This is a genomic window from uncultured Roseobacter sp. (genome assembly GCF_947496515.1).
Lineage (GTDB): Bacteria > Pseudomonadota > Alphaproteobacteria > Rhodobacterales > Rhodobacteraceae > Roseobacter.
On sequence record NZ_CANMDB010000002.1, the window covers coordinates 565978 to 623648 of the forward strand.

The following is a 57671-nucleotide window of genomic DNA, read 5'->3' on the forward strand; positions in this document are numbered from 1 at the left end:
TGTGTCAGCGCGGTTTCTTTGCCCGCACCGTAGATGTCATCGAGCTTCATGATGTGGTCCTGAAAAACGAACCACGGGTTTTCGGTAAAATCATCGTCGAGCGGATCCGAACGCGCAGCCGCCTCCCAGGCGTCGACGCAATTCTCGCGGCAGGTTTCACGGTAGACGTCCAGCGCCGCATCCTTCCAGACGTCGATCAGCCCCGCACCCTCGGCGGGGACCTCGCCGCCAGCCTCCGTTACCCCTTGCACCATCGACAGCTCAAAGCCCCGACCCACCAGGTAGAGCACGGACGCGCGCAACTGAGCTGAGCTTTCCGGGGTTTCCACGATGGTCTGGGCGGCCTGCAGATAACCGTAGGCTTCGACAGCCATCCTGTCCGGTGCGGAGAGCGGCATCAAAACAGAAAATACCTCTGGGCCATGGGCAGCACTTCTGCTGGCTGGCAGGTCAGCAGCTCGCCGTCGGCGCGGACCTCGTAGGTCTCGGGGTTCACCTCGATCTTGGGCAGTGCGTCGTTCAACACCAGATCCTTTTTGCCGATCCCGCGGGTGCCCTTGACGGCCACCACGTCCTTGGCCAGCCCAAGGCTGCCCTTGATCCCTGCGGCCTCTGCCGCCGCGCTCACAAAGGTCACCGAGGAGCGTTCGACGGACCGGCCGAAGCTGCCGAACATCGGCCGGGTAAAGACCGGCTGCGGCGTCGGGATCGACGCATTCGGATCCCCCATCTGGGCGCAGACGATGGTGCCCGCCATCAGCACCATCTCCGGCTTCACACCGAAAAAGGCTGGATTCCACAGGCACAGATCCGCGCGCTTGCCTTCCTCGATGGAGCCGATCTCGTGGCTGATACCGTGGGCGATGGCGGGATTGATGGTATATTTCGCGATGTAGCGGCGCACGCGCAGATTGTCGTTCTCACCGGTCTCTTCCGGCAGTCGCCCGCGCTGCTTCTTCATCTTGTCAGCGGTCTGCCAGGTGCGGATCAGCACCTCACCCACGCGCCCCATGGCCTGGCTGTCAGAGGCAATGATCGAAAAGGCCCCCATGTCGTGCAGGATATCTTCTGCCGCAATCGTCTCGCGCCGGATGCGGCTCTCGGCAAAGGCGACATCCTCGGGGATGGACTTGTCCAGGTGGTGGCACACCATGAGCATGTCCAGATGCTCTTCGAGGGTGTTGACCGTGAAGGGCCGCGTCGGATTGGTAGAAGAGGGCAGCACATTTGCATCGCCGCAGATCTTGATAATATCGGGCGCATGACCGCCGCCTGCGCCCTCGGTATGAAACGCGTGGATCGTGCGGCCTTTCATTGCCGCGACAGTATCTTCCACAAACCCGCTTTCATTGAGCGTATCCGTGTGGATCATCACCTGCACGTCCATGTCGTCGGCGACGCTCAGGCAGCAGTCGATGGCGGCGGGTGTCGTGCCCCAGTCCTCATGCAGCTTGAGCGCGCAGGCGCCGCCCTCAACCATCTCGACCAGCGCGGCAGGTTGGCTCGCGTTCCCTTTGCCCGAAACACCGATGTTCATGGCGAAGTGATCCACGCTCTGCAGCATGCGCCCGATGTGCCACGGACCGGGCGTGCAGGTGGTGGCCAGTGTGCCATGCGCGGGGCCCGTACCGCCGCCCAGTTGCGTGGTGATACCTGAATGCAGCGCGTCCTCGATTTGCTGAGGGCAGATGAAGTGAATGTGGCTGTCGAACCCACCGGCGGTCAGGATCTTCCCCTCGCCCGCCAGCGCCTCCGTTCCCGGGCCGACGATGATATCGACGGCCGGCTGAGTGTCCGGGTTGCCCGCCTTGCCGATCTTGTGGATGCGCCCGTCCTTCAGCCCAACATCCGCCTTGTAGATGCCGGAGTGATCGACGATCAGCGCGTTGGTAATCACAGTATCGACAGCGCCCTCGGCCCGGGTCACCTGGGACTGCCCCATGCCATCGCGGATGACCTTGCCACCGCCGAATTTCACCTCTTCGCCATAAGCGGTGTGATCGCGCTCCACCTCGATGATCAAGTCGGTATCGGCAAGCCGGACCTTGTCGCCCGTGGTCGGGCCGAACATGGCGGCATAATTGGTGCGGGATATCGTGGCAGGCATGTGGGTGATCCTGATCAGTTGGTCATGAGAAATAAGCGCAGGTCTTCGTTGCGGCGCAGGGTCAGCCGCTCCAGGCACGACAAAAACAGCTGATTGGCCATGGAGCCGCCCCGGGCGATGGTCGCCTCGGCGCTGCAAGCCTGATCGCGGAACGAGATCCAGGTCCGTTGCGCACCCCGCAGGATCTGCTCGCCCGACGGGGTATGGCCAGGACCGGCGGCATCGCTTTCTTTGACGCGGGCCATGGTCTGTTGCCAGACATCGTTCAATTCGCGATCCGCCGCCTCCGCCGCGCGCCCGGCACAGCCCGTCATTTCAATCTGCGTCACGGGTTCTGTGCAGTCCAGCTCCTGCGCCACGGCGGGGCTGACGAGGCAGATCGCTATCGCCAGCCTCGTGAGCCTACCGTTGCATATGACCCGTCGCACCTGCATCAGACCATCGCAAAGATGCGCGCGGGACCACCGGTGCCGCCCACGTGATTTGGCGCGCCGACGACCAATGTGGCACCTGCCCCAGGCACATCGCCCAGCCCTGCAAGGTTCTCGATCCCGTAGCGACCCGACGGCAACCAGGCGTAATGCGTGGCAAAATCCGCCGACGGCCCATGATCGAGCGAGAGCGTATCCACCGCCATCGCGACCGCCGTTGTTTCCTCCAGAAGCATTTGCGTGGCCTCAATGTGAAATCCGGGGAAATGCTTCACCCCATCCGCATCATTGCCGACGTACCCCGGCCCATCCGTCTTGCCTGCCCAGCCCGAATGCATCGCAATACAGGCCCGGTCGGGGATCTCCCCATTGGCCGCAATCCAGGCCTTCAGATCATCGGGTGTCACCTGCGCATCCGGGTCAGCTTCGGCCTTCCCGGCAATGTCGATCACACAAAGCGGCACCACCAGATCACGTACCGGGATCTCATCGACCGACGCCCCATCCGCCGAAAAATGAAGCGGCGCATCGATGTGCGTGGCCGTGTGCTCGTTGATGCTGAGGTTCATGAGGTTGAACCCATGCTCCGCAAAATTGAACTGCTGCTCCATCGAGATCCCCGGCACCCCGAAAAACGTCGGAAACTCCGGGCTCAGCTTGTGGCTCATGTCCACCACCCCGCCATGCCCGGCGGCCAGCGCGGGCGGTGCGGCGGCGACAGCCCCCAAACTCGCCGCCGCCCCGACCGCAGCCGTCGTGCGAAAGAAATCGCGCCGCGACAGCATTCTGTCCTTCACGGCATTGATCACACAGATATCACACATTTCCCTGTCTCCTCCCTGAAACCCTTACAAATCGCCCATCACCTGGCCGTTGAAGCCGAATACCCGGCGCGCGCCCGACAGCGGGATCAGCTGAACTTCACGCCGCTGACCGGGCTCAAAGCGCACAGCTGTCCCGGCAGCAATATCGAGCCTGCATCCACGGGCCGCGGCGCGGTCAAAATCCAGCGCGCCATTACTCTCGGCAAAATGGTAATGACTGCCGACCTGCACGGGTCTGTCTCCAGTATTGGCGACCATCAGCGTGATCGCCTCGGCACCCTCGTTCAACGTGATGTCACCACTGGCAACAAAGACTTCGCCCGGGATCATATGTGCTTCCTGCTCTTTCATCTTGCCAAATGAACTCAAATTCTACCGGATGGGATCGTGCACCGTCACCAGTTTCGTACCGTCCGGAAAGGTCGCCTCAACCTGCACATCGTGGATCATCTCGGGCACCCCGTCCATGCATTGCGCGCGTGTGATGACCTGTGCCCCGGCCTGCATCATGTCCGCGACCGACCGGCCATCGCGGGCGCCTTCCACCACCGCATCGGTGATCAGCGCAATCGCCTCGGGGTGGTTCAGCTTGACGCCACGCGCCAGCCGTTTGCGGGCCACCTCTGCCGCCATTGCGATCAGCAGTTTGTCTTTTTCACGAGGGGTCAGCTGCATCGGTCACAGTCTCCAGCTTGCAGGTAGATCATTGTCGGTCAGGTATTCCAGTATAGGCACGAGATGACGGCGCAGGTCAAAGCCATCGCGCGCCAGCATCCGCATCACCAGTATATCCGGGCCCAGCAGGCTGGCACCGGCCAGGGGCCCCGCCATCTGGCGTACTGTCCCCAGATGGGCCTCGGCCTCCGGCGCGACACAGACCAGATTGGCCATGGCGCGCGCACCGTCGCCCACTGCCGGTCGGTCAAGCTGTGCGGGCACGTCACCCATCAGGTCCACACCATCCGCATAGATCGGCTGGCCTGCCCGGTGAATGCGGATCCGGTCGCGAAAGCGCAGGCCGCGCGCCTCTTCGCCCATGGCCGTGCGTCCGAAAATCACCGGCTCCACCATCAAAAACCGCGCGTCCAACTCCAGATCTACCTCGAGCCGCCTGGACAGTGCGGCGCATTCGTAAAGGATTGTCTCCTGCGGCAGCCAGCGCAGCGATGCGCCCGCCCGGACGCTGAGACGCGTTGTCACCTTGCCGGTTTGACCCGGCTGCGCGCGGTAGGCCCGCTCCGCCGCTTGCGTGGTCAGCACAAGGGTGGACTCCGCGCCCGCTTCTGCGGTCAGGTCGAACCGGTCGCCACCGGTGATCCCACCTGCGCTGTTGATGGCAACGACGTGCAAGGGCCCCGAACTGCGCGGAAACAGCAGCTTGAGCGCGCCCGCCATATGCAGATCGGCGATGCAGGATCGACCCGCACGCCCCTTGCTCTCTACGCGCGCGGTGCCGAGGGCGCGCGGCTGGTCCAGCAAGGTGGCAGGGGTCATGAGCAAGGCGGATTGCTTTCGGGCGGGCGATTTTCTCAGAGCAATCTCACACGCGCGTCGCGGTTTGACCATAGCGCGCCGGACCATGCGGTTCGTGGCGTGCCAAACTGCCCTATTTCCGGGCAGGGTTTCGCGTCAGGGTAGATCAAGGAGCGCTGTGTCGCGCGGGCCGTGATCCAGCCGCCAGATGTGATCGGCCATCGCCGCTGGAAACGCTCGCGTCACCAGGGGATCATGCCCCGGCACGATCAACTGCGGCGCGCTGGCAAGGTCATGCAACCGGTCGAACCCCTCCAGCATGTTCTGCAGATCAACGACGATGGGAAAGGGTTTGCGGGCAAAGACGTTCTCGTAGTAATGCGCCGCATCCGAGGCCAGCACCAGCCAACCCGCTGCCGTGCGCACCCGCACTGCCTGTAGACCGCGGCTGTGCCCGCCGATGCAATGCACTGTGACGCCCTCTGCAATCTCCGCATCACCGTCGTGAAATACCACCTGTCCGGAATAAAGCCGCCGAACTACCTCGCAGATATGGTCGGCTGTGAACGGCATCCGCAGCGTGTCGTGGCACATGCACGGGCCGGTGGCATAGGCCATCTCTGCGGCCTGCATGTGCAGCGTCGCACTGGGAAACAGATGCAACCCGCCCGCGTGATCATAGTGCAGATGGGTGACAATCACTTGAGTGATCGACTCCGGTGTCAGGCCCAGCGGTGCGAGCGAGGCGACAGGGTCCTGACGGATCGGCCTGTCGCGACGCAGCGCTTCGCCGGCCTCGTACCCGGTGTCGACCAGAATGACCTCCGACCCCCGGCGGAGCACCCAAATGAAGTAATCCATCGGGTGCGGCGCATCATGGTTGTCATCGAAGATAAAACTGTCACCGCGGGTTCGCGCGTTGCGATCGGCGTATTTGACCGCAAAGATCTCCCAGACGTTCATTGCACCACCTCGGCATAGGTGATCACCGTCTTTGCGGCGATCATGGGTGCGGTCTTTTCGTCAAAGGTCTTGAAATGCGTGGTCTTCAGATGCGCCTCGAAAGCCGCTTCGTCGTCATAAAGTTCATAGAGAAAAACCTCTCCCGGTCGGTCGGGAGAGGTGGCGACATCGAACTGGTGGCATCCCGGCTCCTCACGCCGCGAGGTCTGCGCATTCTGCAGCATCAACGGCATGAAATCCGTGATATGCTCGGGTTTGATCTGGAAGGTTACAACCACTGCGAACATGAGCCTTTTCCGTCTTCATTTCTCTTGTCTTTAACGCATACGTTATTGCATACATTGATCGCAAGCGGTGCTGCACCACATGGAAGGCACCTTACCAAGACTTACCACAGGGTGCGCAAGCTTATGAAAGAAACCTTTGATATCGCCGTTTTTTCCGGGGACGGTATCGGACCAGAGATTACTCAGCCGACGTTAAGGATACTGGAGCGGCTGGCCACAGACGGCGAGTATACATTGCAGTTCAAGCAGTGCCCGGCGGGGGCCGCACTCTATGCGCAGACGGGCGTGTCGCTACCCGAAGCCTCGCTTCAGGCGGCACGCAACGCCGACGCGATTCTGTTGTCGGCCATGGGCCTGCCGTCCGTCCGGTACCCCGACGGAACAGAGATCTCTCCCCAGATTGATCTGCGCAAAAAGCTCAACCTATTCGCGGGCGTGCGGCCGGTGCGGATCTTTCCGGGTCAAAAGATACCTCTGAACCTGCCGCCCGATCAGCAGGTGGATTTTGTTCTGATCCGTGAAAGCACCGAAGGGTTGTTTCACACCCAAGGCTGCGGTGAGGTGACAGAGGATGAAGCGCGCGAAACGCTGCTGATCACCCGCGAAACCTCCCAAGCGCTTTTCGCCTTTGCCTTTGATTTGGCCGCGAGACGCAAGGCATCGGGTCAGGGTCCGGGGCAGGTAACCTGCGTCGATAAGGCCAACGTGTTTCGCGCCTTTGCCTTTTTCCGGGCAATCTTCGATGCAGAGGCTGCGCGCCATCCTGAGCTGCAAAGCGCCCACGCCTACGTGGACGCCATGGCGCTCTGGTTCGTGCAAAAGCCCTGGGCATTTGATGTACTGGTCACCGAGAATATGTTTGGCGACATCCTGTCGGATCTGGGTGCAGGTTTGATGGGCGGGCTCGGTGTGGCGCCTTCGGCCGACATCGGGCATGACCACGCGGTGTTTCAGCCCTGTCACGGCTCCGCGCCTGACATCGCAGGCCAGGGTGTGGCCAATCCTATAGCGATGATCCTGTCGGCCGCGATGATGCTGGAATGGTTGGGCCAGCGCCATGGCACCGATAGGCTGATCACCGACGGCACGCGGCTGCGGCTCGCCTGTGAGGCGACGATCGCCAAGGGCGACGTATTGACCGGTGATCTGGGGGGATCCGCACGGACCGACGACGTGGCGAACGCAGTAATTGAGCAGCTTGCCGCGTCATGACGAAAGGACCCGAACTCACGGTCGCTTGCCTTGGGGCAGGCTATTTCAGCCAGTTTCACCATGAAGCCTGGGAGCGTCTGCCGCAGGTTCGGCGCATCGCCACCGCCGATCTGCGTCTTGAGGCGGCGGAGGCACTCGGACGCCCTTCCTTTTCCAGTCTGGAGGCGATGCTCGATGCGGAAATCCCCGACATCTTGGACATCATCCTGCCACCCACCGCGCACCGAAAGGCGATCCTGACTGCGATTGATGCGGGGGTGCAGACGATCATCTGTCAAAAACCTTTCTGCGAAAGCTTTGAGGAGGCCGAAGGCGTGATTCTGCTGGCAGAGCGGGCAGGGGCGCAGCTGATTGTACATGAGAATTTCCGCTTCATGCCGTGGTACCGGGCCATCAAGACCGAGATAGATGCCGGGCGTATCGGCCTGCCGCTTCAGGGGCAGTTTCACCTGCGCCCCGGGGACGGTCAGGGACCCAATGCCTATCTGGACCGGCAACCTTACTTTCAGAAGATGCCTCAGTTTCTGGTGCATGAGACGGCCGTCCACTGGATTGACACCTTTCGCTATCTCTTCGGCAATCCGCATGCGGTCTACGCCGACCTGCGCCGGATCAACCCGGTGATCAAAGGCGAGGATGCAGGCTTTATCCTTTTTGATCATCCGCGCGGTGTTCGGACGCTCTTTGATGGCAATCGTCATTGTGATCACGCGTCAGACAATCAGCGTCGGACCATGGGAGAGGCCCGTTTCGAAGGCACTGAGGGCAGCCTGAGCCTATCCGGTGATGGGTCGGTGATCTTGCGTGCGCACGGCCACCAGACAACCGAAACGGTGCTACCCGCGGACAGCTCTCCGGGTTTCGGTGGTGATTGCGTCTATCTGCTACAGCAGCATGTGGTCTTGGCGCTGGTGGATGGCGCGCCGCTGGAGAACGAGGCGCGCGATTACCTTGATGTGATCCGTATTCGCGACGCGGTCTATAAATCGGACGCGGCAGGTCAAAAAGTGCAGCTCCCGCGCCGACGAGACGAAGTAGCTCGGCGTCATTTGCTGATTTGATCCGGCTCAGGTGATCTCTCGCTATTAATGAAGGGTTTTAGCGAGCAGGGCCTGCGATCTCGCCAAGGGGTGGTCTTCAAACCGTACAATCATAGATGATGCTCCTGCGTACATCGAAGAGTGTTTGGCCTCGCCGGAGGCTCAGGCAGGTGCCCGGTCAGATCGTCACCCTGTCGCGAAGCCGGTTGATTTCGCGCAGGACACTGTAGACCGTGGCCAGGGAGGTTTTGGCGTTGCCCGCACTCGGGGCATTTTCGATTTGCATCGAGAAACGGCCCGCGGGACAGTCTACCTCATAGGCGTGCATATTGCCGCTTGCATTCGGGTCCGCCACCAACGTCACTTGCGTGCTCTCGAAACCCGGACCGGCGAGCGCCAGTGTGGCCGCGACATTGGCGTTCTTGGGGTAGCGCTGCGCGGCGGTACGTGCATTTCCCCGAAAGAAAGCACAGGGCTCCTGGAGTGCGCTCAGATCGCAGACCTCTTCCGCCGAAGTGTCGCGCCACGCCGCAGGTGGTTTGGTTGCGATGTACTGAAGCTCCATGTTGCCCGAAAGCGTAAGTGCCGACAGCAGATCGATACCACCGATGGCCCCCGATGGAAGAATGAGCCGACCCCCGCCGTCCTCTGCCGCAGCGCGCAGCCTATCGGACAGGTTTTGATCTGCCAGCGCTCCGGTGGAAACAATCAGGACGGTCCGCGCCGCTGTGAGCAGCGCGGGCGCGTAGCGGGCCACGGCCTCCTGACCGGCGCATTCGATCGTCAGATCCGGCGCCGCGGTAACCAGCGTTTCCAGATCGTCGGTGACTTCGACCGAGGTCGCTGCCGTGCGCAAGGCGGGATCCTGTAAAACGGGCACGACAGCCGACGACCGCACCAGCACTGTCAGCTTTTCCACAGGGCGGCTGCTCAGCAGGTTTGCCGTTTCGCGTCCGATGTTGCCGTATCCGATCAGCGCCAGATGCATGCGGCCATCTCCCTGAATCTGCCGAAAATCTCCGCAGGTATAGGCTGTGGTCTGCGGCAATGCGATGGAAATACGCAGATGCCGAGATGAGCGTGCTCGGTCTTAGGTCTCCGGCGCATGTTTTTCGGGCGTGACCCGCTTCACTGAAGACAACGCGCGTTGACGCAAAAACATCGTTGGGTCAGCACCTTCGGAACGGATCAGACGCCAGGATTGAAGGTGCCTGCGGGCCTCATCCAAAGGTGGTCCGTTTTCATACAGGGTTGGCGGTCGTCAGGTCACTTGGCGTACCCCCGCAGATCAACCTGAGAGTGGCAGAGCGCCTCCGGCAGATCAATCGCTTTCTGCACCCGCATCCTATCGGCGCTGGCTTGCGTCGCGGCCGGTTTCCTGACGCGCAACACTATAGATAAATTGGGAAAAATCGAGACATATTTGATTTGATAACAACGCCTTAAAGGCAAACTGCTACCAAGGACGCTGGTTGGTGTGTTAGGGTCGAGATGCACGCGAGGACGACGGGTCAGGCGCAGGTTTTCGGACCGTTGGTAGAGGCGATCGGAACGCCCGCCTTTGTGCTGGACGCTGACAACGATATCGTCGCGGCCAACCCCGCGGCATGGGGATTGTTGCCTGTCGGCGCCACAAAGGTGGCAGATATCCTACCCGATCATGCGCGCGCGCGAACGCTCGAGCATCTGACGCGGGTCCGCGCGGGCAAGAGCGCCATTGACTGCGCGCTGCTGCCCACGGGACCTGACCCAAGCGGCGCTGAATTTGTGGCAACCGCGCTGATGGGCGCACCCGAGGTCAGCGGTTTTTTTCTGTGTCAACTGGCCCAACCGGTGGATTACCGACCGATGACAATCCTGCCTTTGCCTGGAAACATACCCAAGCGCGCATGGGATATGGAGGCTGGCAGTGGTACGTGTATAGCAGTCCACGAACCGCGGACACTTGTCTTGTCAGAGGAGCCTGAGTCGATCCAATCCCTTTTGATGCTGGTCGATCCGGCGGATGTGCGCGGGGTGACCCATGCTCTGGCCAAGCTTTTGAGTGGGACGGATGACAGGATGCAGGCTCTCTGCCGGATCAAGGATGGAGGCACGGATCTTACCATCTTGATGGAAGGCACAGTATCCGCACGCGATCCGGACGGTTTTCCCACAACCATCGCCGTGATGGAAAGTGATGTCACCGTGCTACTGGATCGCCACGTTGGTGCGGCATCGGTTGCGCCGGATGCCGGGCGCTGGAAGGCCGCCACCATCAACGCAAATCAGGGTGTATGGCATCATGATTTTGAAAAAGGCACTTACTTCTTTTCGGAAACCTGGCGTCGCCAGCGCGGTTTGAGCGCTGATGAGCGAGCGGTCGATATGGTCGACAACTGGCTGGCTACGGTACATCCGAACGACCGAGCGCACGCTCAGGAGGAAAAGCGCCGCGTGGATCGGGGCGAGACCAATCTGATCAATCAAAAGTACCGTCAACGCCATAGGGACGGGCGCTGGATCTGGTTCATGAGCCGTGGTCGGGTGCTCCGGCGAAATTCGGATGGCTACCCCGTCGAGGTAATCGGGACAGACACCGACATCAACGACATCAAGGTGATGGAACTTGAAAGCCAGCGTATGGCCGAACGCCTCGACGTGGCCATGGAAGCGGCCGGGATGGCCCGGTGGGAGTACAAGATCAACGCTGACGAGGCGTTTTGGGACGACAGGTTGCTGAACATCTTCGGCATCACCGATGGGCGCAACATACGGCCGGGCTCGGACTGGATGAACTACATCCACCCCGATGACCGGGCCGAGGCGTTTGCCTATACACAGGACTGTACCGAGAGAGGGGCCGATGTGGCCTTCGATTATCGCTGCATGACCCCAGACGGCGAGGTCCGGTACATTCGAACCCGAGGCAAATATGTCAGAGACAGTGCAACAGGGCCGCGATATTACGGGATAAATTTCGATATCACCGAGGACAAGATGCGCGCGCAGGAGTTGGAAGAAGCGCGTGCCATGCTGGAACATGAAAGCCGACACGACGCATTGACCGGGCTGGCCAACCGTCGCCGTCTGGACGATGTGTATAGCGAACTGCTCAACACCGGACTGGACGCAGGCACGCGGGTCGCTGTGATGCATTTCGACATCGACCAATTCAAGCAGATCAACGACACCATGGGGCATGATGCCGGTGACGAGACGCTGAAACATGCTGCCAGCATTCTGCGTAGCCATGCGCCCGACGGTGCGCTGGTATCCCGCATCGGGGGCGATGAGTTTGCGGCACTGGTCTTTGACGCACCGGATGATGCCGCGTTAACGGAAACCGCCGAGCGTATTATCCGCCATATGTCACAGCCGTTTCACTACTACGCTCACGAGTGCAACATTGGTACAAGCATCGGGATCGCGGTCGCCGAAGGCCAGCCCGATCCCGAAAGTAACCTTTTCATAGATGCTGATCTCGCTCTCTATGAGGCGAAGAAAGCCGGTCGGGGGCGGGTAAGGTTCTTTAATGGCGCGATGAAAGAGGCAGCACAGCAGCGCAAGAATTCCTTTGATGCGCTGCTTGCCGGGTTCGAGCAGGGCGAGATCACCTGCCACTATCAGCCCCAGTTCGATACCAAGACCCTCGAACTGACCGGACTGGAGGCGCTGGTGCGGTGGGAAAGCGACCGTTTCGGGCTCCTGATGCCCGGTGAATTCCTTCAGACAGCCGAGGACATGGGGCTTTTGGCGCAATTCGACGAACTTGTGCTGCGCCGGGCGTTGCATGACATGCAGAGCTGGGAAGCCGCGGGGCTCGCGGTACCGCAAATATCGGTCAACGTGTCGTCGCATCGTCTGAATGATCCGAGCCTTGGCGATCAGTTGCGGGCGCTTGAGTTGCCGGCGCGCAAGCTGTCGTTTGAGCTTCTGGAGTCGGCCTTTCTGGATGCGCGGAACGACGTGATAGACCGAAATCTGAGAATGATAAATCAGATGGGTATCGACATCGAGATTGATGATTTCGGCAGTGGTCACGCATCCATAGCCAGCTTGCTGGAGATTTTGCCGAAACGGTTGAAGATTGATCGTTCGCTTATCCAGCCCATCGTCGGATCCGAGCAGCAGCGCGCATTGGTCGAGACGATTATCGGGATCGGAGAGATGCTTGACATTCGGGTGGTTGCCGAAGGCGTCGAGACGACAGAGCACGTGCACCTTTTGCAAAAGATGAACTGTTGTTACTTGCAGGGGTATGGGTTGGCGCGTCCGATGGATGCAACCGCGATGCGCAGCTTTCTGGAGGACCTGAGCTCTAGCGCTGGACGGCTAAGGCTCGCCTGATCTGACCGGATGTCAACTGCGACAGACCACCGGCGGAAACCGCATCAGCAAGCCCGCGAAACTCTGTCAAACGACCTGCCAACTAACCGTCAACACAGCATGTCCCATCGTCCCTTGGTCGGCATCCCGGGTGGTACTCCCGCTCCAAGGTGAAGGTCTTGGTCGACTTCTGCTGCGGATGCGCGGTGGAACGGTGCGATCATCGGCAGAGACAATGACCCTGAGCATGTTCCAATGCCTCAGCTGTCACAAGACGCTGTGGCCGAGGTTCTTGCCATACTGGCATCTTGATTGACCGTTTTGCCGCGCGATCCTGTACCCCGCATAGTGTAGCGTCAGCCGGTCCCCAAACGCGCTTCCGGCTCGCTCCGTGACAAGTAGTCCAGTAGTTCAGACAGCGGTAACGGTTGGGAAAAGAAGTACCCCTGCAGGCGTTCGGCGCCCAGTTCACCCAAAAGTTGAGCTTGTTCAGCCGTTTCCACCCCTTCGGCCGTGACACCGATATCCAGAGCATAGCCGATGTCGATGATCGAACGAACCAGTCGGGTCGCATTGTTCCCCCGTGCCATCGGCGTGACCAGGCGTCTGTCGATCTTGAGTTGGTTGGGGGAGATCCGTTGCAGGGCAACAATCGAGGCACGACCGCTGCCGAAATCATCCACCTCCAGCGATATGCCCAACTCGCGCAGCTGATCAAGCTGCAGCATGAAGGCTTCGCTTTCCTCTTCGAGAAAGATCGTCTCCAGCAGTTCGAAGGCGATCTTGCCAGCATAGCTCCTGGCCAGCCTGCCGATCTCCTCAATCTCGTGGCATTGCAGACGGTTGGCACTGACGTTGAATGAGAGGCTTGGCACATGGGGCATACGCGCAAAAGCGGACTGACACTCTTCGACCGCTTTTTCAAAGATCATCCGGTCGATGTTCGCCACCACATTCAGATCTGTCGCAACGCCCAAAAAGACCTCGGGCGGCAGAATGCCGCGGGTTGGATGGCGCCAGCGCGCCAGTGCCTCGAGCCCCACCACTTCGCCGGTGCGGGCGTCGACCTGTGGCTGATAGTGCGGTTCGAATTCTCTGCCTTCCAGCGCGCGGATAATGTCGTCGGCCAAGCGCTTGGTAGCACGCATTTCTTCGATGTCGGATTGATCAAAGATTGCCATTTGGCCGCGACCCGCGCGTTTCGCCTTGTAAAGCGCAACATCGGAATTGGTCAAAAGATCCTCTTCATTGGCGAGGGGTGTATGCGCAATGCCAATCGAGGCACCAAAGCGGCATTCCCGACCCTCAAAAATGGTGGGTTTCACCAGATCGACCAGCAGCGCGTCCGCCAGTTGCTGCGGTCGGTCGCTGATCACTGGCAAGTGCAGCAGGATCACGAATTCATCACCGCCGATCCGGGCGACAACATCGTTTCTGCGTACATTGGTGCGAATCCGGCGCGCAACATCGCGCAACACCTGATCGCCCGCCGCATGACCTATGGTATCGTTAATCTGCTTGAAACGGTCCAAGTCAATGTGCAGCGCGGCGAGTTCGCCGCCTTTCGTCCTTCGGAGTTTGGACAACTCGTCGAAACGCTCGCTGAGATATCGCCGGTTGCCGAGCCCGGTCAATTGATCGTGCAATGCTTCGAACGTGATCTGCTGGTTGGCGCGCTCCAGTTGAGCCGCGTAATCCTCCAATGCACGACGTTGACGCACCGTTTCCGTCATGTTCAGCCGCAGGACCAGTGTTTCGTCATTATCCGCACGGGACCGGATAATGCGGTAGTGGCGGTCACCCGCGATCTCGAAGTCTTCTTCCTCGATCTTGGTCATGTCGGGATTGACGTATTCGCTCAGCCATTCTTTTTCTCGACCGACAGCCGCAGGGATCTGCCCGTTTTTGATCGCGATGGAGAGGACCTCGTTGGCATGCATGCCCACCTTGATCAGATTGGCATCCTCACCGAGGAACCGGGCAAATGCCGGGTTCCAGATCACCAGGCACAAGTCTCTGTCGTAGATGGAAAACGGGTCAGGGAAGGCGTTGATGGCCGAGATCAACCGGTCTTGGGTCTTTTGCAGGGCCCGGCGTTGGCGCACCAATTCGGTTGTATCCAGGCGTACAACAACCAAATCGCCATTGTGCGACCGTGACCGCAGGATGCGGTGATGCTGATCACCGGCAAGCTCCATATCCTCCACTGGGGTCGCCGCTTTGGCATGCTCGAGCGTGGTGCGGAGCCACTCTTCCTCACGACCGACCGCTTCGGTAAAACGTTGTTCTCGCAAACCGATCTTCATGACCTCCTCAAGGGTCATGCCAGCGCTCAGATCATTGGGATTGGCCGTCAAGCTTTCCAAATACGCCTCATTCCAGACCACCAGCCGCATATTGCTGTCGTAGATAGAGAAGGGGGCAGGGTAGGCACTGATTGCCGATAGCAGGCGTTCCTGCAGTTCTTCGGCGTTGCGGCGCTGGCGGACCAGTTCGGTGATGTTCATCCGGATGATCACCCAGTCGCCGTCTTCGGCGACGCTGCGCAGAACGCGGTGATGCACATCGTCCGGCAGCATGATGTCCTCAATCGTATGTGCCAGTTCCGCGGGGTTTTCGATTGCCTGAAAGAAACCGTCGCGTTTGTCCGTCGGGACGTCGATGAGCCCACAGTCGAAGGCATGGCTAACGATATCCCGCGCATGCATGCCGGGCTTTATCCGGTTTGGATCAGTGGACATGGAACTCTGATAAGCTCTGTTGCAGACGACCAGCCTCAGATCCTTGTCGTAGATAACGAACGGATCGGGGTAGGCGTTCATGGCCGATAACATGCGGCTTTGGGTGGACAGCAGCTCCGCGTACATCCGTTCCTGCTCTGCGATCAGTTTATCACGTTCCTGCAATGTCTTGGCGGCCGCATCCTCGCGGGCCTTCAGATCAGAAATATCGCGGAAGGTCGCACAGCAAAAGAGCCCGCCGCTTTCCGGATCACGCACGACAAAAAGCGAGATACTGGCCCAGAACCTGTGACCATCGGCATGCAGGCAACTGGTCTCGACCCGAATTTCCTTTTGTCCCGATTTGAGCAAAGGATCGACCTTGCCCGCAAATGTGTTCCAGGTTTCGCTGTCGTGAACTTCATCCACCGGCAAGCCCAGAACATCCTCGGGTTCCTGACCGAAAAGCGCCGTATAGGCAGGGTTCACGTGCACCAAGCGCATCTTTTTGTCGCCGGGTGCGCAGTAGGACACACCGACCGCGTCCTGCGTCAGCGACAAGAAATCTTTGATGACATCGGACAGCTTCATCACACGCCCTTCGAACCGGTCCGATCTTCTTAGCGACCATTCGTTACTCGAAGTGTAAAGCTCAAGTTTTACCGATCTGCCCGACCCGTGGCGGCGCGCCCCCGGCTGGCGGATTTCAGGGGCGTTCGACGTCTACGCGCGTGACACCAAAGCCGATGGGTTTGCGCCGGTTGCCGGGCAGCGCGGGATCTGGCCCCCAGATGGCTTGATAGGTGTCGATGGCCATACCGCGCCGCTGCAGGAGAACCGCCAGCACGAGCAGTCCGCTCCACCAGATCGCCAAGGCCAACCCCATCCAGTTGGGCGCGTTGGCCTGCCAAAGTCCGGATACCAGTGTCGCCACGGAGAGCAGCAAGGCCAGATAGCCTGCGGACTTGTGAATATATTCAAAGGCGAGCCGCCGTGGCGTCATATCGTAGTGATCTCCGCTCAAGGATCCGTCGGCCGCGCGTTCCGTCGGGCCGCCCTTGGTGCCGCGCAATATGCCGCCGAGGATCTGAGCGAGGGCCAGCACGAGCATGCTCCAGCCCAGAAATCCGTGCGGACCGGGGGCTGCGGCAAGCGGAGGAGCGCTGAGGATCAGCCACAGGCCGATCCCCATCAGTGCACAGGCGCTGTACTGGCAGATCCGGTGGGTGTTCCACCAGAAGTGGCTGTCCAGTGACCGGGGCCAATCCTGTCCCGGAGCGATCTTGAAATAGCGCGCGACCAGCACGCCGATGGGCACCAATACCCCCCAGGCCAGCACCATCGTGCGGGCGTGCCAGCTGAGGTGCCAGCCCACGTCATGGGCGCGGGCGGCATCCATCGGCGCGGCAAGCCACTCCCACATCAGCCCTTGACCGCGCCTGCCGTCATGCCAGTGATGATCTGGCGCGACGCCACGAAGGTAAAGATGATCGGTGGCACAGCCAGCAGCATACCCGTCGCCATGATCACGCCCCAGTCGATATCGAACTCAGTGATGGAGTTCACGATGGTAACGGGTACCGTACGGGAATTGCGGTCAGCCAGAGCGTTGGCCAGCAGGAACTCGTTCCACGCCACCCGGAACGTAAAGATCGCGGCTGCCGCCAACCCCGGTTTGATCAGCGGCAGCACCACGAGGAAAAACACCTGGAATGGCCCGGCGCCATCCATGCGGGCCGCTTCTTCCAGTTGAATGGGCACCTGGACGATAAAGCTCTGCAGGATCCAGATCACAAACGGCAGGTTCATGGCCACATAGACCAGGATGATCCCCGCGCGGGTGCCGTCGATGCCGAACTGAAATGTCCAGATGCCAAAGACCGGCACCAGTAGCACCGCAGGCGGCACCATGCGCATGGCAAGGGTGGAAAGCGATACCGTATCGCGCCCCATGAACCGGAACCGCACGAGCGCATAGGCCGCCATACAGCCCATCACGAGCGTCAGGACAGTGGAGACCAGCGCACTGATGAGTGAATTCACCAGCGCGCGTCCAAAGGTCTTGTCGCAAAAGGTGATGTGATCTGCCTCGTACCAAAGAAAGTCGCACAGCGCCGTCTCGTAGTTTCGCAGCGTCGGCATGAAGAGCAGCGAGGAGCTGTCAGACATGATGTCGACGTTCAGTTTCAGCGAGGTCGTCAGCATCATGACGATGGGGCCCACCGCCATCACCACCAAGGCTACAAGCAACGCGTAAAACGCCGGGTTTTGCCGATCGTAGGTCTTGGCGGCCATCACAGATCCTCCTCAGCGGCCTTGCGCAGACGGGCGGTGCGCGCCTCCACGGCCTTGTTGTAGGCGAACATCGCAAACGTAAGGATGACCAGCAGGATGAGCAGGTAGTTCGACATTGCGGCAGCCTCTCCCAACTCGCGGAATTCCGATGCGGTCCGGGAGATCCTGAGCGACAGGATTTCGGTCGAGAGACCCGGTCCACCGTTGGTCAGCACCAGGATCACCTCCAGCACCTTGAAGGCGTCGATGAGGCGCAAGAGCAGCGTCACGATCAGCACCGGCATCATCAGCGGCAGCTTGATGTAGACGATCTGTTGCCAGCCGGTGGCACCATCGATGCGCGCGGCCTCCATCGCTGATTGCGGCAACGACTGGAGGGCTGCAAGCGACAGGATAAAGATGAAGGGTGTCCACTGCCACACGTCCGCGATGACCACTGAGGCAAAGGCCCAGTTACCGTCGCTGAGCCATGGGATGGGGTCAAATCCAAGTGATTTCAGTGTCTTATTAAAGATGCCCACCGACGGGTGGTACATGTAGCGCCACATTAGCCCGACCACGATGGGTGCGATCATCATCGGCAGGATGAACAGTGTTCGCAGCGCCGACATGCCGCGGATGTTGCGATCCAGAAGCAGGGCGAGGCCGACGCCCAGCACCATTTCGATGGTCACCACGACGGCGGCAAACTTGATGGTGACCCAGAAGCTTTCCAGAAAGGCCGCGTCATTCAGCAGACCAATGTAGTTGCGCAGGCCCACGAACTCCGCCTCGCCGATGCGCTGGCTGGGATTCCAGTCCAGAAAGCTCGCATAGATCATGTAGCCGATGGGATAGAGCAGGGCGACCGCCATGATCACAGCCGCAGGGGCGAGGAACAGGTAGGGTGTCAACCGATTTGCGTTGGCGATTTGCATGGGGTGCGGATCCGGTTTGCGAGAGGCTTGCGGTCAGGTCGTCCCGGCGCGGGTTAGGGATGCGCAGGGGCCGTTGGTGAAGTGGTGTTGGGGCGACTTTCGTTGTCAGCGCCCAGACGGGTCAGGGGGTGGGGCGCCAGGGTTTCCGTTGGAAAACCTGGCTACCCCCACTCGGACGGCGGGGCTGGCCCGTCCCACTCGATCAGCGCAGCTGATCGCTACTGCCAGGTGTAGTACCCGGCTTCGTCCATGATCGCGCGCGCCCGCTCGGCCACCCCGTTCAGCGCTTCCTGCGGGTCGAGGTCCTCGGTCAGCACCTGGCTCATGGTGGTGCCGATGTCGGCGTTGATCTTGCCCCAGGTGGGGATGATCGGGCGCCAGTCCGGGTCGGCGTACTTCAGCGCTTCGCCGAAGGTGGCAGAATAGGGGTACTTCTCGTTCAACTCCGCGTTCTCATAAGTGGAGAAGCGCGAGGGGTTGCCGCCCGCCATGGCCACAGCCAGATCGCCTTTCTTGGAGGTCAGCCACTGCATCAGCAGAAAGGCCGCTTCCTTGTTCTGGGCGTTCTTGGGGATGGCGATGCCAAAGCCACCGGTCTGGCTGCCACGACGCACGCCTTCGGGGTGTAGCGCATAGCCCACTTTGCCCGCGACGGTGGATTTGCTGGGGTCTTCAAAACCGGCAGCAAAGGCGATGCTATCCATGAACATGGCCGCGTTGCCCTGCTGGAAGGCAGCTGCCGCTTCGGCAGGGCCAAAGGTCTGGCTGCCCTCAGGGCCGCAATCAACGATGGTTTTCAGCGCATTGGCGGCAGCAACACCAGCCTCATTGTTGATAATCGGCTCCCAGCTGTCGTCAAACACACGTCCGCCGAGCGGTGCCAGATGTAGCAGGAACGCGTGGCTCGCCTGGTGACCCGAGGCAGCCCGCGAGGCCATACCGCCCATGCCGGGCTCGACCTCGGGGATCTTGCAGGCCGCATCCAGCAACTGGTCATAGGTCTCGGGCACGCCGATGCCGTGCTTTTCAAAGATGTCCTTGCGGTAAGCCAGAACGGAGGTCTCCGAGCCGTAGGGGATGCCAAAAGCCGAACCGAGCTGACCGGGCAGATACCCCTTTTGGCCACCGGCGACGCCTATGTTCTGAACATATCCTGCAATCAGATCCGACTGGTCATAGTTCGGATCGGCCAGCGCAGGGTTCATGAAATACTTCGCCAGGTTCTCCAACTGATCCGCATAGACGTAATCGGCCTTGGAAAAGACCACATAGGCGATCATGTCATAATCGCCCTCGTCTTTGGTCAGTTCCAGCGTCTGGCGTTCGCGCATCTTGAGATATTGCAACTGGTCCACCTCGACCTCGATGCCCGTCTCTTCCATGAACTGGGGCAGCACCTGCATCATCGCATTGTAATGCGGGTGCGCAGGTACGTTGATCACCAACGTCGTCCCTTCGTAAGGTTCATACGGATTGGCGAATAGCGACCCGGCCATCGTGGCCGACACCGCTGTCCCCGTCAGGATTGTTTTCAATGATAGCATTCTTCAGTCCTCCCTGATGCTACTTCTGATTTGTCAGAGCCGAAGCCCGGACGTTTTGTCGAAAATCATGATCTCGTCGGTGAGCACGCCAAAGGTCTGCACCGTGCCTGAGCGTACGGGTGAAGCACTTTGCGTCTCCACGAGAATTTCCGCGTCCCCACAGTGGGTGACGAGTACCGATTGCGCCCCCAGGTATTCGGAGACCACCACTTTCAGCTCGATGGGTGCGCCTTGCGTGGTGTCGGGTGTAAAGCTTGACGGGCGCAGGCCAACGGTGACCGCGCGGTCGGGGGCGCTCTGCAGTCGGGTGGCGATATCGGCGGGCAGGGGCAGCGCGTAGCAATCACCTCGGACCCACTGCGTGCCGCCTTCCTCCACCAGTTCACCGTCCAGAAAATTCATTGTGGGGGCGCCGATAAAGCCTGCCACGAACGTATTGACCGGTTCTTTGAAAAGCTGTTCCGGCGTGCCCTGCTGCTGGATGAGCCCGTCGCTCATGACCACGATGCGGTCACCCAGTGTCATGGCCTCCACCTGATCGTGGGTCACGTAGACCATATTCTTGTCGATGGTGTCGCGCATCTCGGCGAGCTCCGCGCGCATCTTGCCGCGCAGTTTGGCATCGAGGTTGGACAGCGGCTCGTCAAAGAGGAACGTGCCCGCATCGCGCACCAGCGCGCGGCCCATGGCCACCCGCTGGCGTTGTCCGCCCGATAGCTCGGCGGGCTTGCGGTCCAGCAGATGCGCGATGTTGAGCATGCTTGCGACCCGTTCGACTTTCTCTGTGATCTCGGCTTTTGGCACCCGCGCCAGACGCAGCGCAAAAGACATGTTCTTGGCGATGTTCATATGCGGGTAGAGCGCGTAGTCCTGAAACACCATGGCCAGGTCGCGCTCTTTGGGATCCAGTTTGCTGATCGGTTTGTCGTCAAAGAAAATCTCGCCGCTGGTCACGGTTTCCAGCCCGGCGAGCATCCGCAAGGTTGTGGATTTGCCGCAGCCGGACGGGCCGACCAAAACGGTGAATTCGCTGTCTTCCAACGTAAGGTCGAACGGCGGCAGAACTTCCACGACCCCGTAGCTTTTGGATACCTGGTCAAACGCAATTTTTGGCACGTATTTCCCCCCGGGCGTGTTTGTGGCTGCTTCGTCAGCGCGGCACCGCCTGCCGTAAGACTGCCCAATGCGCGGCGAAATCCGAAGGAAAAAAACCGAAATGAACGTTAGCGTTAACGTTTCAATCGTGTAAAGTAATGATACTACGATAAAATTCAGATCCGTGGACGATGTATGGGACGTCGAAAACACCCCGCCAAGATCGAGGATGTTGCCCGGCGCGCCGGTGTCAGCATCATGAGCGTGTCGCGAGCGCTGCGCGGTGTCGAAGGTGTGTCGGAGGCCAAACGGGCGGAAATTCTGCGTATCGCGCGCCAGCTAAAGTACGTGCCCAACAGCAACGCGCGGTCGCTTGCGGTGGCCAACTCCAATCTGATCGGCATCTCCCTGCCGACCTTCGCCGGGGAGGTCTTTGCCGATATTCTCAATGGGATGCGGCGGACCTTCGCGACGGCAGGATACGCAAGCGTTATCGACACAACGGAGTATGACCCCGAGGCCGAGCTGGCATGGGTGCGGCGTTTGCTGTCCTGGCAGCCGGCAGGGATCATCCTGACCGGGCTGGATCATAGCTCGGAGACGGTCGAGCTGCTGAAGGCATCGCCCATCCCGGTTCTGGAAATCTGGGACTACACGTCCGAACCGATTGATATCTGTGTTGGCATCGATCACTACCGGGCCGGACAACTCATTGGTGAGCATGCGCTCTCGTTGGGCTATCGTCGTCCGGGTTTTGTCAGTACGCCGCGTGGGTTTGACACCCGCGCGGATTCGCGGCTGGCTGGCCTGAGAGATGTCTTCGCGCGCGCGCGCAGTGCCTCCGTACTCTCGGCGCGACCGCAGTGCGACAGCTCTTTTGCCACGGGCTATCAAGGGACGGAAGAACTGCTGGATACAGGTCCCCCGGATATCATCTGCTATCTGAACGATCATATGGCATTTGGCGGCTTGATGTGCTGTCAGGCGCGGGGGCTGTCGGTACCGAGTGATATCGGTCTGGTAGGGTTCAACGAACTTGATCTCGCGAGTGTGCTGCCCAAAAAACTGACCACCGTGCGCACCCTGCGACGGCTGATGGGCATTACGGGCGCCAGTGATCTTTTGGCCCGGATCAATGGGGTGGCCCGGGTGCCCGCAAAGTCGCTGCCTCTGGAGTTGATCGTTGGCGAGACGACACGTCGCCAACCCGGTGCCGGCGGTGAGGTCTGACGCACATCCCGAGACGACATCACTGGTCCATAAAGGCATTTTGTGATAGACGCCCGCCGCTGCGGAGCAGATGGGCTGCAGTCTTCAAACGCTGTCAGGACTTCGCGGCGAAATTGTAATGGAGATAACTAAGCCAGCGGGTCGAGGCACTTTTTCTAGCGAGGTTTTTCACAGGTTCAGGGAATGCGATCGGCGGCGCCGTACCGCTCAATTCCTGCAGCCCGTCTCGTCTTGAACTCTCCAAGTGGCCAGTATCTGGAGCGTCGTCAATTGAGCTGAGTGCCAATGGATGAACAAGGCGGGCAGTCCGCCCCGCTTTACCTCCGTCAGTGATCAGATGCGGACTGATCGCCACGGTTCACGTCGCCATTACTTCTCAGCGAGAGCGACGGCGACGCTCGTATCTGACCGGACCTAGTGGCAAGCGACAAATATCAGTTTCCGGCTCGCATTTGCCCGTCTGGACGTCTGTCGCCGCCACCTATCCGTCCCCGGTGTCAGTCGGAAAGCTGGACCATGTCTGGGGCGGGGTCTTTGGGCATGCGGAGTTGTTTTGCCCGCGGAACGATCGTTAAAACTCGTCCCAGCCATCCAGATCCTCGGCGAGGTTACCAGACGCAGGCGTTGGCACAGGCACGCTCTTTTTGGCCTCAGCGTGTTGGACTGCGTTTTCCTGCGTGCTGGGCGCCTGCGCGCCTGCATTGCTGTCAGAACTCGTTTTGAACCGGCTGGTCGACTGCTTCAAACCCGCTGCTTCGGTCGACAGCAGGCTGCTGGCTGCGGTGACCTCCTCGAAGGATGCGGCCTGTTTCTGGGTATTGCTGTCGATCTGCGATACGGCGCTGTTGATTTCGCTGATGCCATGGACCTGTTCGTCGATTGCGACCGAGATCTGACCAATCCGATCGGAGACGCTGACAACGCTGTCCGCGATTTTTGCCAGAGATTCTTTGGCGTCCGTTACCTTCGACACACCCTCGGAAACGGCGGTGTCGCTACGCGCGATCACCTCGTCAATCTCGGTTGCTGCCTCGCCCGCGCGCTGTGCCAATTGTCGTACTTCGGATGCCACGACCGAGAAGCCACGACCCGCCTCACCAGCACGGGCCGCCTCCACGCCTGCGTTGAGCGCGAGCAGGTTGATCTGGAAGGCGATGTCATTGATCACCGTGACCACTTTGCCAATCTCTGCGGACGCATCTGCGATCTTGGTCATGGCTTCTGCCGCGTCGGCTGCGACCGTGCCGCTCGATTCCGCAGTGTCGCGGGCAATGCCGGCATTGGTATTGGCTTCCGATACGTTCTGACTGACCTGTTTAATGCTGGCCGTCAGCTCTTCCAAAGCGGCTGATGTCTCTTCCAGTGATGCCGCATTTTGCTCAGCCTGCTTTGAAAGAGCATCCGACGTCTCCAGAAGCTCCGAAGAAGAGCCTGCCAGATTGGCGCCACTGCCGGAGATATCCGTGATCAGGTCGCGCAGCCCGTCAATCATACCATTGGTATCGTTCTGCAGACTGGCGAACGCCCCACTGAACTGACCGACCATCATCTCCGTCAGGTCCCCACGTGCAACACGAGACAGCACGCGCGCTGTTTCCGACAGCCCTTCATCCACCTTTTGCACCAGAGCATTCACGCCGTCAGCCAGACCTTCGAGCGCCTGATCGTCGAAGGAGACCTCAATGCGTTTGGTAAAATCACCGTCAGAAGCGGCAGAAACAACCGACCCGATTGACGCGCTGAGATCATCAATCATCTTTTGTTTCTGGGCTTCGGCCTGACGGCTGAGTTCTTGCTCTTTCTCCTCTTCGCGTTTCTTCTGTTCGGCTGCAGCGACTTGACGCTCTTTTTCTGCGGCGCGTTCTTCTTCGAGAGCCGCTGCCTCGCGGCGTTTTTCCTCTTCGCGCATCTGGATGGTCTGGAGCGCATTTTCCCGGAAGACATGAAGGGCTTTGCCCAGCCGCCCGAGCTCGCCATTGTTCTGCGGTACACCGTCTATTTCGGACAGATCGCCCCCGGCCAAACGCTCTGTGATCACCGTGACGCGGTTCAGTGGGCGCGTAACGAACAGCCAGACAAGAACCGGTGCCACCAGGACCAGTGCCAGCCCGATCATACCGATCTGAGTGATTTGCGCGCCAGCGGCTTGAACATCCATGCCCAGAATGTCTGCCGCTTCTTGAATGGACCCAACGGCACCGGATGAAAAGGCGGCGGTCTCCTGTGCGATGGCACCAACGGACTGCGATGCATCAGCCGCCGCTTGTGCCGCCGCCAGCTGAGCTGCAAACACCGCGCTGCGGTTGGTGGCTATGCCCGTTTGGGGGTCTGCCAGTGCAAGCAGTTGTTCTACGTCGGCGATCGTTGCGGGGTCCGCAACATCGGCCATGAGAGACCTGACGATCGTGGCGCTTTCGCTCAACTCCCCTTGTGCGAGCCCCAGCTCGGTTGGCGTGCGGGCCAGTGCCGTCTTGAGGGCCAGGGAGAAGAAGGCCTTGGTGGATGCGTCGAGCGCTGCCATATCCTGCATGGCAGCCACTTCGGTTTCCATAAGGCTGCTCAGCGCGGTTTGGCTTGTCTCCTTGGCCTCTTCGCTGCGGATCACCAAGTCGAAGTAAACGTTGTCCACGGCTGGTGTGAGGACGCCGTCGACGGTCAGGCGCAGCTCCAGAATTTCGCTTTGGGCTGGCGGTGCGCCAACGCCGGCAAAAGCGCGGCGATATGTTTCCAGTGCATCAGAAACCATGGCAGTGACATCGGCCAAGCCGTCCATACCGCTTGCGACATCAAGCAGGCCGGTCAGCCGGTCAACGGAGGATTGCCCAAGATCAGTCGTGATAGAGCGTGCGGCAGAACCGCCACCTTGCTGAAGCGTCAGCGCCAGTCCGGTCAGCAAGTTGACCTCAGCCTGGATGCCCAGCACGGTCTGAAATTGGGCGAAGTCGCGTTCCACGAGATTTGTAAGCGTCTCGTCGAGCGAAGAGGTGGCTGCTTCCCCGCTGAGGGTCATGTCAAAAAGTGCCGTGTCGGTTGCTTCTTCGAGCCTACCGCTGACCGCGTTGGCTGTTCCGAAGGCAGCCTCCAACGTCAACATCGCATCCGCTCGGGCCTGCTGCTCGTCTACACGGGCTGCCAAGAGTGCGAGAAGTGCTGCCTCGGCATCATCGAGAAGAGCGGTGGCGTTGTCACGTTGATCGGCCGGAAGGGCATCCAAGGTGCCTTGGAAGGCCGCAACCACCTCGGCGTTGTCTTTCTGCAGTGTTTGGAGTTCTTCGCGGTTCTTCGCGATGAGGATATTGGTCAAAAGGGCGCGGGTTTCATCGGTTGCAATCGCGATGTCCGCGCTGGCGCGCAGTTGTGGCAACCTCTCATCCGACATGCTTTGCATTTGATGCTCAATCGACTGGAAAACCGTCCAGCTGAGGTAGACTGCAGCGCCGATCATGATGCCCATGGCACCAACGATCAGCGCGAGCCGTGTCATGATCGAATGCATCACTTTTGACACAAGGTTTTTCATCGGGACGGTCCTTAAACTCTGGCTCTTGGGGGGCGCTGGTGTGGCGGCACGTGGATCCGTGCCGCCAAAGTTCGTGGATCAGCTGGAAGGGCCTACAGGCTCAAAGCTGCCGTCGGCGCCGATTCGGGTCAGAAACACCGCGTCCGATCCCTGATTGTCGCCCGGGCCATAGCTGAGCGTGACGCCGCCAAAGTCGACTGTGCCAAGTTGAGACAGCGCCGCAAGATATCCAGCGCGGGTCAGGTCCTGACCGCTGACGCGCAGTGCCTCGATTGCAAGGCGACCCGTCAGATACCCTTCGAGCGATACGAAACCCGGCTCTGCCGCGGCATCTACCGCTGCCAGTGCCGCCTGATATTCCGCGACCACTGGGATCGAGCTATCCCAGGGCTGTGGTACGACCTGGCTGATGATGACACCTTCGCCGTCCGGTCCAAGTTCCTCTGCAAGTGCCTTGGATCCCACAAAGGAAATGGTGACAAAGGTCGGGTCCATTTTCAGCTTGCGCGACAGTTTGACGAATTCTGCCAATGGCTTATAGGCTCCAACCATGACGATGGCTTCGGGCTCGGACTTGCGGATTTCCAGAAGCGCCGACTTCACGGCGACGGTATTGCGGGTGTATGTCCCCTGGGCGGAAAGCGTCATGCCGCGCGCTTCCAGCGCTTTTGTGACACCGGCCAGACCGACACGACCGAAGCCATCGTCCTGATACAGAATGGCAATGTTGGTCAGCCCGAGATCATCCACCAGATGATCGATCCACGCTGCTGTCTCGGCATCGTAGGTCGCGCGCATGTTGATCACGTTGGTCAAGGCCGGATCCCGGAGGAAACCGGCGCCGGTGAAGGGGCCGATCATGGGCATATTCGCTTCGGTTGCGAGGGGTTGCGTCGCTTTGGTTGTCGGGGTGCCAACTGGCCCGATCAGCGCCAGATAGTCGTTGCTGGCGATCACGGCGTTCACCTCTTCGATAGACCGGCTCGGTTCATAGCCATCATCCATGTTTTCGAGTTGCAGCTGACGTCCGTGAACGCCTCCGGCGCGATTAACCTCCTCAAAAGCTGCCTGAATTCCCTGCCGCATTCCTTGCCCAAGGGCTTCCGCAGGCCCTTCAAGCGCAGCCACCTGCGCAAAGCGTACGGTAGAGTCGTCGATACCTTCCTCCGCAGAAAGGGGGAATGCGAGAAAGCAACCGGCTGCAATGGTTGCGACATGAGAGAATTTGATCATTATCAGGTCCTTGGTTCACCTACATCGGGGCGGACGGTGGACCCAAAGACTTACCTTTTGATTAAGGTGCCCGGCGAGATTTAGAGTCAGTTCGAGTGATTTGTCCTCTCGCGCGCCTTCCGGTCTTTCAGGTCTGCGGGAAACGATGGCTCTCAAGAGCCCGCTACGGTGCGTCCCCGGGTGAAGCCGGTCAGAGGCGACACTCAAGACCTACAGCCCATGTCGTGAATGTCGTGACGTCGCCTATGGCCTGATACCTACCAGATCAATCGAGCCTGTTACCGGCCCATTGCGCAGTCAGGTCAAGGGCGAATTACCCGAGCGGAAATACGCCACTGATCAATGGCTTGAACAGCGCTTTTGACAGTGCCAAATCAACACAGGTCAAAATGGTGGATCGCCTGTGAAGTGGTTGATTTGGGCGGTACTGTCGGTCGCCGCCATCCTCTTTCTTGCATTTCCGTTGGCGTGGGTAGCTCCCGTGGCCTATTTGAAGGTGGAAGCATTCTTTGGTTTCGGGCCCGTTTCGATGCCCTGGGCAATCTCCCTCGCCCATGACCGATTGGCGGCCGGTGCCTATGACGACTGCGCCGCACCTTTTCTCTTTGCTTGGTATGGTAGTTTTGGCGGCGGACCTTACGTGCCTGACCATTTGAAGCTGCCCCCAAGAAGTGAATTTGAAGAGATCATCCTCATCCATTCCGGGATCGTCACAGAGAGTACAAAAGTCGTTCTCTCCGAAATGGCGCAGTTCAATGAAAACATGATCCATCAGTGTTTCGGACCTGAACAGCGTTGATCCTTAGTCCTGCTCCGAAAACCAGGGCACGAAAGGGATCGGAGCGATTTTTCGGCCTCCGCAACGCCAACCTATGCCGCGATATCTTCGGTCTCCATCCTGGAAGGCCGTGCCAATGGTAGAGCTTTTGGTGACGTTTCTGCTTTGCATAGCCAATAGCACGTCCGTTCGACCGTAAAATCTGCGCGCATTCAGCTCTGTTGCCAGCAGCCTGCGCCCGTGGGTTGCATCAATGTGTACTTGATGCCAGAACCAGACGGCAGAAGCCTGCAGGCTTGACCTTATATACAGCGAGGAAAGGTGCTCGGTGTGACGGACCACATCACCCTCTGCTGCTATATGGATGTGAACCGTCAGGGAGCTGGTTGTTGAAACGCGTTGCCATCGTTCAATCCAACTACATCCCCTGGAAGGGGTATTTTGATCTGATCGCCTCCGTTGATGAATTCATCCTCTACGATGACATGCAGTTCACCCGGCGCGACTGGCGCAATCGCAACAAGATCAAAACGGCACAGGGCCTTCAGTGGTTGACCGTGCCCGTTTCGGTGAAAGGCAAGTACACACAGAGCATTTCGGAGACCGAAATCTCTCAGCCCGACTGGGTCACAAAGCACTGGAAATCGCTGGAACTGGCCTACGGTCGTGCACCGCACTTCGACGAGGTTGCCGAGTGGGTGGAGCCTTTGTATCTAGAGGCGGACGACAGGCACCTGTCCCGCATGAACGAGCGCTTTCTATCCGAAATCTGCGCCCGGCTCGGAATAGATACGGTGATTTCCCGCAGCGATGATTACACCCTCGCCGATGGCAAGAGCGAGCGGCTTGCGGATCTTTGCGTGCAGGCGGGTGGAAATGTTTATGTGTCGGGGCCTGCGGCTCGGGACTACCTGGCGCCGGAGGTTTTTGCACACCGTAATCTGGAGCTCGATTGGTTTTCCTATGATGGCTACCCCGCGTATCCGCAGCTCTGGGGTGCCTTTGAGCACGGAGTGAGCATTCTGGATCTGCTCTTCAACTGCGGCAGTGCCGCGCCCAATTACATGCGGCATGTCACGTCATGAAACTGTCTATCGTCACAACGCTCTATCAGTCCGAACCCTACATAGAGGAATTCTGCGCAGGTGCGTCAGAAGCAGCCCGAACCCTTGTGGGCGATGACTACGAGATTGTCATGGTCAATGACGGCTCCCCGGACAATAGTCTGGATGTGGCGGTATCGCTCGCCCGGCGCGACACACGTCTTGTGGTCGTCGACCTCTCCCGCAACTTCGGGCATCACAAGGCCATGATGACCGGGCTCGACCACGCGCGGGGGGATCTGGTCTTTTTGATCGACAGTGACCTCGAAGAGGATCCCGCGTGGCTTACGCTGTTTCACGAGGCGCTGACGGCGGGTGATCACGATGTGGTCTACGGCGTGCAGTCCCGGCGAAAAGGCAACTGGTGGGAGCGCACCTCGGGCAGCTTGTTCTATACATCTTTCAACGCGCTGTCGGGAGTGGAACTGCCGCGCAATCTGATCACGGCCCGGCTGATGCGCCGCCGCTATGTAAGTGCTTTGCTGCAGCACCGTGAGCGTGAAGTGGTGATTGCGGGCTTGTGGCAGATCACCGGTTTTGATCAACACGCGCTGAGCGTCAACAAGAAGAGTACCAGCCGCACGACCTATTCCGTCCGCCGCAAACTGTCGGTCCTGGTGAACTCTGTGACGTCGTTCAGCAACGCGCCCTTGGTGATGATCTTCAACACCGGTGTGGTCATTTCAATCGTGGCGTCGATCTATATCGCCTACCTCGTTTTCAACTGGGCGTTTTTATCCCGACCACTGAGCGGCTGGACGTCGCTCATGGGATCCATCTGGCTGCTCGGAGGGCTGATCATCTCATTTATCGGGATCATCGGTCTCTATCTGGCCAAGATCTTCACGGAAACAAAGCAGCGCCCCTACACCATCGTGCGGCACATATACGGACGAAATGATGAGTAAGTGCGCGCACTTCCCAACCATCGCCAGGATACCTTGATGCAGAAACCACTGATACTCTTCGGTACCGATGACACGGCGGAACTGGCACATTTCTACTTCACAACCGACAGCGCATATGATGTCGCGGCTTTCACTGTCGATCGCGCCTACATGACCGCGGATACCTTCTGCGACCGACCCGTGGTGGCATTCGAAGATCTGGCCGCGGAATATGCGCCGGCAGACCACGCGCTTTTTGTGGCCATGGGCTACTCCGGCCTGAATGCGCACCGCAAGGACAAGTATCTGGCGGCGAAGAGCGCAGGATACGACATCGCGGGCTACGTCAGCAGCCGCGCGACCGTACTGAATGACGGCAAGATCGGTGAGAACTGCTTCATCCTCGAAGACAACACCATCCAACCCGGAGTGCGGATCGGGAACAATGTCACCCTATGGAGCGGGAACCACATCGGACATCATAGCGTCATCGGGGATCATTGCTTCATCGCCTCCCACGTGGTGGTTTCGGGCCGCGTGACGATCGAAGAGCAGTGCTTTATCGGGGTGAATGCGACGCTGCGCGATCATATTACAATCGGCGCGCGCTGTCTTATCGGTGCAGGGGCACTGATCCTCGCCGATGCAGAGCCGGAAGGCGCCTTTGTCGTGAAAGGGACCGAGCGGGCACGCGTGCCCAGCACCAGATTGCGCAAGATATGAGCGCACAGCGATGGGAAAAGCTGGGCCGGATCTATGATCCTGAAAGAGCCGATCGCCACCCCAAGCTGGCGACACACGCCGCCAATCCACTGGCGCTGCATCTGGAAGGCGACATATACCGGGTATTCTACAGCGGTCGGGACGCGGAAAACCGGTCTTCGGTTGGCGCCGTTGATGTAGATATTGTTGCGCGGAAAGTGATGACGGATCCGGCAACGCCTCTTTTCCTGCACGGGCCAGCGGGCAGCTTTCATGAAGCAGGGGTAAGTATCGGCAATTGCTACACTGCGGCCGATGGCGCGCGGTACGTGTTGTTCATGGCCTGGCAGACACCTGCAGGCGCGCATTGGCGTGGGGATGTGGGTCGTCTGCGCCTGACGGAGGACATGACGTTCGAGCTGACGCCGTCCGAACCCTTCATGGGGATCGATGACGTCGACCCCATCAGCCTGTCCTATCCATGGGTGCACCGGACACCAAGTGGACATTACCAGATGTGGTATGGATCCACCCGAACATGGGATGCAGGCAACGGTGAAATGCTGCATGTGCTGAACCACGCCAGCTCCCCCGATGGTCTGACTTGGAGCCGCCACGGCCTCGCTGTTCCCTTCGACCTGGGCGTCGCCCAGGCATTCTCCCGCCCGAGTGTCGCGGCTCATCCGGAGGGCGGGCTGGAGATGTGGTTTTCCTTTCGGGGTGCGCCCGGCATACCTTACCGGATCGGATATGCGCGCGCAGAGGAAGGAAAGACCTGGCAGCTGGTGCTGCAAAACGCCGGGATCCCGGTCTCGGACACGGGCTGGGACAGCGAGATGATCGAATACCCCTTTGTCTTCGATCACCGCGGCGCCCGCTACATGCTGTACAACGGCAATGGACATGGGCGGAGCGGCTTCGGCCTCGCCGTGCTGCACCGTGACTGACGACCACGAAAAAACCCTTGGACAAGTGCTTCGCTACGGGCTGGTCGGTGTGGTGAGCAATTTGATTGGTTACGCGGCTTACTTGCTCCTGACCGCTTTTGTCCTGCCGCCGAAGCTGGCGATGACATTGCTCTATGCCGTCGGAGCAGCGGTCGGGTTTTTCGGCAATCGGCACTTCACCTTTCGTCACCGGGGCAGCGTGTCGCGGGCGGCCATTGCCTATGTCATCGTCCATGGGATCGGGTGGGCCTTGAACTTTCTGCTCCTCTATACCTTTTCGGATCGTCTGGGATATCCGCACCAGTTGATCCAGGCGGTCGCTGTCCTGCTGGTGGCGGCCTATGTCTTTGTCAGCATGCGCCGCTTCGTCTTCCCGGTACAGCAAGAGGAAAAAGGATCTCGGGAATGAAAAGTTGTCTGAGCTGCAACGCACAGGCCGACATCCCGGCGACGGCACCTTGCGCGACCTGCGGTGCGACGGTCGTCCTGCGGGACGGCGTCGCGATCTATGCGCCGGAGTACACCGATGAAAGCGACGGCTTCAAGGCAGAGTACTTCGACGAACTGGTGAAGCTGGAGGATCGTAACTTCTGGTTTCGGGCCCGTAACCGGTTGCTCATTTGGGCCTTCGGTCGCTTCATGCCGAAAGGTGGCAGCTTTCTCGAAATTGGTTGTGGTAACGGATTTGTCCTCAGAGGTCTCCGCACAGCCTATCCCGAGGCGCGGTTCTCCGGCAGCGAGATTTTTCTCAACGGACTTCAATTTGCACGGCAGCGCCTGCCGGGGGTAGATCTGATGCAGATGGACGGGCGGCACATCCCGTTTGCGGCCCACTTTGACGGGATTGGCGCATTTGATGTGCTCGAACACATCGATCAGGATGAAGAGGTCCTCGCGCAAATTCATGCAGCCCTCAAACCCGGCGGGCACCTCTTTCTGACGGTGCCGCAGCATATGTGGTTATGGAGCGCCATGGACGATCTGGCCTGCCACGTCCGGCGTTACACTGCCGCTGAGCTCAACTCGAAACTTGCCGCTGCGGGTTTTGACGTTCAGCGCAGTACCTCTTTCGTGTTCTTTCTTCTGCCCGCGATGCTGGCGGCCCGACTGGTGAAACGAAACGTGGCACCCGAAGATGTGGACACCAGCACCGAGCTTGACCTGCACCCGGTCCTCAATGCTGTCTTCTACGTCATCATGCGGCTGGAGATCCTCCTGATCAGGTTGGGCGTGAGCTGGCCGCTCGGCGGTTCGCGTCTGATGGTCGCGACAAAGCGAAAGCCCACTGTGTAGAGCCGCCGAGGCAGCCTTGACCCAGCGATATGCCAGCGATTTGGACCGCGTGCCTGTCCGCGCGGAACATCGGTGGCAATCGCAACAATCGCGCAGGGGTATGGTTCAAGCGCTATGCATCGCCGCCTGTCACCTCATCCGCGCGCAACAGATCTGCATCTGCGCGCCCCGGCTCCTTCCACAGCGCCGCTGAACGTAGGTGTCTTATGCCCGGGGTCGTACTCTTAGGCAGTCACTTTGAAGAAGGCATTCACGTGGTCGATCACTTCCTCCACCTCGTTGCCAAGGTCAAAGTACATCGGCAACCGAACGAGGCAGTCAGAGATCCGATCCGTCTCCGACATCGGGCCTGCCGTGCGGCCAAAACGATGACCCGCAGGGGCGCTGTGAAGGGGGACGTAGTGAAATGGGGTGGTGATCTCTGCCTGTTTCATCTGGTCAATAAAGTTATCCCTCATCGAGCGGTCCGGCATCATCAGGAAAAACATGTGACCATTGCCCTTGGTATTTTTCGGGATGATTGGCAGTTGCACGCAACCTGTCTGCTGCAGTGGCGCAAAGGCCTCAGCGTAGCGGTGAAAGAGCGACATGCGGCGTTGGCGGATCATCGGCTCCATCTCCAACTGCGCAAAGAGATAGGATGCGATCAGCTCTCCCGGCAAGTAAGATGATCCCATGTCGACCCAGGTGTATTTGTCGACCTGGCCGCGCATGAAACGAGAACGGTCCGTCCCTTTTTCCCGGATGATCTCCGCCCGTTCGATCAGATTGGGATTGTTCACGACCAAGGCGCCACCTTCGCCGCTCACGATGTTCTTGGTCTCGTGAAAACTGAAGGCCGCCATATGTGCCAGACTGCCGGCCGGACGTTCCTTGTAGGTCGAGCCGAGCGCCTGTGCCGCGTCTTCGACCAGCAGCAGGTTGTGACGGTTGGCGATCTCCATCAGCGCATCCATATCGGCCGGAAAACCGGCGTAATGGACGGCGAATATGGCCTTTGTCTTGTCCGTCACGGCAGCCGCGGTGCGTTTGGGGCATATGTTGAGGGTTTCGCCATCGACATCGACAAATACCGGCGTGGCACCGCGCAGGACGACAGCATTGGCGGTGGAAACGAAGGTAAAGGATGGCATGATCACTTCGTCGCCGGGACCCAGATCACATAGCATGGCTGCCATTTCCAGCGCCGCCGTGCAGGAGTGTGTGATCAGCGCTTTCTGACCGCCGGTAAGACGCTCCAGCGCCGCGTTGCACTGCTTGGTGTAATATCCGTCACCCGACAATTGTCGCCGCCGGATCGCGTCCCGGATGTAGCTGACTTCATTACCGAGCAGGCTGGGCTGATTGAACGGAACTTTTATGACGTATCCTTTCGCTGGCGGTTCGCAGGGGCGCTACGGTCTTGTCGTGATCCTAAGCCCGTCCGAAGCCTGTGTAATCACCATTTCGACCGTCTCTACCTCCGCGTGACGTCGGTGCGCTGCTGCATTGTAGACGTCTTTGAAAAGGTTGTCATAGGAGCCGTCTTCATACCTCGGCAGCGCGGTCTTCGGTATGGCGAAACGGGACTGGTCTCCAAAGGCGAGCCGCAACATGCCCGTCAACTCATAGGCGCGATACGCGCGATGGAGTGCATTGGGTGTGCTGTCCGATAGCAGCAAAAGTTCGGCGTTCCTGATCTGATCGGACTGTTCCATGAAAGCAATCATCGCTTTTTGCTTTTGATTGTCGCGCCAGAAGTCCCACGAAGTCTCAAGCGACATAGCCAGGAAAACTGCGGTGATCGGCGCGGCAGCTGCCATGCTCAATCGCGCGGGAAGCAGCTGCAGCACGCCCGCGCAGCCCACAGCGATCCCGAACGGCATCAGCAGCTGATGACGCGAGTACCAATCCTCGAAGATCGGCAGGTGACCGACGATCCAATAGGGAACCAACCCCGCCAGCAGCATGAATGCACCGGCTGCGATCAGCAAAAAAGGGCGCCGTTCCTGAAAATCTGCCAGTTTCAGGCGGTAGAAAACGGGGGCGAGTACCGCGAGACAAACCAGCAGGAGGGTGATGTCTGGGCGCTGGTCGAGGGCATTTCCCAGCTGCGTTTTTGCAATACCGGGTATGCCCGAGACATCAAAATCCGCGTTGTATCCCTCATATCGACCCCGGGGTGCGAAAAACTGAGCCTTCACGAAGAAAAAGACGAAGGGAGCGAGTAGGTAGTCCAGATGGCCTCTTGTCCATGCGATCAGCTGCGCAAAGGATCGATGACCGGAGTTTCTCAGCAAGGATGCCAGCATCGGGGCGGCATAGAAAACCAGAAGCGACTGAACACCGAAACTGAAGAAAAAGCACAAGAGCGATAGGATCCGGTTTCTGGGGTGGAACCACCAGCCAAGCACAAAAAGAAAGACGTAGAGAAGACTGGGCGTCATGATCATGGCATGACGTGCTGCAAAGACCGGCGCGCAGAGAAAAAACAACATCACGAAAAACCGCGTGCGCGGGCAAAAGGCGGCTTCGCGTGACAGGATGCTCTGAAAGAGCAGGGCAATCGCGAACCACACACCAAAAGTGACGAGATGGTAGAGCCACGGACCCGCGCTCAACAAAGCCACGTGCATATAGCCGGTCATATTGAGAAAAGAGCCGTTCTCCGAGAATGCAATCAGAATTTCACGACTGTCGGCGAGCACGAGTGTCCAATCGTCCCAGTATCGCGCATCGAGGTTCAGCGGCAGGCTGCTGTTTGCTGCAGCATACAAGATGAACAAAACCCACAGGTATGGTACATCCGTCATGCGTGACAACAACCGTGCCTTTGGTCGGTTCATGAAGCGTTTGACCTGTCTCGCGGCTGCAGCCTTGCAACCTTTTCGTGTCGGTTGGGTATCCCGTGCCACCGGTGGTGTCCAGCGAGGCCAAGAGTTCAACTGTTCCTTCAGATCCCGTCGCGGGCCTCTGCGCAGTTTGATCGCCCGCACTTGACGACCCCATGGCTATGACATACGACCTCAGGTGCTGAGCGGGCGTTGTGTAGTGGTAAGACCTTAGCCTTCCAAGCTAATGACGCGGGTTCGATTCCCGCCGCCCGCTCCAGGCATTTCCAACCTTCAACGTTCCGGCGATCCTCAGATCGCGGCATTTTTGCGCGGGATGGCGCCCTCTCTTGACCCGCGCCCCGCGTCCGGCCATGACATATGTTAACGAGGACGAAGGATACTGCATGGCCCGGAAGACGACCCCGGCTCCCGCTGCGCCGGGGCAAAGCGAAGAACGCGCCAAATCAAAGAAGATCGGCGCGCTTCGGGCGTTATGGCCTTTCGTGACGCCCTACAAACGCCTTGTGGCAGCAGCGCTCGCGGCACTGATCTGTACCGCGCTTATCTCGCTGGCGTTGCCGCTGGCGGTGCGCCGTGTCGTGGATAACTTCGATACCGAGGATGCGCATATCCTTGATCAGTATTTCGCGGCGGCTCTGGGCATTGCAGCGCTGTTGGCGATTGGGACAGGGCTGCGCTACATGCTCGTCACGCGGCTGGGCGAGCGCGTCGTGGCCGATATCCGCAAGGCCGTCTTTGACCGGGTGATCGGGATGAGCCCGGCGTTCTACGAACAGGTGATGACCGGCGAGGTGCTCAGCCGGATCACCACGGATACCACGCTCTTGCTGTCGGTCATCGGCTCCTCGGTGTCCATCGCGCTGCGGAACATACTGATCTTTCTCGGTGGGCTCATCCTGATGCTTCTGACCTCGGCTAAGCTGACGGGTCTGGTGTTGCTGCTGGTTCCGGCGGTGCTGGTGCCCATTCTGGTGCTGGGACGCAAGCTGCGGGTGCTGAGCCGCGAGAACCAGGACTGGATCGCGGCCTCGTCCGGCAATGCCTCCGAGGCGCTGAGCGCGGTGCAGACCGTGCAGGCCTATACCCATGAGGCGGCCAGCCGCGCTCAGTTCTCGCATGTCACGGAGAGGTCCTATGATGCTGCACAGCGGCGGATCAAGACCCGGGCGGTGATGACGGTGATCGTTATTTTCCTCGTGTTCGCGGGCATCGTGGGTGTTTTGTGGATCGGCGCGTGGGACGTGCGTGCGGGCGACATGACGCAAGGGGCCCTCGTGCAGTTTGTAATCTATGCTGTGATGGTGGCGGGTGGTGTTGCGGCGCTGTCGGAGATCTGGGGCGAGCTTCAGCGCGCGGCCGGTGCGACCGAGCGGCTGGTGGAGCTGTTGCAGACCGAGGACACCGTGCAGGATGCCGCCCAAGGGCGCGCGCTGCCCGAGCCCGTTCAGGGCCGTATTCTCTTCGAGGACGTGAGTTTTGCCTATCCCGCCAGGCCGCTGACCCGGGCGCTGGATCACGTGAGCCTGACAATCGAGCCGGGAGAGACCGTGGCCTTTGTCGGTCCGTCGGGGGCGGGCAAGACGACGATCATCCAGCTTTTGCTGCGGTTCTACGATCCTGTTCAGGGGCGGATCACGCTCGACGGCGTGGATCTGGCAGAGCTCAGGCGCGAGGATTTCCGCCGGGCCGTGGCGCTGGTGCCGCAGGATCCGGTGATCTTTGCGGCGTCGGCGCGCGAGAATATCCGTTTTGGACGTCCGGACGCAAGCGATGCAGAGGTCGAAGCCGCCGCCGAAGCCGCCGCCGCGCATGCGTTCATCACCGCATTGCCGGAGGGATATGACAGCTATCTGGGAGAGCGTGGGGTGATGCTGTCAGGCGGGCAGAAGCAGCGCATTGCCATCGCCCGCGCGATCCTGCGGGACACGCCGGTGTTGTTGCTGGACGAGGCGACCAGCGCGCTCGACGCGGAGAGCGAGCGCGCGGTGCAGGCAGCAGTCGACCGGCTGAGCCGCGGGCGCACGACGCTGATCGTGGCGCATCGCCTCGCGACGGTCAAAAAAGCCGACCGGATCGTGGTGCTTGACCAGGGGCGGATCGTGGCCAGCGGCCCGCATGATGCGCTGGTGGCCGAAGACGGGCTTTACGCGCGGCTCGCCCGGTTGCAATTCACGGACGGAATGGCGGCGGAATAACCACGCTGTCCCGACGTCAGTCGTCTCTGACGCTGCGTTGCGGGGGGCGCGGTTGACCGGGACAGCTTGCACACCTGCGCAATCGCCGTCATCCTCTGCGTGCAGGGCGCAACAGCCCGCGTTTGGGCGTTTTGGGAGGATCGACCATGAGTTTTGCCGGGATGGAAGACCGCAACCGTATTGAGGCCGTCATGCCGTGGGAAGAGCGGCCTCTGCCCAAGACGCTTTACGGGATGCTGAGCCAGACGGCGGACCGCTTCGGGAGCTATAACGCCGTCAGCTACCAGATCACCTCCGGGCCTACCGACAAGGCCGAAACGCTGAGCTGGCGCGCGCTCAAGGACCGGACCACACAGGCCGCCAATCTCTTTCGCAGCCTTGGCATCGGCGAGACGGATGTGGTCGCCTACATCCTGCCCAATGCGACCGAGACGGTGGTGACCCTGCTGGGCGGGGCTGTGGCGGGGATCGTGAACCCGATCAACCCGCTCCTTGACGATGAGCAGATCGGCTCCATCCTGCGGGAGACCGGCGCCAAGGTCGTGGTGACATTGCGGCCCTTTCCCAAGACAGACGTGGCCGAAAAGACCGCGCGTGCCGTGGCGCTGGCGCCCAATGTGACAACGGTGCTGGAGGTCGATCTGCTGGGCCATCTGAGCGGTCTGAAGTCCTGGATCGTGCCGCTGATCCGGCCCAAGATGAAGACGAAGAACCAGGCCAAGTATCTGAATTTCCATCAGGAGATTGACCGCCAGCCCGTCACGCTCGCCTTTGAGGACAGCACCGAGGATCGCGTGGCCTGCTACTTTCATACGGGCGGGACCACGGGCATGCCCAAGGTTGCCCAGCACCGCTATTCCGGGCTGATCTACAATGGCTGGGTGGGCACGGAGCTGCTGTTTTCCGAGGAAGACAACATCATCTGCCCGCTGCCGCTCTTCCATGTCTTCGCCTGCCACGTGATCCTGATGGCGGCGGTCTGCTCCGGCGCGCATGTGGTCTTTCCGACGCCGCAGGGCTACCGGGGCGAAGGGGTCATGGACAACTTCTGGAAGCTGGTGGAGCGCTGGAAGATCACCTTTGTCATCACCGTGCCCACGGCAATCTCGGCCAAGATGCAGCGGCCCATCAATGCGGATGTCAGCACGGTCAAGACCGCGTTCTCCGGCTCTGCCCCGCTGCCGCTGGAGCTGTTCCGGCGGTTCGAGAAAGCCACCGGTGTGACGCTGGTCGAGGGCTACGGGCTGACGGAGGCGACCTGCCTTGTGTCTTGCAACCCGGTCGATGGGGTCAAGAAAGTGGGGAGCATCGGCATCCCGTTTCCCTACTGCGATGTGAAAATCTACAAGGTCACCCCCAATGGCCCCATCGAGGCGGAGCAGGACGAGGTGGGCGAGATTTGTGTTTCTAATCCAGGGGTTTACGTCGGCCACACCTACACGGAGACCGACAAGAACGTCGATCTTTTCTACGGCAACTACCTGCGCACCGGCGATCTGGGCCGGGTGGACGAGGATGGCTATGTCTGGATCACGGGCCGGGCGAAGGATCTGATCATCCGCGGTGGCCACAACATTGATCCCGGGGAGATCGAGGAGGCGCTCTTGCACCATGATGCGGTGGCTTTTGCCGGTGCCATTGGCCAGCCGGATGCCCATTCCGGCGAAGTGCCATGTGCCTTCGTGGAACTGGTCGAGGGGGCCAAGGTCACCGAGGAAGAGCTGATCGCCTTCTGCCAGGAGCACGTGCACGAGCGTGCGGCGCGGCCCAAACATATGACCATCATGGATGAGCTGCCCAAGACAGCCGTCGGCAAGATCTTCAAACCGGATCTGCGCAAACACGCCATCACCCGCATCTACAATGCCGCCCTTTCCGATGCCGGTGTGGCGGCCCGGGTGGTATCGGTGGTGGATGACAAGAAGCGCGGACTGGTGGCGCAGGTCGCCCCCAACGGCGCGGGGGAGGAGGCGATCGCGCATGCGCTCAGCGCCTTCGTCCGGCCCTGGGAACTGGCCAACACGGCGGTGGCGGCGCAGTAGCACCAAATCTTACCGACCGGTACCACGGGCGTGCGCGCAACGGCGCGGGCGCCTTTGTCGCGCCGGACCCCGATTTGGCCCGAAGGCCAGCATATCAGGGCTTTTGCGCTGTCGGTACTCTGTCGGTATCACGTCGGTATTGCGTCGGTGTGCGCGTCGGTTCCGGCAGGGAGAGGGCGTATTTCCCGCCCTTCGTTACTGCATGGTTGCGACGGCGCGCGTCCGTCGGGTAATGGCGCCGATGCGGTCGCCGATGTCACACTCGCTGAGTTTGTCCAGCATCCGGTTCTGGCTGACGCGCACCACGGTGTTCCGCACCCGGGCGAAGGTGGACTCGACCCGCATGGCCAGTGTATCGAGCCTGTAGCTTTCCTGCGTGCCGACGGGATCGCGCCCGAAGTCCATGCGATTGCGTAGCTGCCGCTGCGCTTCGTCGATGCGCGAACAGGTTTTGGACAGATTGGTATGGGGCCGGGTCGGATTGAAGTCGAACTGGCACGCCATGAGCAGCGTGGTATCCCGGTCGATCTGCAGTGGCTGGATCGTCAGCACATTGTAGAACGGTGTGCCGTCCTTTCGGTAGTTCAACAGACAGCAACTTTCCGATTGCCGGAGCAGCATCGCCTCAGCCAGTTCATCGGTGATGACCCTGTCGGTCAGAGCACCTTGGAGAAACCGGCAATTGTGACCGATGATTTCGGCGGCGCTGTATTGCGTCATCTCCTCAAAGGCGGCGTTGACGTAAATCAGCGGTGTGTCGTGCTGTTCAGGATCCGCGATGCTGATCGGCAGGCGGATCTCGTTGCAGAGCGACATAACGGTATCGAGGCATGTGTCGCGGTAGAAGGGATGGTATAACATCCTTGGGCTGACCTTTCTCGTATTGGACTTTTGTCATGGCGCGCACATTCCTTAACGATTGATTAATGGAGGTGGGGCAGCGACCGCGGCTTTCAAGGGGCGGGTCTCTGCGCTGCAGCATCACGTCGGACCCTGCGTTGACGTTTCTGTGAGACTTTTCAACACGGTCGGTGATTTCTGCCCGGGACAGTTTTTTTTTGCTGTGATAGGCAGATTGGATGAAGATTCCCAGCCTACTGAAAGAGCCGCGCAGCGTCCGGCGGACCGGGGACAATACGGCTGCTGGGTCTCTTTTGGGGTACGTCTGGCGGATGAGCGAGTGGCATCAGGTTGCCGCCTGTCTGGTGGCGGTCGTGGTTGCGCTGCTGAACCTTGCACCGCTGGAGTTGCAGCGCCGGATCGTCAATGAGGTGGTCGAAACTCAGAACACGGATCTGCTGATCCGCTTCTGTGCCATCTATGTGGCGGTCATCCTGCTGCATCAGGCGGTGAAGTTCGGGCTGCGTCTCTATCAGGGGTGGATGACGGACAGTGCCATCATCTACACGCGCAGCCATCTGCTGCGCCTCTATGCGGACCGGCAGGGGGAGGAGGATGAGAGCGGCGGGCGCGCGGTTTCCATCGTGGGATCGGAAGTGGACAAGCTGGGCGGCTTTGTCGGCGAAGCGTTGTCGCAGGCCGTCGTCAACCTGGCGATGCTGCTGGGGGTGACCGGCTACATGCTGGTGGTGGAGCCGGGCATTGCTGTCTTTGCGCTGGGATTTCTCGTCCCGCAGGTGGTGTTGACGCCGCTCTTGCAGCGCAAGCTCAACGCGCTGGTGGAGGAGCGGCTGTCGTTGCTGCGGGATCTGGGCGATGAGGTTTCGGAGATGACCGCGGCGCGCGAGGATCCCTGCCTGAAGGTCTTGCGCCAGATCTTTACCAATCGGATGCGGTTCAACCTGCTGAAGTTCGCGCTGAAGACGATGCTGAACCTGTTGCGGGCGATGGGGCCAGTGACGGTGCTGATCTTTGGCGGCTACATGGTGATGCAGGGGGAAACGCAGGTGGGCGTGCTGGTGGCGTTCCTGTCGGGGTTCGAGCGGCTGGCCGGGCCGCTGCGCGAGCTGATCGCGTTCTACCGGGTCGCCGCACAGGCAAACGTGCAGCACGAGATGATCGCGGAGTGGATGCAGACGCGGACGTGAGCCGCGGGTCTCAGTTCCCGCCGCTTTCCATTTTGCGACTGTCCAGCACATCTTCCAACCAGCCAAGACGCATTTCCGGCACAGAACTCAACAACAGGTCGGTGTAGTCATCAAAGGGCGGCGAGAGCGCCTGTGACTTGGGGCCGTACCGCAGGACGCGCCCCTGGTACATGACCGCGATGCTGTCGGCGATGGCGCGGACGGTCGCCAGATCATGGGTGATGAAGAGATAGGCCATGTCTTCGGATTTCTGCAGCGACAGCAGCAGCTTGAGAATGCCGTCCGCCACCAGCGGATCGAGCGCGGACGTGACCTCGTCGCAGATGATGAGCCGCGGTTCGGCGGCCAGCGCCCGGGCAATGCAGACCCGTTGTTTCTGTCCGCCCGAAAGCTCCGCCGGGTAGCGGTCCTGAAAGCCCTTGCCCAGTTCGATGGCGTCGAGCAGTTCCTGGATGCGGCGCTGCTTTTCCGCGCCGCGCAGGCCGAAGTAGAATTCCAGCGGGCGCCCGATGATGGTGCCCACGGTCTGGCGCGGGTTCATGGCGGTGTCGGCGATTTGGTAGATCATCTGCAACTCGCGCAGGTCGGTCTTGGAGCGCGCCGCGAGATCGGGGCTGAGCGGGCGCCCGGCGAAGGTGATCTGGCCCGCGCTGGGCGGCAGGAGCCCGGTGATGACGCGGGCGAGGGTGGATTTGCCGGACCCGGATTCGCCCACGACAGCGAGGGTCTGGCCCGGGTGGAGATCCACGGTGATGTCCTTCAGCACGTCGAAATCGGTGCCGCTGTAGCGCGCGGTGATGTCTGTGACGCTGAGCACCGGTGTCTGAGTGGGTGTTTTTTCGTCGTGGGTGATGGAGCGGACGGAGACCAGCGCGCGGGTATAGTCTTCTTTCGGTGCGTTGATGATCTGGTCCGTGGTGCCCATCTCGACCATCCGGCCCTGCTGCAGCACCATGATGTCATCGGCGACCTGCGCCACCACAGCGAGATCGTGGGTGATGTAGAGGGCGGCGACGCCGGTGTCCCGGATGGCTTCCTTGATCGCGGCGAGCACGTCGATCTGGGTGGTGACGTCGAGGGCGGTCGTGGGCTCGTCAAAGACCACCAGATCGGGCTGCGGGCAGAGCGCCAGTGCCGTCATGCAGCGTTGCAGCTGGCCGCCCGAGACCTGATGGGGATAGCGGCTGCCGATGGTGTCGGGACCCGGCAGGCCCAGTTTGCGAAAGAGCGCGATGGCGCGGTCTTCGGCCTCTTTGCGGGTGAATTTGCCCTGGAAAATCGCCGCTTCGGTCACCTGTTCCATGATCTGCTTGGCCGGGTTGAAGGAGGCGGCGGCCGATTGGCTGACGTAGGTAACCTCGCCCCCGCGCAGGCGGCGCACGTCGCGGAAAGGGGTGCTCAGGATGTCGCGGCCATTCAGCGTCACGGTGCCGCCGGTGATGCGCACGCCGCCGCGCCCGTAGGCCATGGCCGCCAGACCGATGGTGGATTTGCCGGCACCGGATTCGCCGATGAGGCCCAGGACACGGCCCGGTGCGAGGTCGAAATCAACGCCGTGCACGATGTCGATATGGCGCGACTTTTCACCGGGCGGATGGATGGTTGCGCCGATCCTGAGGCCGCGGACCTTGAGGAGGGGTTCGGTCATCGGAGCGCGTCTGCCGGTCTGTTTGGCTGCGCCAAAGGCGCCCGCCCGCCGACCCGTTTGGGGGTCTTTGTCATCATCCGCGCCCTCCTTTGAGCGAGGTGGTGCGGCCGAGGATCCAATCGGCCACTAGGTTGATGGAGATGCACAAAAGCGCGATGGCGTAGGCGGGGTAGAGCGCGGCCTGGATGCCGTAATTGATGCCTTCCTTGTTCTCCTTGACGATGCCGCCCCAGTCGGCCTGGGGCGGTTGCACACCGAGGCCGAGGAAGCTGAGCGTGGAGACGAAGAGCACCGCGAAGATGAAACGCAGGCCCATTTCGGCGATGAGCGGGGAGAGCGCGTTGGGCAGCGTTTCGCGGAAGATGATCCACAGGGTGCCTTCGCCGCGCAGGCGGGCGGCCTCGACGTAGTCCATGACCGTGATGTCCACGGCGACGGCCCGGGCGAGGCGGTAGACACGGGTGCTGTCGAGCAGTCCCATGAGCACGATCAGGATGGGGATCTTCGTGGGGGTGACCGAGAGGACCACGAGCGCGAAGATCAGCGTGGGGATCGACATGATGAGGTCGATGAAACGGCTGAGGGTCTGGTCGATCCAGCCGCCCGAGACGGCGGCGAAGAAGCCCAGCACGGAGCCTACCACGAAGCTGAGGGCGGTGGCCGCGGTGGCGATGAAGATGGTGGTCTGGCCGCCGTAGACAAGGCGGCTGAGCAGGTCGCGCCCGATGCTGTCGGTGCCCAGCGGGAAGCGGTCCGAGGGCGGCTCCCACACGTCGCCGACGATTTCGGCCATGCCGTAGGGGGCGATGAGCGGCGCGAAGAGGGCGGCGCCGAAGAAGAGCGCGGTGAAGATGAGGCCGATGAGGGCTGCGAGAGGGATCCTCATGTCAGGGGTCTTTCGGATGAGGACGGGACGGCGCGCTTTGGGCTGCGCCAAAGACGCCCCGCCCGCCCTCCCGTATTGGGGGCTGGTTTGCGAAGTACGGAGTGTGTTGTTTTGCAGGGCGTTTTTGATGGGTGGCGCGCTGCTGCGACCGTGTGCTGGACTCCGCTGGTTTGCGGTGCAAACCCGCTCTGTCCACACTCGGCGTTCCTCTGGAACGCCGGATACCGCAGGTTTGCTGTGCAAACCCACTTGTTCCCCCTAAATGACCGCGTCAAATCTGCGATTTGTGCGGTCATTTTGGGTGCCTCAGTCTGGGGTTGGTGAGGATTGACACGATGTCGGCCACGAGGTTCAGCCCGATGTAGACGGTGGCGAAGATCAGACCGCAGGCCTGTACCACGGGCACGTCGCGTTTGCTGACGTGATCCACGAGGTACTGGCCCATGCCGGGATAGGCGAAGACGACCTCGATCACCACAACGCCGACCACCAGATAGGCGAGGTTCAGCATCACCACATTGACGATGGGCGCGATGGCGTTGGGAAAGGCATGGGTGCGGATGATGCGCAGCATGCCGAGGCCCTTCAGCTCGGCTGTTTCGATATAGGCCGATTGCATCACGTTGAGGATCGCGGCACGCGTCATGCGCATCATATGGGCGAGCACCACCAGGGTCAGCACCATGATGGGCAAGGTGATGGATTTGATCTTTTCGACGAGGCTCATGCTGTCGTTCATCATGGCTACGGAGGAAAACCGCAGGTTGGCGAGCAGCCAGCCGCGCACCCCGTCGGACAGAAACTCCAGGCTCATGATCAGCTGGGGCAGCTGGATCGACAGAAAGAAGATGAGCAGATAGCCGATCATGAATTCGGGGATCGAGATGGTGGTGAGGGTGACGGCGGAGATCACCTTGTCGGGCCAGCGGTCCTTGTAGCGCACGGCGATGAGGCCCAGGGCAATCGCCAGCGGCACCGCGATGATCGCGGCCCAGAAAGCCAGAAAGAGCGTATTGCCGAGACGGCTGGAGAGGCTTTCCGCGATGTCGCGGCCATTGGTCAGCGCCGTGCCCAGATCACCCTGGAGCACCCCGCCCAGCCAATTGAAATACCGCGTGACGGGGGGCTGATCCATGCCCAGTTCGGCCCGCAGGTTGGCCAGCGCCTGGGGCGTGGCCGACTGGCCCAGGATGGATTGCGCCACATCGCCGGGCAGGATGGAGGTGCCCGCAAAGATGAGGATCGAGGCCGCGAAGATCAGCAGGAGGCCCAACGCCAGACGCTGGGCCACCAGAAGGAGAATGGGATGCACGCCCGCCGCCTCAGGCGGTCAGCCAGCACTTCACGCTTGCCAGGTTGTTCATCACCTGGTCATTCGGGTCCTCGATCCAGCCACCCACGTTGTTGGCGACACCGTCCACGAAATCGTTGAACATGGGCAGGATGAGCCCGCCTTCGTCGCGGATGGTCCGGCCCATCTCGGCGTAGATCGACTTGCGCTTGGCCTCGTCCAGCTCGGACCGGGCGGCCAGCAGCTTGGCATCGAAGGCCTCGTTCTTCCAGCGGGTGTCGTTCCAGTCCGCGGTGGAGAGATAGGCGGTGGAATACATCTGGTCCTGCACCGGGCGCCCGCCCCAGTAGCTGGCGCAGAAGGGCTGCACATTCCAGACCTCGGACCAGTAGCCGTCGTTGGGCTCGCGCTTGATTTCCAGCGGGATCCCGGCGGCCTGGGCGGACTGCTGGAAGAGGGCGGCGGCATCGACGGCGCCGGGGAAGGCACCGTCGGCGGTGCGCAGGATGATGGGCGAGCCGTCGTGGCCGGATTTGGCGTAGTGCTCGGCGGCTTTCTCGATGCTGTGTTCGCGCTGCGGGATGCTGTCGTCGAACAGAGGGTAGGCTGCGTTGATGGGCATGTCGTTGCCGACGGTGCCGTAGCCGCGCAGGATCTTGTCGACCATCTCCTCGCGGTTGATGGCGTATTTCAGCGCCAGGCGCAGCTCGTTGTTGTCAAAAGGCGCGGTGTCCACGTGCATGATAAAGACGTAGTGACCGCGACCGGCGACGGATTTGACGCTCAGGTTCGGCGCGCGGTCCAGCAGGCCCGCGACCTTGGGATCCACGCGGTTGATCAGGTGGACCTGACCCGATTGCAGGGCGGCGGTGCGGGCGGTGGCGTCGTTGAGCACCAGCACCTCGACCGCGTCCACATGGCCGCGGGTGTCGTCCCAGTAGTTGGGGTTTTTCTTGAAGGTATGGCGCACGCCGGGCTCGTCCACATCCAGCGTATAGGCGCCGATGCCAATGGCGGCGGTGGGGTCATCCATGCCGCCGTTTGGTTGGATCATCAGGTGATAGTCCGCCATCAGATAGGGCAGGTCGGCGTTGCCCACCCCCAGTTCCACGATCAGGTTGTCGCCATCGGCGCGCAGATCCTCGATGCCCTGCATGATGCCGAGCGCGCCCGACTGGCTGTCCTCGTTGGAGTGGCGCTGCAGGGTGGCGAGCGCGTCCTCGGCCGTGAGCGTCTTGCCGTTGTGGAATTCGACGCCAGGGCGGATCTTGAACGTCCAGGTCTTGGCATCGGCAGAGGCCTCGACGCTTTCGGCGGCGCGGAAATCGAGCCCGCCGTCGGGGGCGGTGTTGACCAGTGGCTCGCCCCAGAGGCGCAGGTTGGTCACCGGCACGCTGGAGGCGGCGGCGGCAGGATCCTGGGTGTTGGTGCTTTCCCCGCCCGCGAGGCCGATGCGCAGGGTGCCGCCCTTGACGGGGCCTTCGGCCTGCGCGGTCTGCGCCAGCAGGGCGTTGGCGGCGGCGGCGGTGACCCCGAGGGCGGCGGCACGACCGATGAAGTCGCGGCGGGTCATCAGGCCCTTGGTCACACGTGTACTGAGGTGTTTGAGTTCGTCGTTCATGGGTCTCTCCCGGCTGGCTTGGCGCGTTTTTCCGCGCCATTTGTTCATTTGCGACAAAAGTTGCCTATTTCCGCCGCGGTCGCAAGGGCTTTCGCGGATGTCCGGTGCGACTTAGAGGTGATCCCGCGGGATGGTGTCGGTGACATCGCGGGCGTAGATCAGCGCGTCGTTTTGCCAGGCCTCGATCCGGGCGGTCAGGTGGAAATGGGTGGCGTCCGACCACATGGCGCAGGTGGCCTCGGTACGCAGGTGGATGTCGCCACGTGTCATCTCGTCGGTCCAGTGACAGGTGGCGCGGGCCGACAGGGGATCGTCCGGGTGGATGGACCATGTCTCGCGCGCGGTGGCGCCCGAGATCAGACCGTGATCCAGATCGCGCCGCTTGCCGAAGTCATCTTTGATTTGCAGCGACACGATGCCGGTGCTCATATCGGTGCTGCGGATGCGGCTGTTGGAGGGTGCGCGCAGGGTCTCATGGGGCCAGGGGGCGGCGCTTTCGGGCGGTGGGAAGCTGGTCTCGTCCCGGCGGGCGGTGCGGCGGGTGGGCAGATGCAGGCTGCCGCCGAGGATGGTCACGGTGGCCGCCTGCGCGGCGGGCCAGATCAGCGGCCAGTAGCTGGTGGAGATCGACAGGCGCAGGCGGTGGCCCGCGGGCAGGCGGTAGGCGATGGTGTCGAGGTGAAGCTCCACCGGGATGGGTGTATCGACGGGCATGGGGTGGGGGTCTGCCGCGCTTTCGCGGTGGCTGAGGTTGAGCACCCCGTAGGTGATGCGGCTGGAGGCGCCATCCGGTGCCACATCGCACAGGCGCACGGCGATCTGGGTTTGCGGGCGGTCGGTGGAAAGGCGTAGGCGGACTTTGGGGGTGCCGAAGATATCCGTTGGCTGATCCGCTGGCGCGCTGTCGAAGGTGGCGGAGAGCGCGTCATCGCCGCGCTGATCGCCGGGCATTTCGGGACCGAGCCAGATGGCGCAATATTCGCCCGCCTCCGCGCCGCAGTCCTGCGGCGAGCGGATGGGCACGGATACGTTGCCGCGCCCGTCGGTCAGCCCGTGCTGGTTGATATAGAGCGTGCGGTGCGGGATATGGGCGGTTGCGCCGTCCTGTTCGACCACCCAGCGACCCGGGCGGTCGGTGTACCAGCGTTGCGGCGCGATACCGTCCATCACGTAGGCGCGGTAGTCGGGGTCGTCCTCGGCGCCGTTGGGGGTGTCCTTGAGCCAGCGGCCCCACCAGCGCAGCGCCTCCTGCAGAAAGCCGATGCGCGGTTCGGGCACGGCGAAATGGGGATATTTGTGGACCCAGGGACCCACGATGCCCTTGGCACCATGGAGCGCGTGGACGAGCTGTGGAACGGCATTCTTGTAGGCATCGCCCCAGCCGCCGATGGCGAGGACCTTGGCGGTGATCGTTGAATACGTCTCGCAGACCGAGCCATGTTGCCAATAGGCGTCGCGGCGCTGGTGGCGCAGCCATGTGCTGGGCAGGAAGGGTTCGTGCTCGAGGCGGTGCAGCCAGATCTCGCGCCAATCGGGGCGCAGCGCGGGATCCGGTGCGCGGGAGGAATAGGACCACATGGTGGCGCCCCAGCCGAGGTTTTCACCCAGGAGGCAGCCGCCCTTGTAGTGGATATCATCGGCAAAGCGGTCAACGGTGGAGCAGAGCGTGATCACCGCTTTGAGCGTCTCCGGCGCGCGGGCGGCGACCTGCAGGCTGTTGAAGCCGCCCCAGCTGATCCCCATCATGCCCAGGGTGCCGCTGCACCAGGGCTGGGCGGTCAGGTGGGCGATGACCTCTTCGGCGTCTTTCAGCTCGGTTTCGGTGTATTCATCGGTCATCAGCCCGTCGCTGTCGCCGTTGCCGCGCATATCGACGCGGACGCAGGCGTAGCCCCGGGCGGCAAACCACGGGTGGGTGAGCGCGTCACGCGCCGCGGTGCCGTCGCGTTTGCGGTAGGGCAGGTATTCGAGGATCACCGGAACCGGGTTTTGCGCCGCGTCCGTCGGGCGCCAGATCCGCGCGGAGAGGCGGCAGCCATCGCTCAGCGTGATGCCGTAATCGGGGAGGTCTTCGATGTCTCGGAGCGGGGGTGTGTCAGTCATGGGCGCAGGTTGCGGCTTGGGGCGCGGCTGTCAAGGGTGGGCGGGCCGGACTGTTTGGCTGCGCCAAAGGCGCCCGCCCACCCACCCTTTTTCCGTCAGGATTTCAGCGCGATGACCAGATCCATGACGTTGGTGCCGGTGGGGCCGGTGGTGAGCAGCGCACCCCGCTGCGCGAGCCAGCTGCCGCTGTCGGCCCGGTCCAGGGCGTTCTGGCCTGCGGGCTCCCACGTGGTGCCATCCACGATGGCGCCTGCGGCATCGGTGGGACCGTCGGTGCCGTCGGTGCCTGCGACGAGGATCTGCAGGTCGGTCGTCCCGGCGATCTCGCGGGCGAGGAGGGCGGCGAGGGCCTGGTTGCGCCCCCCCCGGCCGGGGTCAGGCGGCAGGATGACGGTGGGTTCGCCGCCCCAGATGTGGAGGCCCTCGGGCCCCTGTTTCAGCGCCTTTGCGATGCGGGGGGCGAGGGTGTGAATGTCGTCGTAGAGGGTTTCATCGTTGGTCTGCACCGGGTGCTTTTGTGCTGCCTGGGCGACGGCTGCGCGCGCGATGGCGTTGCTGGCCACGATCCGCGTCTCGAACGTGAAACCATATGTGCTTGGGGCGGCCCCGAGACCAGAGCCGATGACGGTCAGATCGTCGCCTTCAACGTCCGAGATTGTCAGGGTCGTTGCGGCGGCCCCGGGGAAGCCCGCGAGCAGCTTGCCGCCCTTGATGCGGCTCATCTCCTTGCGGGCTGCATTCATGGCGTGGATATCGGCGCCCGAGGCCAGCATCTCCTGCGCCCGGTGGCGGAGGTCCTCCAGGCCGAGAGCGGTCTGGGGGGCCTCGGCGAGGGCGGAGGCACCGCCGGAGATCAGCAAGAGCAGATGGCTTGTCGGGGCCATGGTGCCCGTCACCTCCAGCAGCCGGGCGCCAGCCATGAGGCTTTGGCTGTCGAGCACGGGGTGGGCGGCTTCGATCACCTCGGCCCCCGCTGGTGCGCCTGCGGCGTGGCCGTATTTGGTGATGATCAGCACGGGGACCTTCGGGAAGGCCATGTGGGCCGCCTGTGCCATGGCGGTGGCGGCTTTGCCCACGGCGATGATCCGGTCGGGCGGGGCGATGGGCGCGGTTGTGAGGCTGGCCGCCACAGCGCTATCGCCGCGGACGGCGGCGACGCCGGCCTGAAAGAGGGTGGTGAGATCGGTCATGGGCATTCCGTGTCGAGCCAGAGGGTGACGGGGCCGTCGTTGGTCAGCGCCACCTGCATGTCCGCGCCGAAGCGGCCCGTCTCGGTCGGGATGCCCCGGTTGCGCAGAGCAGCGGCGAAGGCGAGGTAGAGCGCCTCCGCCTCGACGGGTTTGGCGGCGCCGGAAAAACCCGGGCGGTTGCCGCGGCGGGTGTCGGCGGCGAGGGTGAACTGGCTGACCACGAGGGCGCTGCCGCCGGTTTGCCCCAGCGAGAGGTTCATCTTGCCCTCGGGGTCGCGGAAAATGCGCAGTTTGGCGATTTTTCCCGCCAGCGCGGTTGCGGTTGCGGGATCATCGCCGGGCATGGCGCAGACGAGGATGAGCGCGCCGGGGCCGCATTGGCCGACGATATCATCATCAACGCTCACCCGCGCGCCTGTCACCCGCTGGACGAGCGCTCTCACTGAGTGGCCGCCGCGATGAGGCCGACGGCAGCGGCGAGGGTCAGGCCCAGTACCACGGCAATGGCGATCTTGACCGGGGACCACGGGCGTTCGCCCTGCACCTTGCCGGTGCGGCCGTTGACCACGAAGCGGTAGGTTTCTCCGCGGAACTTATAGGCGGCGAGCCAGACCGGCAGCAGCACGTGTTTGAAGGTCACGTCCGCCAGATCCGTATCCACCTGGTGGATGCGCTGGCGGTCGCCGCCGATGTCAAAGCGGATGTCGCGGGCGATGATGCGGTCCATCTTGTCGCGCGCCTCGATGAACCCGTCGCGCAGCTCGACCGCGTAGCCCTCCGCGCGCAGGCCCGCGAGATATTCGGGCGTATAGGGCTCCATCGCCGAGAGGTCCCAGGGCTCCAGCGCGTCGGTGAACCGCTTGGGCAGAGAGCGCGAGGCGAGCACCAGCACATCATCGAAGAAGCGCCGGACCTGGCCGCGGGCGGGGCGCCAGCGGATTTTGGGCACGCGGATCTTTTGGCGCTTGCCGTCGCGCATGACCGTCTGGGTTTCATAGTAGACGGTGCCGCGCTCGCCCGTGTAGCGCGTCTGGGTGTCCGCGTCGAAGGTCCAGTAGGGCACGTAGATGCCCTGCATCCGGCGGCCCTTGCGCGCGTAGTCCTGCAGGCCGTTGGGGGCGAACCACAGGCTGCCCAGCCAGTCCTTCATGGCGGCGCGGGCGGTGGCCTCATCGAGGGCAAAAGGCAGCACGCCGCGGGGTTTGATATGGCGGTGCGCGCCGGTATCCGTCACCACCGGGGTGGCACAAAAGGGACATTCGGCGGCGTGGACGTCCGGGTCAAATTCGACCTCCGCTGCGCAATTGGGGCATTTGGAGACCCGGGTTTCTTCCATCTCCGCCTGCGGCAGGGTGCGGCTCAGCGCGGCGTCAAGGTCAAGCTCCCGGATGGCTGATTTGGCCCAGGGGCCGGCTGCAAGCGGCTGGGTGTTGCCGCAGTGATCGCAGATCAGCCGCTGATCGGAGGGGTCAAAGCGCAGGTCGGCGCCGCAGGTGTCGCAGGGAAAGTGATGCTCCGCCGGTTGTGCGGTTGCGGTGCTCATAGCATGCCGTGGAGCGCGCGGGGTGTCATGCGGCGCAGAGCACCGTCGCCGAGTGCCGTGTGGCGCCAGAGGTGAAAAATGCCGTGCAGTGCTGCGGCGGCAAGCAGGGTGACCATGAGATCACGATTGCCGGGGCCGGGCAGCGACAGGCCCATCAGGAGCGCCAGTGTGCTGAGTGCCGTCAGGCCGAGCAGCGCGTACATGGCGCGGCTGAGCCAGGGATGGGCGCGGCGCAGCGCGCCTTCGAGCCGGGGGCCGGGGCCGTTCAAAAGGCCCGCGACGGCGCCGATGCTTACCATCGCCAGCCCAGAGGCGGTGAAAAGCGCGTTAAGTAACGCGCTTTGGCGCCCCGCGGCGAGCGTCAGCACCAGCAGGGTCAGGACAGACCAGTGCAGCAGGATCGTGGCGCGGCGGCGGGTCATGTCGGGGGCCTTTCGGTCGGTGGGGCAGGTTCCTGGCAGAATGATACGCCACGCGCTCGGGTGCAAGCGGTCCGTCTATGCCGCCGCGTTATGCCGGGTCCCTGGCGGGCACGTGGGCCACGATGCGGAACTCCACCAGCGCGCCGGGGCGGCGCAGCGCGGCCACTTCAACGGCGGTCCAGGCAGGCAGAGGGGCGGAAAAGATATCTTCCAGCACGGTCTGCACCTGCCTGAATGTGGCAGCGATGTCGCGGTGATAGCTGGTCAGTTCGACCACATGCCCTTCGTCCGCGCCCGCTGCCGCAAGAACCACCTGTGCCTTGCTCAGGGCGATACGGGCCTGTTCAGAAATGCTGTGCGGCATGCTGCCGTCCTCCCGCCCGCCTGTGGCACCGGTCAGAAACAGGAACTCTCCTGCGCGGATCGCTGGAGAGAAGCCGGTGGCGGCCGCGGCCCGGGCAAGCGCCTCCGGCACGATGGCGTGACGCATGGTCAGGCCGGGGGAGGGGGCGGGGGCGGTGGCAACACCGTGAAGAGCTGCGCCAGTTCGGCCACATCCTCTGCCGCCATCCAGCCGTCCTGGCCGGGCGTCCAGACGAGGCTTTCGCGGGTCAGCGCGCCGTCCGAGGCCATACGGCCCATGGCAGCCTTGGAGAAAGGGCCCTTGGTCTGGCCGTTCTCGGCCACGTGCCAGACGTGTTCCACCGGCGGTGGCGGCGGTATGGCGGCAGGCCCGCCCACGGTGCGCGCGCCCCAGGGGCCTTGCGCACTGGCGGCCTGCTGACCGATCTGCATGCCGAGGCCTGCACCCAGACCCGTTTGCAGCGCGGCACCGGCGGCACCGTCGCGGCCCAGAGCCTCTGCCGCCTGGAACTGCATGTATTCGTTGAGGTTTCCGATCACCCCCATGGAAGAACGCTTGTCCATCACCTGCTCCACCGCGGGGGGCAGGGAGATGTTCTCGATATAAAGCTCGGGCATCGCCAACCCGTATTCGCCCAGCTGTGCTGCAATTTCCTTGCCAACCAGCTGTCCCAGCTCGCGCGTGTTGGCGGCCATGTCCATGACCGGGATGCCCGCCCGCGCCAGGGTGCGCGAGAACTCCTGCACGATGATGTTGCGGATCTGAAAGCTGATCTCATCCATGGTGAATTCACCGTCGGTGCCGACGATCTCCACCAGGAATTTGGCCGCATCCGCCACCTTGATCGAATAGGTGCCAAAGGCGCGCAGCCGCACCGGCCCAAACTCCGGATCGCGGCAGATGATGGGGTTCTTGGTGCCCCACTTGAGATCGTTGAACCGCGTGGTGTTGACGAAATAGATCTCGGATTTGAAAGGCGAGCGGAAGCCGTGATCCCAATGCTGCAGCGTCGTCATCACCGGCATGTTGTTGGTCTCAAGCATATAGAGACCGGGGGTGAAGACATCGGCCAGCTGACCCTCGTGGACAAAGACCGCCGCCTGACCTTCGCGCACGGTCAGCTTGGCACCGTATTTGATGGCGTGGCCTTCGCGTTCGAACCGCCAGACCATCGTGTCGCGGGTGTTGTCCGTCCAGTGGATGACGTCGATGAATTCGCCCGAGAGAAAGTCGAAAATGCCCATGCCCGATGTCCTGTCTTTCATGTCCTGTCTTGGATCGCTGCGCCCGATTATAGCCCGCGGCAGCGGGGATGGCGACGGCAATTCGCCCGGCGGCGCCAACGGGCGCCTAGCTCGGGCCGCCGATCAGTTCCTGCGCGATGGTGGTGATCAGCGGGGCCGCTTCCTGCGCGCTCATCCCCGGTTTCAGGCGCGGGTCGTAGAGCATCTTGAGCAGCAGTTCGTCGTGCCGGGTCAGCAGCGCAAATTCATCGTCATCGTTGAAGATGGACGGTCGCGCGTCCCGGCTGTCATTGGCCAGACCGAGCGCCTGCGCCATCTCCTCGTGGATGCAGCTGAGCCGCAGGAGCTGCGGATTCTCCGCCCGGATCACCGCGACCGCGGCCGTGTAGGTGCTGGCGTCCGAGCCTGCGGCATAGGCGGCCACGGCGCAGTAGGTGTTGCGCGAGAGGCTGCGCAAGGCGCCGAGGCTCTCGGGTGTGATCCCGGGCACGCGCGCGGCGGCTGCGTCGAGGGCTGCATCGCGGTCGTCCTCGCTGGCCACGATCACCACGAAATTGGGCTGACCGAAACTCATGATCGGGTGACCGGTGATCTGGCCCAGCCGGCGCGCGTAGCTGCGAATGGCGGTGCCATCCGCGTCGCGTTGGGACGGCGGCACGCTGTTGCCGAAGATGGTGGTGACCCGGACGGGCGAAGACCAGCGGCGCAGGGGGCTTTCCCCGCCGCGCGTCTCGAAGGCGCCCGCGTATTCATCGAAGAACACGATGCGTTGAAAATTCCGCGCGAGCATGGCGGCGGTGAAAGGCGTATCCGCACCACCGCCGTCCTGCCGCAGCAGGCCCTGGCTCAGCTGCGCGGATTGCACCTGCCCGAGATAGGCGCGCAGGGCGGCGCTTTGCTCGGAGGTCGGGCGCAATTGCGTCTCGCTGCGCACATCGGGGCGCGCGCGGGGCGTTTTAACGCTGGCGGGCGGCTCGGGCATGTCGCAGGCGGCCAGCGCCAGTCCGGCCAGCACCAGCAGGCCCCGCGCCTTCATCAGACCGCCCCGTACCACGCGGGCATCAGCGTGGCACGGCGGTGGCGGCGGTATCGCCCAGGCCCGTCGAGGTCGCCTTGGCGCTGGCGAGCGTGTCGCGCAGCTTGGCCTCCATCTCCTGCAGGTCGCTTTCGGCGGCGGCGCGGCGGGCCTTGCCTTCGTCGGCGATCTGGAGCGATTCCTCGATTGTGCCGATTAGATCGGCGTTGGCCTGTTTGACCGCCTCGATGTCGAAGACGCCGCGCTCCATCTCCTCGCGGATGATCTTGTTGCTTTCGCGCAGGTTCTTGGCGTTGGCGGTCAAAAGCTCGTTGGTCAGGTCATTGGCCTGCCGCACGGCCTGTGCTGCTTCTGCTGAGCGCTGGATCGTGACGGCCTGCGCCAGCTGGGTCTCCCACAGGGGCACGGTGTTGACCAAGGTGGAGTTGATCTTGGTCACCAGGCTTTTGTCGTTTTCCTGCACCAGCCGGATGGAGGGCAGCGATTGCATGGTCACCTGACGGGTCAGTTTCAGATCATGCACCCGCCGTTCGAGATCGTCGCGCGCGGCGCGCAGGTCGCGCAACTCCTGTGCGACCATCACCTGATCGTCCTCCGCCGCGGCGTCCACCTCTGCTGCTTTGGCGGGGATTGTTGTGCTGTCCAGCTCGGCCAGTTTCTCCTCACCCGCTGCGATGTAAAGCGCCAGCTCGTCGTAGAACTGCAGGGTCTTTTCGTAGAGCATGTCGAGCGATTTGATGTCTTTCAGCAGCTTGTGCTCATGGCCCAGCAGCTCATCGGTGATACGGTCGATCTGGCTTTGCACTTCTTCGAACTTGGCGGTGAACTTGGCAATTGGTGCTGCGCGGCCCAACAGCTTTTCCCAGAAGCTGCGCTCGCGCCGCACGTCGAGTTCGGAGATCGAAAAGCCGCGGATGGTGGTGACGATATTGCGCAGACTGTCGCCTGCAGGGCCCACGTCCTTGTTGCGCACGCCGCCCAGCATGGACTGGCTGATCTCCTGCAACTCCACCTGCGCGCGGCTGCCGAAGGAGACGATGGAGTTGGTGTCGCCCATGTCGATCTCCGCCATGCGGGTGCGGATCTCGGCGCTGACGGGCGCGTCGGCTTCGGCCAGCGGGACGATGGCGCCCGCCTCGGGCGGCTCCGGCAGAACCGTGGCGGTGACCTCTTCGACAAGTTTGAGGTCCTGGGCGGCTTTTTCGCGGGTCGTCTGTGTCATATCGGATCCTTTCGTCAGGCTTTCGCCGGGCTTTCGTCACGGGGGGCGGCACTACTCCAGCCGCACCCCTTCGCGTTGCAGACGGTCCCGCAGGACCTCTATTTCGACCGTGAGGTCGCTGTGGTCGTCCATCATCAGTTTGGTGGTGCGGTCGGTGAAATTACGCTCCAGATCATCCAGCAGGGCGAGGTAGTCATCGCGCGCCTGCGTGTCCTGGGTGCGGGCATATATGTCGGCGAATTTCACGGAGGCATCGCGTGCCCCCAGCAGATAGACACCGAGATAGCGCCGCGCCGCGGTCAGATCGCGGGGATCGTCCTCCACCGTGCGGATAAGATCCCGCACCACATCCTGAAACCGGGACATGCGGTCGATCACGCGCCGGTCGCCCGCGCGCGCAAGCGCGTCCCGCATGGCGGCCAGATGCGCTTCGGCCTCGTCGACGACGCGGGCAACGCGGTCCTGCTGGAAGCTGTCGATGCCTTCCATCCCCTTGTCGCTGAGCGGGTCGATCCCGAAGGCGGCCAGGTGCAGCCCGCCCGCGGCCACGCCAAAGATCACCGCCGCAATCAGGTTGCCGTCGTGGCTGAGCGCGGCAAGCGTCGTGCCCGTACCCGCCATGAGGGCAGCTGCGATCTTGCGCGGCATTGCGGGGCGGCGGGCGACCTTGCGCGCGGCCCAGGCGGCCTCGGCCTGCAGCCCACCGCGCAGAAGCCACGCGCCCAGTGTCAGCGCCGCCGTGCCCGCCAGCCCGAAGGCCAGACCGAGCGCGCCCTGCGTCAGCGACGTGAACAACAGCACCACGGCAGGCAGGAACATCAGGTTGGCGCGTGCGCCCACCGGATCCACCGTGTCACGCGGTCGGGCGGGTGCGCGCCCGCCCGGCGATGTTTTGCCGCTTTGCACCTGGGGTGCGCCGGGGCTGTATTTTCCACCGAAGCGTTTGGCCATCCGTTCAGAGCCCGCCCAGCAGGCCCGCGGCCACGCCCGTCATGACGACGATCAGGGCCACATAGGCAAATTTCTGCATCGTGCTGGGCGTCATGCTGTCTTTCCCGGTGGCGCGCTGACGC

At 61.8% G+C, this 57671-nt stretch carries 49 protein-coding genes and 1 tRNA gene (1 of these 50 running past the window's edge); 15 read left to right on the forward strand and 35 right to left on the reverse strand.

All coding sequences use genetic code 11. The annotated features are described in order from the left end of the window. From Q1A53_RS06365 to Q1A53_RS06405, 9 genes are all read right to left on the reverse strand, one after another. On the reverse strand, positions 1-398 hold the 5' portion of the coding sequence (locus Q1A53_RS06365) for a hypothetical protein (protein WP_299964128.1). It extends 112 nt beyond the left edge of the window; the window shows 398 of its 510 coding nt (coding positions 1-398); its start codon is at positions 396-398; its stop codon lies beyond the left edge, outside the window. Continuing rightward, on the reverse strand, positions 398-2107 hold the full coding sequence (ureC, locus tag Q1A53_RS06370) for an urease subunit alpha (protein WP_299964129.1): 1710 nt from the start codon (positions 2105-2107) through the stop codon (positions 398-400). The genes Q1A53_RS06365 and ureC overlap by 1 nt, the downstream gene beginning before the upstream one ends. Positions 2108-2121: 14 nt before the next feature. Continuing rightward, positions 2122-2436, reverse strand: coding sequence for a lysozyme inhibitor LprI family protein (locus Q1A53_RS06375; RefSeq protein ID WP_299964130.1), 315 nt, complete (start codon positions 2434-2436; stop codon positions 2122-2124). A 104-nt stretch (positions 2437-2540) separates the two neighbouring features. Then, entirely contained in the window at positions 2541-3362 is an 822-nt protein-coding gene (locus Q1A53_RS06380) for a cyclase family protein (protein WP_299964131.1), read from the reverse strand. Between the two features lie 24 nt (positions 3363-3386). After that, entirely contained in the window at positions 3387-3692 is a 306-nt protein-coding gene (locus Q1A53_RS06385; RefSeq protein WP_299964473.1) for an urease subunit beta, read from the reverse strand. Positions 3693-3734: 42 nt separating this feature from the next. Beyond that, positions 3735-4037: an urease subunit gamma gene (locus tag Q1A53_RS06390; protein WP_299964132.1), complete on the reverse strand. Its 303-nt coding sequence runs from the start codon at positions 4035-4037 to the stop codon at positions 3735-3737. Between the two features lie 3 nt (positions 4038-4040). After that, a complete protein-coding gene (locus Q1A53_RS06395) occupies positions 4041-4856 on the reverse strand; it encodes an urease accessory protein UreD (RefSeq protein ID WP_299964133.1) in 816 nt (271 codons plus the stop codon). Between the two features lie 135 nt (positions 4857-4991). Continuing rightward, positions 4992-5798 carry an MBL fold metallo-hydrolase gene (locus Q1A53_RS06400; protein ID WP_299964134.1) on the reverse strand — a complete coding sequence of 269 codons (807 nt, stop codon included), beginning with the start codon at positions 5796-5798 and terminating at the stop codon, positions 4992-4994. After that, complete coding sequence (locus Q1A53_RS06405) at positions 5795-6085, reverse strand: putative quinol monooxygenase (protein WP_299964135.1); 291 nt, start codon at positions 6083-6085, stop codon at positions 5795-5797. The genes Q1A53_RS06400 and Q1A53_RS06405 overlap by 4 nt, the downstream gene beginning before the upstream one ends. Positions 6086-6208: 123 nt before the next feature. Here Q1A53_RS06405 and Q1A53_RS06410 point away from each other — a divergent pair, with 123 nt between their 5' ends. Next, a complete protein-coding gene (locus tag Q1A53_RS06410; RefSeq protein ID WP_299964136.1) occupies positions 6209-7297 on the forward strand; it encodes an isocitrate/isopropylmalate family dehydrogenase in 1089 nt (362 codons plus the stop codon). Next, positions 7294-8358, forward strand: coding sequence for a Gfo/Idh/MocA family oxidoreductase (locus Q1A53_RS06415; protein ID WP_299964137.1), 1065 nt, complete (start codon positions 7294-7296; stop codon positions 8356-8358). The genes Q1A53_RS06410 and Q1A53_RS06415 overlap by 4 nt, the downstream gene beginning before the upstream one ends. Positions 8359-8515: 157 nt before the next feature. Here Q1A53_RS06415 and Q1A53_RS06420 read toward each other — a convergent pair whose 3' ends face one another. Further along, the gene (locus Q1A53_RS06420; RefSeq protein WP_299964142.1) at positions 8516-9325 is read right to left on the reverse strand and encodes an aspartate dehydrogenase; all 810 of its coding nucleotides are present in this window, start codon (positions 9323-9325) and stop codon (positions 8516-8518) included. Positions 9326-9828: 503 nt separating this feature from the next. Here Q1A53_RS06420 and Q1A53_RS06425 point away from each other — a divergent pair. Next, positions 9829-12666: a GGDEF and EAL domain-containing protein gene (locus tag Q1A53_RS06425; RefSeq protein WP_299964144.1), complete on the forward strand. Its 2838-nt coding sequence runs from the start codon at positions 9829-9831 to the stop codon at positions 12664-12666. Between the two features lie 335 nt (positions 12667-13001). Here Q1A53_RS06425 and Q1A53_RS06430 read toward each other — a convergent pair whose 3' ends face one another. The 6 genes from Q1A53_RS06430 to Q1A53_RS06455 form a co-directional block, all read right to left on the reverse strand. Beyond that, on the reverse strand, positions 13002-15956 hold the full coding sequence (locus Q1A53_RS06430; protein WP_299964146.1) for an EAL domain-containing protein: 2955 nt from the start codon (positions 15954-15956) through the stop codon (positions 13002-13004). Between the two features lie 115 nt (positions 15957-16071). Then, positions 16072-16788, reverse strand: coding sequence for a cytochrome b561 domain-containing protein (locus tag Q1A53_RS06435; RefSeq protein ID WP_299964148.1), 717 nt, complete (start codon positions 16786-16788; stop codon positions 16072-16074). Further along, a complete protein-coding gene (locus Q1A53_RS06440; RefSeq protein ID WP_299964150.1) occupies positions 16788-17660 on the reverse strand; it encodes a carbohydrate ABC transporter permease in 873 nt (290 codons plus the stop codon). The genes Q1A53_RS06435 and Q1A53_RS06440 overlap by 1 nt, the downstream gene beginning before the upstream one ends. Then, a complete protein-coding gene (locus Q1A53_RS06445) occupies positions 17660-18577 on the reverse strand; it encodes a sugar ABC transporter permease (RefSeq protein ID WP_299964152.1) in 918 nt (305 codons plus the stop codon). Before Q1A53_RS06445 ends, Q1A53_RS06440 begins: the two co-directional genes overlap by 1 nt. 218 nt (positions 18578-18795) lie before the next feature. Continuing rightward, entirely contained in the window at positions 18796-20121 is a 1326-nt protein-coding gene (locus Q1A53_RS06450) for an extracellular solute-binding protein (RefSeq protein ID WP_299964155.1), read from the reverse strand. A gap of 33 nt (positions 20122-20154) precedes the next feature. Next, positions 20155-21237 (reverse strand): ATP-binding cassette domain-containing protein, encoded by a 1083-nt coding sequence (locus Q1A53_RS06455; protein ID WP_299964158.1) that lies wholly within the window; start codon positions 21235-21237, stop codon positions 20155-20157. Positions 21238-21411: 174 nt separating this feature from the next. Between Q1A53_RS06455 and Q1A53_RS06460 the strand changes: the two genes are divergently transcribed. Beyond that, complete coding sequence (locus Q1A53_RS06460; protein ID WP_299964161.1) at positions 21412-22446, forward strand: LacI family DNA-binding transcriptional regulator; 1035 nt, start codon at positions 21412-21414, stop codon at positions 22444-22446. A 571-nt stretch (positions 22447-23017) separates the two neighbouring features. On the opposite strand, the gene Q1A53_RS06465 is transcribed toward Q1A53_RS06460, so the two are convergent. Then, entirely contained in the window at positions 23018-25930 is a 2913-nt protein-coding gene (locus tag Q1A53_RS06465) for a methyl-accepting chemotaxis protein (RefSeq protein WP_299964164.1), read from the reverse strand. A 114-nt stretch (positions 25931-26044) separates the two neighbouring features. Further along, the gene (locus Q1A53_RS06470; protein WP_299964167.1) at positions 26045-27199 is read right to left on the reverse strand and encodes an ABC transporter substrate-binding protein; all 1155 of its coding nucleotides are present in this window, start codon (positions 27197-27199) and stop codon (positions 26045-26047) included. Between the two features lie 403 nt (positions 27200-27602). Between Q1A53_RS06470 and Q1A53_RS06475 the strand changes: the two genes are divergently transcribed. From Q1A53_RS06475 to Q1A53_RS06505, 7 genes are all read left to right on the forward strand, one after another. After that, a complete protein-coding gene (locus Q1A53_RS06475; protein ID WP_299964170.1) occupies positions 27603-27998 on the forward strand; it encodes a hypothetical protein in 396 nt (131 codons plus the stop codon). A 368-nt stretch (positions 27999-28366) separates the two neighbouring features. Beyond that, on the forward strand, positions 28367-29062 hold the full coding sequence (locus tag Q1A53_RS06480) for a WbqC family protein (RefSeq protein ID WP_299964172.1): 696 nt from the start codon (positions 28367-28369) through the stop codon (positions 29060-29062). After that, entirely contained in the window at positions 29059-29988 is a 930-nt protein-coding gene (locus Q1A53_RS06485; protein ID WP_299964174.1) for a glycosyltransferase family 2 protein, read from the forward strand. The genes Q1A53_RS06480 and Q1A53_RS06485 overlap by 4 nt, the downstream gene beginning before the upstream one ends. Positions 29989-30024: 36 nt before the next feature. Beyond that, entirely contained in the window at positions 30025-30690 is a 666-nt protein-coding gene (locus tag Q1A53_RS06490) for an acetyltransferase (RefSeq protein ID WP_299964177.1), read from the forward strand. Next, on the forward strand, positions 30687-31616 hold the full coding sequence (locus Q1A53_RS06495) for a hypothetical protein (protein ID WP_299964179.1): 930 nt from the start codon (positions 30687-30689) through the stop codon (positions 31614-31616). Before Q1A53_RS06490 ends, Q1A53_RS06495 begins: the two co-directional genes overlap by 4 nt. Next, the gene (locus Q1A53_RS06500; RefSeq protein WP_299964181.1) at positions 31609-32025 is read left to right on the forward strand and encodes a GtrA family protein; all 417 of its coding nucleotides are present in this window, start codon (positions 31609-31611) and stop codon (positions 32023-32025) included. Before Q1A53_RS06495 ends, Q1A53_RS06500 begins: the two co-directional genes overlap by 8 nt. Beyond that, positions 32022-32909: a class I SAM-dependent methyltransferase gene (locus Q1A53_RS06505; RefSeq protein ID WP_299964182.1), complete on the forward strand. Its 888-nt coding sequence runs from the start codon at positions 32022-32024 to the stop codon at positions 32907-32909. Before Q1A53_RS06500 ends, Q1A53_RS06505 begins: the two co-directional genes overlap by 4 nt. 224 nt (positions 32910-33133) lie before the next feature. Here Q1A53_RS06505 and rffA read toward each other — a convergent pair whose 3' ends face one another. Further along, complete coding sequence (gene rffA, locus Q1A53_RS06510; protein WP_299964476.1) at positions 33134-34270, reverse strand: dTDP-4-amino-4,6-dideoxygalactose transaminase; 1137 nt, start codon at positions 34268-34270, stop codon at positions 33134-33136. A 33-nt stretch (positions 34271-34303) separates the two neighbouring features. Then, entirely contained in the window at positions 34304-35803 is a 1500-nt protein-coding gene (locus tag Q1A53_RS06515) for a hypothetical protein (RefSeq protein WP_299964183.1), read from the reverse strand. Positions 35804-35925: 122 nt separating this feature from the next. Here Q1A53_RS06515 and Q1A53_RS06520 point away from each other — a divergent pair. The 3 genes from Q1A53_RS06520 (at position 35926) to Q1A53_RS06530 (ending at position 39980) form a co-directional block, all read left to right on the forward strand. Further along, positions 35926-35999 (forward strand) — tRNA-Gly (locus Q1A53_RS06520). 127 nt (positions 36000-36126) lie between these two features. Continuing rightward, the gene (locus tag Q1A53_RS06525; RefSeq protein ID WP_299964184.1) at positions 36127-37938 is read left to right on the forward strand and encodes an ABC transporter transmembrane domain-containing protein; all 1812 of its coding nucleotides are present in this window, start codon (positions 36127-36129) and stop codon (positions 37936-37938) included. A gap of 146 nt (positions 37939-38084) precedes the next feature. Then, positions 38085-39980 carry an acyl-CoA synthetase gene (locus Q1A53_RS06530; RefSeq protein WP_299964187.1) on the forward strand — a complete coding sequence of 632 codons (1896 nt, stop codon included), beginning with the start codon at positions 38085-38087 and terminating at the stop codon, positions 39978-39980. A gap of 195 nt (positions 39981-40175) precedes the next feature. Here Q1A53_RS06530 and Q1A53_RS06535 read toward each other — a convergent pair whose 3' ends face one another. Further along, a complete protein-coding gene (locus tag Q1A53_RS06535; protein WP_299964189.1) occupies positions 40176-40841 on the reverse strand; it encodes a PAS domain-containing protein in 666 nt (221 codons plus the stop codon). A gap of 218 nt (positions 40842-41059) precedes the next feature. On the opposite strand from Q1A53_RS06535, the gene Q1A53_RS06540 reads away from it, so the two are divergent. Further along, a complete protein-coding gene (locus tag Q1A53_RS06540; protein ID WP_299964192.1) occupies positions 41060-42028 on the forward strand; it encodes an ABC transporter ATP-binding protein in 969 nt (322 codons plus the stop codon). Positions 42029-42038: 10 nt separating this feature from the next. On the opposite strand, the gene Q1A53_RS06545 is transcribed toward Q1A53_RS06540, so the two are convergent. From Q1A53_RS06545 to Q1A53_RS06610, 14 genes are all read right to left on the reverse strand, one after another. Beyond that, positions 42039-43676 carry an ABC transporter ATP-binding protein gene (locus tag Q1A53_RS06545; RefSeq protein ID WP_299964194.1) on the reverse strand — a complete coding sequence of 546 codons (1638 nt, stop codon included), beginning with the start codon at positions 43674-43676 and terminating at the stop codon, positions 42039-42041. A gap of 73 nt (positions 43677-43749) precedes the next feature. Then, the gene (locus Q1A53_RS06550) at positions 43750-44562 is read right to left on the reverse strand and encodes an ABC transporter permease (protein WP_299964197.1); all 813 of its coding nucleotides are present in this window, start codon (positions 44560-44562) and stop codon (positions 43750-43752) included. Between the two features lie 292 nt (positions 44563-44854). Next, a complete protein-coding gene (locus tag Q1A53_RS06555) occupies positions 44855-45874 on the reverse strand; it encodes an ABC transporter permease (RefSeq protein WP_299964199.1) in 1020 nt (339 codons plus the stop codon). A gap of 10 nt (positions 45875-45884) precedes the next feature. Continuing rightward, positions 45885-47474 carry an ABC transporter substrate-binding protein gene (locus Q1A53_RS06560; RefSeq protein WP_299964201.1) on the reverse strand — a complete coding sequence of 530 codons (1590 nt, stop codon included), beginning with the start codon at positions 47472-47474 and terminating at the stop codon, positions 45885-45887. A gap of 111 nt (positions 47475-47585) precedes the next feature. Beyond that, positions 47586-49577, reverse strand: coding sequence for a CocE/NonD family hydrolase (locus Q1A53_RS06565; protein ID WP_299964203.1), 1992 nt, complete (start codon positions 49575-49577; stop codon positions 47586-47588). A 95-nt stretch (positions 49578-49672) separates the two neighbouring features. Then, positions 49673-50767, reverse strand: a complete 1095-nt coding sequence (locus tag Q1A53_RS06570) for a DUF4147 domain-containing protein (RefSeq protein ID WP_299964206.1) — start codon at positions 50765-50767, stop codon at positions 49673-49675. Further along, the gene (gene dtd, locus Q1A53_RS06575; protein WP_299964208.1) at positions 50764-51210 is read right to left on the reverse strand and encodes a D-aminoacyl-tRNA deacylase; all 447 of its coding nucleotides are present in this window, start codon (positions 51208-51210) and stop codon (positions 50764-50766) included. Before dtd ends, Q1A53_RS06570 begins: the two co-directional genes overlap by 4 nt. Beyond that, the gene (locus Q1A53_RS06580; protein WP_299964210.1) at positions 51207-52310 is read right to left on the reverse strand and encodes a TFIIB-type zinc finger domain-containing protein; all 1104 of its coding nucleotides are present in this window, start codon (positions 52308-52310) and stop codon (positions 51207-51209) included. The genes dtd and Q1A53_RS06580 overlap by 4 nt, the downstream gene beginning before the upstream one ends. Beyond that, positions 52307-52732 (reverse strand): hypothetical protein, encoded by a 426-nt coding sequence (locus Q1A53_RS06585; protein ID WP_299964212.1) that lies wholly within the window; start codon positions 52730-52732, stop codon positions 52307-52309. The genes Q1A53_RS06580 and Q1A53_RS06585 overlap by 4 nt, the downstream gene beginning before the upstream one ends. Before the next feature lie 88 nt (positions 52733-52820). Beyond that, the gene (locus Q1A53_RS06590) at positions 52821-53222 is read right to left on the reverse strand and encodes a Rid family hydrolase (protein WP_299964214.1); all 402 of its coding nucleotides are present in this window, start codon (positions 53220-53222) and stop codon (positions 52821-52823) included. 2 nt (positions 53223-53224) lie between these two features. Beyond that, positions 53225-54340, reverse strand: coding sequence for an SPFH domain-containing protein (locus Q1A53_RS06595; RefSeq protein WP_299964478.1), 1116 nt, complete (start codon positions 54338-54340; stop codon positions 53225-53227). Positions 54341-54446: 106 nt separating this feature from the next. Beyond that, positions 54447-55376: a DUF2927 domain-containing protein gene (locus Q1A53_RS06600; RefSeq protein WP_299964217.1), complete on the reverse strand. Its 930-nt coding sequence runs from the start codon at positions 55374-55376 to the stop codon at positions 54447-54449. Positions 55377-55401: 25 nt separating this feature from the next. Next, complete coding sequence (locus Q1A53_RS06605) at positions 55402-56598, reverse strand: toxic anion resistance protein (RefSeq protein WP_299964220.1); 1197 nt, start codon at positions 56596-56598, stop codon at positions 55402-55404. A gap of 51 nt (positions 56599-56649) precedes the next feature. Further along, on the reverse strand, positions 56650-57549 hold the full coding sequence (locus Q1A53_RS06610; RefSeq protein ID WP_299964222.1) for a 5-bromo-4-chloroindolyl phosphate hydrolysis family protein: 900 nt from the start codon (positions 57547-57549) through the stop codon (positions 56650-56652). Between the last annotated feature and the right edge of the window lie 122 nt (positions 57550-57671).

What these genes read in the sequence shown, in the direction of transcription:
- ureC (WP_299964129.1), bottom strand. Translation starts at nt 2,107, where the DNA reads ATGCCTGCCACGATATCCCGCACCAATTATGCCGCCATGTTCGGCCCG.
- Q1A53_RS06380 (WP_299964131.1), bottom strand. Translation starts at nt 3,362, where the DNA reads ATGTGTGATATCTGTGTGATCAATGCCGTGAAGGACAGAATGCTGTCG.
- Q1A53_RS06385 (WP_299964473.1), bottom strand. Translation starts at nt 3,692, where the DNA reads ATGATCCCGGGCGAAGTCTTTGTTGCCAGTGGTGACATCACGTTGAAC.
- Q1A53_RS06390 (WP_299964132.1), bottom strand. Translation starts at nt 4,037, where the DNA reads ATGCAGCTGACCCCTCGTGAAAAAGACAAACTGCTGATCGCAATGGCG.
- Q1A53_RS06395 (WP_299964133.1), bottom strand. Translation starts at nt 4,856, where the DNA reads ATGACCCCTGCCACCTTGCTGGACCAGCCGCGCGCCCTCGGCACCGCG.
- Q1A53_RS06400 (WP_299964134.1), bottom strand. Translation starts at nt 5,798, where the DNA reads ATGAACGTCTGGGAGATCTTTGCGGTCAAATACGCCGATCGCAACGCG.
- Q1A53_RS06405 (WP_299964135.1), bottom strand. Translation starts at nt 6,085, where the DNA reads ATGTTCGCAGTGGTTGTAACCTTCCAGATCAAACCCGAGCATATCACG.
- Q1A53_RS06410 (WP_299964136.1), top strand. Translation starts at nt 6,209, where the DNA reads ATGAAAGAAACCTTTGATATCGCCGTTTTTTCCGGGGACGGTATCGGA.
- Q1A53_RS06415 (WP_299964137.1), top strand. Translation starts at nt 7,294, where the DNA reads ATGACGAAAGGACCCGAACTCACGGTCGCTTGCCTTGGGGCAGGCTAT.
- Q1A53_RS06420 (WP_299964142.1), bottom strand. Translation starts at nt 9,325, where the DNA reads ATGCATCTGGCGCTGATCGGATACGGCAACATCGGACGCGAAACGGCA.
- Q1A53_RS06425 (WP_299964144.1), top strand. Translation starts at nt 9,829, where the DNA reads ATGCACGCGAGGACGACGGGTCAGGCGCAGGTTTTCGGACCGTTGGTA.
- Q1A53_RS06430 (WP_299964146.1), bottom strand. Translation starts at nt 15,956, where the DNA reads ATGAAGCTGTCCGATGTCATCAAAGATTTCTTGTCGCTGACGCAGGAC.
- Q1A53_RS06435 (WP_299964148.1), bottom strand. Translation starts at nt 16,788, where the DNA reads ATGTGGGAGTGGCTTGCCGCGCCGATGGATGCCGCCCGCGCCCATGAC.
- Q1A53_RS06440 (WP_299964150.1), bottom strand. Translation starts at nt 17,660, where the DNA reads ATGGCCGCCAAGACCTACGATCGGCAAAACCCGGCGTTTTACGCGTTG.
- Q1A53_RS06445 (WP_299964152.1), bottom strand. Translation starts at nt 18,577, where the DNA reads ATGCAAATCGCCAACGCAAATCGGTTGACACCCTACCTGTTCCTCGCC.
- Q1A53_RS06450 (WP_299964155.1), bottom strand. Translation starts at nt 20,121, where the DNA reads ATGCTATCATTGAAAACAATCCTGACGGGGACAGCGGTGTCGGCCACG.
- Q1A53_RS06460 (WP_299964161.1), top strand. Translation starts at nt 21,412, where the DNA reads ATGGGACGTCGAAAACACCCCGCCAAGATCGAGGATGTTGCCCGGCGC.
- Q1A53_RS06465 (WP_299964164.1), bottom strand. Translation starts at nt 25,930, where the DNA reads ATGACACGGCTCGCGCTGATCGTTGGTGCCATGGGCATCATGATCGGC.
- Q1A53_RS06470 (WP_299964167.1), bottom strand. Translation starts at nt 27,199, where the DNA reads ATGATCAAATTCTCTCATGTCGCAACCATTGCAGCCGGTTGCTTTCTC.
- Q1A53_RS06485 (WP_299964174.1), top strand. Translation starts at nt 29,059, where the DNA reads ATGAAACTGTCTATCGTCACAACGCTCTATCAGTCCGAACCCTACATA.
- Q1A53_RS06490 (WP_299964177.1), top strand. Translation starts at nt 30,025, where the DNA reads ATGCAGAAACCACTGATACTCTTCGGTACCGATGACACGGCGGAACTG.
- Q1A53_RS06495 (WP_299964179.1), top strand. Translation starts at nt 30,687, where the DNA reads ATGAGCGCACAGCGATGGGAAAAGCTGGGCCGGATCTATGATCCTGAA.
- Q1A53_RS06505 (WP_299964182.1), top strand. Translation starts at nt 32,022, where the DNA reads ATGAAAAGTTGTCTGAGCTGCAACGCACAGGCCGACATCCCGGCGACG.
- Q1A53_RS06525 (WP_299964184.1), top strand. Translation starts at nt 36,127, where the DNA reads ATGGCCCGGAAGACGACCCCGGCTCCCGCTGCGCCGGGGCAAAGCGAA.
- Q1A53_RS06530 (WP_299964187.1), top strand. Translation starts at nt 38,085, where the DNA reads ATGAGTTTTGCCGGGATGGAAGACCGCAACCGTATTGAGGCCGTCATG.
- Q1A53_RS06535 (WP_299964189.1), bottom strand. Translation starts at nt 40,841, where the DNA reads ATGTTATACCATCCCTTCTACCGCGACACATGCCTCGATACCGTTATG.
- Q1A53_RS06540 (WP_299964192.1), top strand. Translation starts at nt 41,060, where the DNA reads ATGAAGATTCCCAGCCTACTGAAAGAGCCGCGCAGCGTCCGGCGGACC.
- Q1A53_RS06545 (WP_299964194.1), bottom strand. Translation starts at nt 43,676, where the DNA reads ATGACCGAACCCCTCCTCAAGGTCCGCGGCCTCAGGATCGGCGCAACC.
- Q1A53_RS06550 (WP_299964197.1), bottom strand. Translation starts at nt 44,562, where the DNA reads ATGAGGATCCCTCTCGCAGCCCTCATCGGCCTCATCTTCACCGCGCTC.
- Q1A53_RS06560 (WP_299964201.1), bottom strand. Translation starts at nt 47,474, where the DNA reads ATGAACGACGAACTCAAACACCTCAGTACACGTGTGACCAAGGGCCTG.
- Q1A53_RS06565 (WP_299964203.1), bottom strand. Translation starts at nt 49,577, where the DNA reads ATGACTGACACACCCCCGCTCCGAGACATCGAAGACCTCCCCGATTAC.
- Q1A53_RS06570 (WP_299964206.1), bottom strand. Translation starts at nt 50,767, where the DNA reads ATGACCGATCTCACCACCCTCTTTCAGGCCGGCGTCGCCGCCGTCCGC.
- Q1A53_RS06580 (WP_299964210.1), bottom strand. Translation starts at nt 52,310, where the DNA reads ATGAGCACCGCAACCGCACAACCGGCGGAGCATCACTTTCCCTGCGAC.
- Q1A53_RS06585 (WP_299964212.1), bottom strand. Translation starts at nt 52,732, where the DNA reads ATGACCCGCCGCCGCGCCACGATCCTGCTGCACTGGTCTGTCCTGACC.
- Q1A53_RS06590 (WP_299964214.1), bottom strand. Translation starts at nt 53,222, where the DNA reads ATGCGTCACGCCATCGTGCCGGAGGCGCTTGCCCGGGCCGCGGCCGCC.
- Q1A53_RS06595 (WP_299964478.1), bottom strand. Translation starts at nt 54,340, where the DNA reads ATGGGCATTTTCGACTTTCTCTCGGGCGAATTCATCGACGTCATCCAC.
- Q1A53_RS06600 (WP_299964217.1), bottom strand. Translation starts at nt 55,376, where the DNA reads ATGAAGGCGCGGGGCCTGCTGGTGCTGGCCGGACTGGCGCTGGCCGCC.
- Q1A53_RS06605 (WP_299964220.1), bottom strand. Translation starts at nt 56,598, where the DNA reads ATGACACAGACGACCCGCGAAAAAGCCGCCCAGGACCTCAAACTTGTC.
- Q1A53_RS06610 (WP_299964222.1), bottom strand. Translation starts at nt 57,549, where the DNA reads ATGGCCAAACGCTTCGGTGGAAAATACAGCCCCGGCGCACCCCAGGTG.